General features: G+C 49.7%; 42 protein-coding genes and 1 pseudogene. 28 read left to right on the top strand and 15 right to left on the bottom strand.

Annotated elements, in window-relative coordinates; all coding sequences use genetic code 11:
- From Q0W37_RS11045 to Q0W37_RS11020, 6 genes are all read right to left on the bottom strand, one after another.
- Nucleotides 1–1,177 (bottom strand): ABC transporter ATP-binding protein (locus Q0W37_RS11045; protein WP_297701569.1); only part of this gene is annotated, 1,177 nt, incomplete at its 3' end.
- Nucleotides 1,178–1,212: 35 nt separating this feature from the next.
- Nucleotides 1,213–1,923, bottom strand: coding sequence for an energy-coupling factor transporter transmembrane component T (locus Q0W37_RS11040; RefSeq protein WP_073192217.1), 711 nt, complete (start codon nt 1,921–1,923; stop codon nt 1,213–1,215).
- A complete protein-coding gene (locus tag Q0W37_RS11035; protein WP_297701566.1) occupies nt 1,920–2,534 on the bottom strand; it encodes an MptD family putative ECF transporter S component in 615 nt (204 codons plus the stop codon). The genes Q0W37_RS11040 and Q0W37_RS11035 overlap by 4 nt, the downstream gene beginning before the upstream one ends.
- Nucleotides 2,535–2,547: 13 nt before the next feature.
- Entirely contained in the window at nt 2,548–4,596 is a 2,049-nt protein-coding gene (gene feoB / locus Q0W37_RS11030; RefSeq protein WP_297701564.1) for a ferrous iron transport protein B, read from the bottom strand.
- Nucleotides 4,597–4,598: 2 nt separating this feature from the next.
- On the bottom strand, nt 4,599–4,850 hold the full coding sequence (locus Q0W37_RS11025; protein WP_233143049.1) for a FeoA family protein: 252 nt from the start codon (nt 4,848–4,850) through the stop codon (nt 4,599–4,601).
- Nucleotides 4,851–4,926: 76 nt separating this feature from the next.
- On the bottom strand, nt 4,927–5,517 hold the full coding sequence (locus Q0W37_RS11020) for a hypothetical protein (RefSeq protein ID WP_297701562.1): 591 nt from the start codon (nt 5,515–5,517) through the stop codon (nt 4,927–4,929).
- An 854-nt stretch (nt 5,518–6,371) separates the two neighbouring features.
- On the opposite strand from Q0W37_RS11020, the gene Q0W37_RS11015 reads away from it, so the two are divergent.
- Entirely contained in the window at nt 6,372–8,999 is a 2,628-nt protein-coding gene (locus Q0W37_RS11015; protein ID WP_297701560.1) for an FISUMP domain-containing protein, read from the top strand.
- 166 nt (nt 9,000–9,165) lie between these two features.
- Here Q0W37_RS11015 and Q0W37_RS11010 read toward each other — a convergent pair whose 3' ends face one another.
- On the bottom strand, nt 9,166–9,393 hold the full coding sequence (locus Q0W37_RS11010) for a hypothetical protein (RefSeq protein WP_297701558.1): 228 nt from the start codon (nt 9,391–9,393) through the stop codon (nt 9,166–9,168).
- Between the two features lie 345 nt (nt 9,394–9,738).
- Here Q0W37_RS11010 and Q0W37_RS11005 point away from each other — a divergent pair, with 345 nt between their 5' ends.
- The 7 genes from Q0W37_RS11005 to Q0W37_RS10975 all read left to right on the top strand — a co-directional run bounded on the left by Q0W37_RS11005 (nt 9,739) and on the right by Q0W37_RS10975 (nt 18,026).
- Entirely contained in the window at nt 9,739–12,114 is a 2,376-nt protein-coding gene (locus tag Q0W37_RS11005) for an MMPL family transporter (protein ID WP_297701556.1), read from the top strand.
- 15 nt (nt 12,115–12,129) lie between these two features.
- On the top strand, nt 12,130–12,906 hold the full coding sequence (locus Q0W37_RS11000; RefSeq protein WP_367186272.1) for an outer membrane lipoprotein-sorting protein: 777 nt from the start codon (nt 12,130–12,132) through the stop codon (nt 12,904–12,906).
- Between the two features lie 2 nt (nt 12,907–12,908).
- Nucleotides 12,909–14,117: a DUF1302 family protein gene (locus Q0W37_RS10995; RefSeq protein ID WP_297701552.1), complete on the top strand. Its 1,209-nt coding sequence runs from the start codon at nt 12,909–12,911 to the stop codon at nt 14,115–14,117.
- A 132-nt stretch (nt 14,118–14,249) separates the two neighbouring features.
- Entirely contained in the window at nt 14,250–16,088 is a 1,839-nt protein-coding gene (locus tag Q0W37_RS10990; RefSeq protein WP_297701550.1) for an FISUMP domain-containing protein, read from the top strand.
- Between the two features lie 229 nt (nt 16,089–16,317).
- Nucleotides 16,318–16,983 carry an energy transducer TonB gene (locus Q0W37_RS10985; protein ID WP_297701548.1) on the top strand — a complete coding sequence of 222 codons (666 nt, stop codon included), beginning with the start codon at nt 16,318–16,320 and terminating at the stop codon, nt 16,981–16,983.
- 80 nt (nt 16,984–17,063) lie between these two features.
- Nucleotides 17,064–17,630, top strand: a complete 567-nt coding sequence (locus Q0W37_RS10980) for a MotA/TolQ/ExbB proton channel family protein (protein ID WP_072809021.1) — start codon at nt 17,064–17,066, stop codon at nt 17,628–17,630.
- On the top strand, nt 17,631–18,026 hold the full coding sequence (locus tag Q0W37_RS10975) for a biopolymer transporter ExbD (RefSeq protein ID WP_072809024.1): 396 nt from the start codon (nt 17,631–17,633) through the stop codon (nt 18,024–18,026).
- A gap of 21 nt (nt 18,027–18,047) precedes the next feature.
- Here Q0W37_RS10975 and Q0W37_RS10970 read toward each other — a convergent pair whose 3' ends face one another.
- Nucleotides 18,048–19,088, bottom strand: coding sequence for a hypothetical protein (locus Q0W37_RS10970; protein ID WP_297701545.1), 1,041 nt, complete (start codon nt 19,086–19,088; stop codon nt 18,048–18,050).
- Nucleotides 19,089–19,238: 150 nt separating this feature from the next.
- Here Q0W37_RS10970 and Q0W37_RS10965 point away from each other — a divergent pair, with 150 nt between their 5' ends.
- From Q0W37_RS10965 to Q0W37_RS10940, 6 genes and pseudogenes are all read left to right on the top strand, one after another.
- On the top strand, nt 19,239–20,543 hold the full coding sequence (locus Q0W37_RS10965) for an FISUMP domain-containing protein (protein ID WP_297701543.1): 1,305 nt from the start codon (nt 19,239–19,241) through the stop codon (nt 20,541–20,543).
- Between the two features lie 189 nt (nt 20,544–20,732).
- Nucleotides 20,733–22,853 carry a glutamine synthetase III gene (locus Q0W37_RS10960; RefSeq protein ID WP_297701541.1) on the top strand — a complete coding sequence of 707 codons (2,121 nt, stop codon included), beginning with the start codon at nt 20,733–20,735 and terminating at the stop codon, nt 22,851–22,853.
- 459 nt (nt 22,854–23,312) lie between these two features.
- Nucleotides 23,313–24,437, top strand: coding sequence for a glutamine-hydrolyzing carbamoyl-phosphate synthase small subunit (carA, locus tag Q0W37_RS10955; protein ID WP_297701539.1), 1,125 nt, complete (start codon nt 23,313–23,315; stop codon nt 24,435–24,437).
- Nucleotides 24,437–26,056, top strand: a pseudogene (locus tag Q0W37_RS10950) (CTP synthase); the annotation flags it as partial. The gene carA and the pseudogene Q0W37_RS10950, both read left to right, overlap by 1 nt.
- 124 nt (nt 26,057–26,180) lie before the next feature.
- Nucleotides 26,181–29,444 (top strand): carbamoyl-phosphate synthase large subunit, encoded by a 3,264-nt coding sequence (gene carB / locus Q0W37_RS10945; protein ID WP_297701537.1) that lies wholly within the window; start codon nt 26,181–26,183, stop codon nt 29,442–29,444.
- A gap of 255 nt (nt 29,445–29,699) precedes the next feature.
- Nucleotides 29,700–30,614: an HNH endonuclease gene (locus tag Q0W37_RS10940; RefSeq protein ID WP_297701536.1), complete on the top strand. Its 915-nt coding sequence runs from the start codon at nt 29,700–29,702 to the stop codon at nt 30,612–30,614.
- Nucleotides 30,615–30,624: 10 nt separating this feature from the next.
- Here Q0W37_RS10940 and Q0W37_RS10935 read toward each other — a convergent pair whose 3' ends face one another.
- Entirely contained in the window at nt 30,625–32,355 is a 1,731-nt protein-coding gene (locus Q0W37_RS10935) for a DUF4209 domain-containing protein (protein WP_297701534.1), read from the bottom strand.
- A gap of 216 nt (nt 32,356–32,571) precedes the next feature.
- Between Q0W37_RS10935 and Q0W37_RS10930 the strand changes: the two genes are divergently transcribed.
- A complete protein-coding gene (locus tag Q0W37_RS10930; protein ID WP_297701532.1) occupies nt 32,572–32,751 on the top strand; it encodes a hypothetical protein in 180 nt (59 codons plus the stop codon).
- Between the two features lie 23 nt (nt 32,752–32,774).
- On the opposite strand, the gene Q0W37_RS10925 is transcribed toward Q0W37_RS10930, so the two are convergent.
- Nucleotides 32,775–33,215, bottom strand: coding sequence for a hypothetical protein (locus Q0W37_RS10925; protein WP_297701530.1), 441 nt, complete (start codon nt 33,213–33,215; stop codon nt 32,775–32,777).
- 223 nt (nt 33,216–33,438) lie between these two features.
- Here Q0W37_RS10925 and Q0W37_RS10920 point away from each other — a divergent pair, with 223 nt between their 5' ends.
- From Q0W37_RS10920 to Q0W37_RS10895, 6 genes are all read left to right on the top strand, one after another.
- On the top strand, nt 33,439–33,993 hold the full coding sequence (locus Q0W37_RS10920) for a hypothetical protein (RefSeq protein ID WP_297701528.1): 555 nt from the start codon (nt 33,439–33,441) through the stop codon (nt 33,991–33,993).
- Nucleotides 33,980–34,165 (top strand): hypothetical protein, encoded by a 186-nt coding sequence (locus tag Q0W37_RS10915; protein ID WP_297701526.1) that lies wholly within the window; start codon nt 33,980–33,982, stop codon nt 34,163–34,165. The genes Q0W37_RS10920 and Q0W37_RS10915 overlap by 14 nt, the downstream gene beginning before the upstream one ends.
- 14 nt (nt 34,166–34,179) lie before the next feature.
- Nucleotides 34,180–34,761 carry a flavodoxin family protein gene (locus Q0W37_RS10910; RefSeq protein WP_297701524.1) on the top strand — a complete coding sequence of 194 codons (582 nt, stop codon included), beginning with the start codon at nt 34,180–34,182 and terminating at the stop codon, nt 34,759–34,761.
- Between the two features lie 10 nt (nt 34,762–34,771).
- Nucleotides 34,772–35,350 (top strand): sugar O-acetyltransferase, encoded by a 579-nt coding sequence (locus tag Q0W37_RS10905; protein ID WP_297701522.1) that lies wholly within the window; start codon nt 34,772–34,774, stop codon nt 35,348–35,350.
- A gap of 13 nt (nt 35,351–35,363) precedes the next feature.
- The gene (locus Q0W37_RS10900; protein WP_297701520.1) at nt 35,364–36,476 is read left to right on the top strand and encodes a cation diffusion facilitator family transporter; all 1,113 of its coding nucleotides are present in this window, start codon (nt 35,364–35,366) and stop codon (nt 36,474–36,476) included.
- A 151-nt stretch (nt 36,477–36,627) separates the two neighbouring features.
- Nucleotides 36,628–37,524, top strand: coding sequence for an AraC family transcriptional regulator (locus Q0W37_RS10895; protein ID WP_297701518.1), 897 nt, complete (start codon nt 36,628–36,630; stop codon nt 37,522–37,524).
- A 213-nt stretch (nt 37,525–37,737) separates the two neighbouring features.
- Here Q0W37_RS10895 and Q0W37_RS10890 read toward each other — a convergent pair whose 3' ends face one another.
- Together Q0W37_RS10890 and Q0W37_RS10885 are read right to left on the bottom strand one after the other, a co-directional pair.
- A complete protein-coding gene (locus tag Q0W37_RS10890) occupies nt 37,738–38,808 on the bottom strand; it encodes an MBL fold metallo-hydrolase (RefSeq protein WP_297701516.1) in 1,071 nt (356 codons plus the stop codon).
- Nucleotides 38,809–38,822: 14 nt separating this feature from the next.
- On the bottom strand, nt 38,823–39,278 hold the full coding sequence (locus Q0W37_RS10885; protein WP_297701514.1) for a MerR family transcriptional regulator: 456 nt from the start codon (nt 39,276–39,278) through the stop codon (nt 38,823–38,825).
- Nucleotides 39,279–39,425: 147 nt separating this feature from the next.
- Between Q0W37_RS10885 and Q0W37_RS10880 the strand changes: the two genes are divergently transcribed.
- The 7 genes from Q0W37_RS10880 (at nt 39,426) to larE (ending at nt 45,082) form a co-directional block, all read left to right on the top strand.
- Nucleotides 39,426–39,830 (top strand): hypothetical protein, encoded by a 405-nt coding sequence (locus Q0W37_RS10880; RefSeq protein WP_297701512.1) that lies wholly within the window; start codon nt 39,426–39,428, stop codon nt 39,828–39,830.
- 56 nt (nt 39,831–39,886) lie between these two features.
- Nucleotides 39,887–40,891 carry a DUF362 domain-containing protein gene (locus Q0W37_RS10875; RefSeq protein WP_290728792.1) on the top strand — a complete coding sequence of 335 codons (1,005 nt, stop codon included), beginning with the start codon at nt 39,887–39,889 and terminating at the stop codon, nt 40,889–40,891.
- Nucleotides 40,892–40,972: 81 nt separating this feature from the next.
- A complete protein-coding gene (gene tatA / locus Q0W37_RS10870; RefSeq protein WP_297701510.1) occupies nt 40,973–41,170 on the top strand; it encodes a twin-arginine translocase TatA/TatE family subunit in 198 nt (65 codons plus the stop codon).
- Nucleotides 41,171–41,243: 73 nt separating this feature from the next.
- A complete protein-coding gene (tatC, locus tag Q0W37_RS10865; RefSeq protein ID WP_297701508.1) occupies nt 41,244–42,161 on the top strand; it encodes a twin-arginine translocase subunit TatC in 918 nt (305 codons plus the stop codon).
- A 54-nt stretch (nt 42,162–42,215) separates the two neighbouring features.
- Nucleotides 42,216–42,944, top strand: a complete 729-nt coding sequence (larB, locus tag Q0W37_RS10860) for a nickel pincer cofactor biosynthesis protein LarB (protein ID WP_297701505.1) — start codon at nt 42,216–42,218, stop codon at nt 42,942–42,944.
- Complete coding sequence (larC, locus tag Q0W37_RS10855) at nt 42,941–44,233, top strand: nickel pincer cofactor biosynthesis protein LarC (protein WP_297701503.1); 1,293 nt, start codon at nt 42,941–42,943, stop codon at nt 44,231–44,233. The genes larB and larC overlap by 4 nt, the downstream gene beginning before the upstream one ends.
- 39 nt (nt 44,234–44,272) lie before the next feature.
- Nucleotides 44,273–45,082 (top strand): ATP-dependent sacrificial sulfur transferase LarE, encoded by an 810-nt coding sequence (gene larE, locus Q0W37_RS10850; protein WP_367186271.1) that lies wholly within the window; start codon nt 44,273–44,275, stop codon nt 45,080–45,082.
- 62 nt (nt 45,083–45,144) lie between these two features.
- On the opposite strand, the gene Q0W37_RS10845 is transcribed toward larE, so the two are convergent.
- The 3 genes from Q0W37_RS10845 to Q0W37_RS10835 all read right to left on the bottom strand — a co-directional run bounded on the left by Q0W37_RS10845 (nt 45,145) and on the right by Q0W37_RS10835 (nt 46,748).
- Nucleotides 45,145–45,546: a hypothetical protein gene (locus tag Q0W37_RS10845; RefSeq protein WP_297701499.1), complete on the bottom strand. Its 402-nt coding sequence runs from the start codon at nt 45,544–45,546 to the stop codon at nt 45,145–45,147.
- A gap of 90 nt (nt 45,547–45,636) precedes the next feature.
- Nucleotides 45,637–46,062, bottom strand: a complete 426-nt coding sequence (locus tag Q0W37_RS10840; protein ID WP_297701497.1) for a hypothetical protein — start codon at nt 46,060–46,062, stop codon at nt 45,637–45,639.
- A 20-nt stretch (nt 46,063–46,082) separates the two neighbouring features.
- Nucleotides 46,083–46,748, bottom strand: a complete 666-nt coding sequence (locus Q0W37_RS10835) for a DUF4405 domain-containing protein (RefSeq protein ID WP_297701495.1) — start codon at nt 46,746–46,748, stop codon at nt 46,083–46,085.
- Nucleotides 46,749–46,817: the final 69 nt, after the last annotated feature.

The following is a 46,817-nucleotide window of genomic DNA, read 5'->3' as shown; positions in this document are numbered from 1 at the left end:
GCGCCATCGGGTGGCAGCTAGCGTAATCTTTCAGGTTAAGCCTTTCAAGGATTTCTAGGGCGGCGTTTTCATCTTGCGAATTCATGCCCAACAAAATTTCGTCAAGGACGCTTTCTGTAAACAGCTGGTGGTTCACATCCTGCATAATCAGGTATGCGCCGTATTTACGCGCCTTGCGTTTTTGTCGCCAGGTTCCGCGAAGCCCACACAGCACCTGGGCCAGCGTCGATTTCCCGGCTCCATTATGCCCGATAATGGCAGTGATTTGATTGCGCGGGAGTGAAAGTTCCGGAATGTCAAGAACCGGGAATTTGCGATTGTAGGCGAAATGGAGGTCTTTGAAGACCAATGATTCTTTAAGAGTTCGCTTCGCAGGCTCCTTCGAACTTTCCGGCCCTTCGGCAAGCTCAGGGACCTTATTTTTAAGTTGTTCCAAATTCATGCAGCGCAGTCCGAGGCTTGCCGCATATTCCGGGCCTTTCGCTTCGAGTTCCGCAGGAGTCCATTCGTGCGCAATACAGCCATCTTTTACGTAGCAAATCCGGTCTGCAATTTCGCGCAGGTAATGGATGCGGTGCTCCACGATAACAACGGTCTTGCCGCGAGATTTCCATAATTTGATGATTTCGGCGAGGTCCGCGACGGTTTTCAAGTCAAGATTAGCCGAGGGCTCGTCGAGAACGAAAATTTCCGGATCGGTCGCAGAGACCGAAGCGCAGGCGATTTTTTGCTTTTCTCCGCCAGAAAGGTGGAAGATATTTCGGCCCGTCAAATGTTCTATGTGGAATTCCTTCACGACGCGATTCACGCGTTCCCTGATTTCCTCCGGATCCATTCCCAAGTTTTCGCAGCCGAAGGCGATTTCACTGTCGGTATCGATGTTGAAAAACTGCGAACGCGGATTTTGGAAAACGGAACCCACGTGCCTTGAAATTTCAGCAAGCGTCATGTCGGCGGTATTCTTGTCGCCGAGCAATACGTCGCCCGCCATCGTTCCCGATTGATAAAGCGGAATAAGACCGTTAATCAGTTTGGAAATGGTCGTCTTTCCGCAACCCGACTCCCCCACAAGCACAACGCATTCGCCAGACTTGATTTCGAAATTCAAGTTCTTGATGACGGCGTCGTCAAGAGATTCTGCGTAGGAGAAGGAAACGTTTTTTAAGGCAATATTCATAATAATGGATTCTATCGGTCGGCCCTTCGGCAAGCTCAGGGACCTTCCTCCAGAATGACAGAAAACGGAGTAATACCACAAAGCAGTGCTATAACGGCCAAACAATAAACAAACACGACAACATCTTGAACGTGGAATCCGATTTTGACAATGCAACTACGTCTCGTTTCTGGCGAAAGTCCGCGCGTCGTCGCCGCCACCGAAAGTTCATCCCCGATTTTCGTGAGTGACACCAACAACGGAATAAGTCTGTATTCCAAAATGGCAAGCGGGTTCTTTAATGTCCGCAGGCTGAACAGGCGAATGCCCCGCATGCGCATTGCATTCCCGATATCGCGGGCTTCATCGAATACGGTCGGGAAAAAGCGAATCATCACCGCCAAGGGAATCGTCACTTTGTTAGGAATATGCATCTTCGACATTCCTGCCATGAACTCGTTTACCTTGGTAGTCGTCATGACATAGTAAAAAATAACGCTTATCGGCATCACATGCGAAACAAGCATCATCGTCGAGACAAACAGCGTGCCCGCCAGCCCGACATCCATCGTTTTTAAATAATCAAAACTGAATGCAGATATTGCGTACAAGAAAGAAAAGAGCAGGGAAAACCGCCATCTTTTTTCAAGCACCAATAAAACTGCCGGCAAAACAACAATCATAGCGCCGTAAATCACTGGCGCGGAAAGAATGATGCTGTTTCCCGCAATCGTTAAGAACAGTTTTGTTCGCGGATCCAATTTCACCGGGCAAGACCGATCCGTTCAAAATGCTTTTTCATGATGCGGCGGGCCACGAGTTCACCGATAACGGCACCCAAGATGCCGAAGGTGTAAATTCCGACCAGGGGCCAGATACTGTTAGAAAGTTCCGCCAACTTCGCAACGTAACCTTCGTCGCACATGCCACGGGTATATTCTAGATATTCCTCGGTATAAAGCCAAAGCGGAAGCATCATCGAAGAACTCATTAGGCTCAAGACAATGTTTGCCATGTACAAGCCAGCAAAATTTTTCCCTATGACTTTCAGAATTGTTCCCGACAGTAGCCCAACTGCAAGGCTTATCGCAAACATGATAATGCTCTGACCCATCACTAACATTGCGCCCCCGAAAATGCCGCAGAAAAGCATGCAGCACAGAATCGGCCTTTCTATTTTCGAATAAAACAGGAACATGGGTACGCTCGTCACAAGCGCGATACTCGCGGTCGAAAAAACAATAAGGGCAGGAATGTAGCCGATGCTCGACGACATAAAACCAAGCACGATATAAAGTGCCGAAAATATGCCTACGTTCACCAAGTCGCGAACCAACGTATTCGAAGATTTCTTTCCAGTCGTTCTGATATTGCTCATAAAATTTCCTCCGTTAGAAAATAAGCAAACCGATGTGATAGCCGATAAAGGCGAGCCCGAGCGAAAGGGCGAGATAGTAACCCATGATTGTAGCAAGCCACTTGATTGAACCCGCTTCGCGGTAGGTGGTGCCCATCGCCAGCACACAGGGAACATTGAACATCGACGCAAACAGGAACGCGAGCGCTTCGGGCTTGGTGATGGTACTTGCAAGAGCCTCGCCCAGGTTTTCACTTGCAGCCACGCGAGTCACGAGCGAGAACGCCTCGCCGGTATGGTTGAAGAGCGTGCTCATGATGCCAAGCGAAGCTTCCTTGCTGAACATGCCGCCCAGGTAAGAGACGAAAAGCTCCCAGCGCATGCCAAAGAACATCGTCACGGGCTCAATCGCATTACCAATCTTGTACAGGAGAGTATTTTCCACATTTCCGTCGCCTGCGTAAGAGAGCGCCCAGAAAAGGGCCGCCACCATCAGGATCATCTTCAAGGCCTTCTTGAAAATGCCCCAAGTGCTGCGTCCGACCATCGCGGCAATCATCTTCCAGTGCGGCTTGTGATACGGCGGCAGTTCCATAATCATGCCCACGCGTTCATTCTGCGGGACAAGCTTTTTTCCGAACAGGCGCGAAGACAAGTAGAAGCTTGCAAAAATCAGCGCCACGTAGCCGATACCGAACAGCGGTGCGGCCGACCCGAAGAAAGTCGACGCCAGGAACAGCACCACCGCCACCTTGCTCCCGCACGGAATCGCCCACAACAAAACGAGCGCAAGCAGGCGTTGCCCGCGGGTATCAAGCACGCGCGTACCGCAAACTGCACCCGCCGTGCAGCCAATTCCGGAAAACAGCGGCATAATTGCCTTGCCCTGCAAGCCCAGGCGCGAAAGCCAGTTGTCAAACGCATACGAGAAACGCGCCATGTAGCCGATTTCTTCGAGAATGCGGAATACGAAAATGATAGCGAAAATGAAACTTGTCATACAAATCGTGATGCAAGTTCCACCGACGAGCACCAGATTGATGAACGAAATCACCACAGGCCAGACGCCAAGCGCATTGCCAACACGTTCTACGAGCGACTGTAACACAGGTTGCATTCCAAAGCCAATTCCCATGCCCGGGAAAGCGAGAATCATGCACGCAATCAGCGACACAACCATGATACCAAACGCAAAGAACTTTCCCTTGATATGGTGCGTGGCAATGCGGTCCCACTTGCTAAAGACTTTCTCGATGGACTTGGGCGTCGCCGATTCACGCACAATCTTTGAAACCCAGCGATACTTGGCTTCACCAGTAAGAATACCGCCGTCGCGTCCCTCGTCGCTATCGAGGATTGCTTCAATCGCATTTTTGCGGGCAAACGGAAGCGATTCGCGCACGACACCGCAAATGAGTTTGTCTTTTTCGAGGAGTTTTTCCACAATCCAGATTTTTTCGCACACACCGTATTCAAAATCGCCGAGGGCCGCTTCGATGCGGCTAATGAGATTATCCGTTTTTTCAGCAAGCTCTCCCCCGCTAACGAGTTCCTCGCGCAGGCTCCCGCTATCGAGGCAAACAGGCGTCTTGATGGCCGAAACCATCTTCTTGAAAAATTCAGGATAACGTTCCGTTTCGGCCGCGCTGAAACCAAGCACCGGAACGCCGAGGCGTTTTTCAATCGCAGACGCATCAATCTTCTTGCCCGCCGCTTCGGCCACATCCATCATGTTGAGCACCAGCATCACGGGCATGCGAATGCCCACAAAATCCGCCAGCATGTAAAGGCTGCGTTCTAGCTGTGACGCATCTACCAGGATGCACACGAGGTCGGCCTTGCCGCTCTGAATGTAGTCGCGGGTAACGACTTCTTCTTCGGAGTTCGCCGAAAGCCCGTAACTCCCCGGAAGGTCGATTACTTTATATGTCGTACCATCAAAAACAAATTCACCCTCGGCCTGCTCCACCGTTTTGCCGGGCCAGTTGCCCACGTGCTGGTGAAGCCCCGTTAAGTTGTTAAAAAGCGTCGATTTACCGGAATTGGGCTGCCCGAGCAAAGCAATAGTCTTGATTTCGCCCATTTTTACGATTCCACCTTGACAAAAATCTGTGAACTTTCTTTATGATTGACAGCGATAACCGTATCGCGGCAAAAAACGAGCACCGGCGAGCGCCCGTCATTCTTGAGGAGCGTAAAGGCGGAACCCGGCGTAAGTCCGATGGAAACGATTCTTGAAATAAAGCGGGAATCGCCCTCAATCTGGGCGACCGTCCCGCAACGATTTTCGCCCATTTCGGCGAGACTCAAACGGTCAACAAAATCAGCGTTTTTCATGCGCCAAAATTAGCCGAAAACCGCACAAAAAACCACTCCAAATGGACCGTCAACAACCCAAGGGGTTAACGCGATTCTAGCATCTGGGCAAGAAAAATCCCTTAATACATTTCTTATTGCGTATGCATACCTGAATATGATTCTTATCGCCAAACTGTGTTCCAGGATAAGCTGGAGTGCCTTCGGAAAACGCACCACGAACAGAGTCAAAGTACGGAATATCTTCGGCGATATCATTTACCGAATGAACATGTTCAATCAAGAAGCAATCAAGGTATCTCAAAATTCCACTAGGATCAGGGTTTCCTTTCAAATCTGTATTTTGCGGTATGGATGTTCCAAAATGCTTGATATCCTTAATAAATTCGGGATAGTCATTCGAAAGAAGTTCTATAAAATGCTTATCTGTCAAGTCAAGGCATTTCTCCAGCGTATAGACAACGCCAACCGTGAAGGGTTCTTTAAATTTAGGATGATGATTACAAGCCCAGTCCAAGGCTCTGTCCTGATTATTTTCCCACACATAGAAACCATGGCCAAGCCACTCATAATCATGAGCACTCATATGAATGTGGGTAGGATATAGAATCAAATCCATTCCCACACTCTTTTCGCAACCATGAAAACCTATGTATAGATTAGGACGATCTAAATAGATATCGTCCATAAAATCTATCCTTTAGGCGTTTGGGCCTTGATACACCTACGGTAGAGAGCAGTCATTTTGCCGGACTTTGTAAGAATCCCCGCTCTCTGAAGCCGACGTAGTGCAGCCTCCCTAGAATGGTCCATCGTCTTGATTGCATGCATCGCATTCTTGATAAGGTTCTCGGTCATAATGAAGCCTCCGCTCTAAATATATAATATTCCTCGGCAACATGGCAATAGCCATAGCTTTCCAACCAAATACCACCTTTCGGCCGACACAATACGATTTCCTTGATTTTTCCCATAGCCTTACCTATGGAACGCATGCCCCATAAACCGAGCATTTTGCTCGGTGCAGTATTATACTGCGGGCCCCTGTCGGGGGATATACCAAAGCACCGGCATTTCCGATGACGTCCCCAAATATACAATTTTAATCCAAATTGGAATATCATTTCGGCTTTATTTAGGGCTTTTCGGGCTCATCCGTACAAAAATTCAGCTTTTTTTGAAAAAAAAGCTGCACCATTTTGATTTTTTGAAGTTATCTTTAAAGCAAAATAGAGTTTAGCTCTTGTTCTCGCTCTGAAATCTGCAAATTTCACGTACAAGAGGGCAAGGCGAACGCTCACGCAGGCATGCCGTTTTAGCGGTGTGTTTCAGTTTGTCGCACCGACTTAATAGTCGGTCTTTGGTCATTTGACCATTGGGCAACAGCCCTTTTGGGGCGTGGGTCGTTTGCGTTTATCTTGTACGGGCATTGCAGAGCCTCAGAGTGATAAATGCAACGACTCGCGCCTTTTTTGTATTTACACAAAAATTGGCAAGGCTCTTTGCAAAAAAGTAAACTCAACCAACCTAAAAGGAGTTTCAATGGCTAATAATTTGAGACAATGCATATGGGCACTCTTTACCGCAATAGTTGCCATTCCTTATGCATCAGCAGGCGTTCATGCTGGATTAAAAGAGGCTATTGATAAGGGCGACTACACAACTGCTGCCAATATGGCTCAAAAAATGAACGTACCAGGAATGTATCTTCCTCCAAATCTATCGATTAAGGACGCTAAATTCATTTATGGTTCAGAAAAATTTAACGATTACAAGTGGATTCTAAGTATAGCACCACATTATGACCCCACTTGCAAAAAAGATCAACATTCCGAATGTTCACCCCAATTTTTAGATAAATATGTAGAAATGCTATGTACAGAGAAGACGAGCTTCCATGCTCAAGCCTGCTATGATTGGATGAAGACAACCACTCTAGAAGATTGGAAAAAAGTCGAAAAAAGCCTTTGTCAAAATAAAGAAACAATAAAGCCCTGTAGTTTGTACGTACAAGAGCAGCCAACAAGCATTCGATATCAAATTCTAAAAGAGTTGGATAAGAAGGGTTTGCTTAGGTTTATGAAAGAAGTTGAAATTGATACCACAATAGAACAAACAATACCGCCAAAAGAATGTTTAAAAAATTTGGAACATTTTTATAAAATAACGAAGATGGACATTATCGGTTCAAAGGAAAGAGATACCAAACATAATGCAGTCATATATGGCAATGCCATCATGTGTTCCTTTGACTACACCCAACAGGCAGTTGATAAATGTCTTGCAAAATTAGATGATTTCACAAAAAAAGCAAAACAAATTTGTAAGTCAGGACAAGCAACGAAAGAAGTTAACAAGAAAAAGAAAACGAAACGATTATCCGAGCCTTTTGATTTGCCTATTTCAAGCATTTGGAAAAATCTATTAAATATACCATGGTTCGCAATGGACGAAATATGGAAAGAAAAGGTCAAATTTGTACAAAAGTATTACAAGAATCAAAACCTCACATACACTTTAGGAACAGAAGAGGGGTGGGTTCAAGGATTGACTAATTCTTATGCCAAGTCTTCAAATTTAGAAATTTCCTATGTAAAAAGGGCATGTATCGTTTATCCATCCATTGACAAGACTATGTCGAAGAAAAATGGAATAACTCTTTTTTCTTGTAACAAAATACTAAGCGATTATCCCAATTACCTGAACGAACATTGTGAAGCAAAGGATTTCAGTTGGACTAAAAAATTACCCCTATGGTTACAAGACCAAGCTGATTCAGTCAATCTTATATGTGACGCGAAAACAGGGAAATACCGTTTTGAAGATGAGTTTGAATCCATCACACAGGAGCCTTGTGAAAAAGTTGATTCTAGCTGGCTAAAAACATACATTGTTGACGGAAAAACAGTTTCAATTGTTTGCGACAAAAAAATTGGCGGATATAGAATAGCGACTGATGTAGAAAGCTACGCCCAAGGGCTATGCGAATCTCCACAAAAAAGTTGGATAGATAGAACAAATAAAATCGTATGCGACAAAAATATCGGTTGGAGAAAAGCAGATAAATTTGAGCAAATTGGAGGATTGTGCGAAACTCCAGAGCAAAGCTGGATTGACGAGTCTAAGAGTGTTGTATGTGATGCAAAAACAGGAAAGTTTAGGGAGTCAAATAAATTTGAACGTATAGCAGGAACATTGTGCGAACATCCTGAAAAAAGCTGGATAGACAAAACGAATAGAGTCGTTTGCGACAAAAATGTCGGTTGGAGAGACGCCGATGAATTCGAAAGAGTAGGCGGACTGTGCGAAAATCCCGAAAAGAGCTGGATAATTACAAATGAAGATGGCCGTGGAAAAATTGTTTGCGATGCAAAAATTGGAAAATATAGGGAAGCAGATGAATTTGAGCAATTAGCAGGAGAGTTGTGCGAAAGCCCTGAAAAAGATTGGATAAAAACATACGAAAATTCTCGAAGATCAAAAGAAACCATTGTGTGCGATAAAAAACTCGATCATTTCCGTCGAGCAAAGGAAATAGAGGTTTTTGAAGGTCTGTGCGATGATTCTAGATTTGGTGAGGAAAAGTACTATATTTGGACATGTACGCGAGACGGATGGGCCGATTCTAAAGAGGCGAATACAGCAGGAATCGTATTCACAAAGGGAAGATTTGCAAAAGGAAAAATTAATGATAAATATGTCTATTTTAAAAATTCTCAGGACAACAATATATACAGGGCTACAAAAATAAATAGCAGTATTTGGATGAGTGAAAACTTGCAAGTGCAAAATAGAGACTTTTTAAATATAAGAGAAGCTTTACAAAAATGTCCTGATGGATGGCATCTTCCTGATACAACTGAGTGGAGCGCCTTATACAAGGAAACAGGAAAGAATGTTTCCGCCTTAATGGCAAAAGACTTGCCAGATTGGCCGCAGGCAACAGACAAACTGAGGTTTTCCGCAATTCCAAAAGGATTTCTTGATAGAGAGGCCGGCAAATCTGCTTTAGCGAGTGGAGATGTTTTCTTTTGGACTTATGCAAAAAATGAAAAGGGCGAACCTGGCGAAGCATATGTATTCCATATTAACGGAAATATTGCAACATTAGAAAATGAACGTTTGTATTCAAGACGCTCATACAATGTCCGTTGTATCAAAAATCATTGACAGCACCAGCCTAAAGCACCCTTCATAAACAGCCGTACACATTAAACTTGAGCACCCGACCCGGCGCCCTTCGACAAGCTCAGGGACCTTAGCCGGGGAACGCCCATAAAAAACACCTACGGATTTTCTTTTCCGTAGGCGTTCTTTTTTTGAAAACTTCTCTAAGCTACTTTTTTAGAGCCTCGAGTTTGGCTTTGAACTCGGCGATTTTTTCCGGAGTCATGCCCATATCCTGCAACACGCTGATTGCATCGGCACGTTCCTCGTCACGGGCCTTTTCAGCCTTTTCTTCAGCCTTTTGGCGTTCTTCGGCGCGAGCATCGGCAATACGTTGGCGGTAAACATCGCCGGCGCTAACGAACCCGTATTTCTGTCCTACGCTAACGAAAGCCATATCCAACTCCTTTTGAATATCTTCGGTGAGATACTCTGCTAAAAACCTACAAACAGAGAGCAGCGGAAAAGCTTGCTTTTCCATTGCCGAAGCGTAGGGTTTTCTCGAAATATACACTAATTTTCTGCAAAAGGCAAGTCGCCCCATTGTGGGGAATCTTTTTCAAGGCATCCTTAAACTTCAGCAGAATTTCAACCAATTTTTCGGCATTATAGGCATATTTCATAGCGACAATCCCGTAAGAACCATTCCGCTATTTCACCCATTCGGTTTTAAGCAAAACCATTTGGAGTAGAATTTTTAGGGCCATCTCCCTATTTTTGCACCGCAAAAAAAGAGGATACAATGAGCCTTCCAAAGATTAACATTGAAAGAATCAACGAGCGATTCGGCCGTTTTGGCGAATTCTTGCTCAACCACCGAGCCATTTTGCTGGTGGCGTTTATCGTTTTGCTTGCGGTTTCGATCGTGGGCATGAAAAAAATCTACGTCGAGGCGTCGTGGGACAGCTACTTTATCGAGGGCGACCCGATGCTTGTCGAAACGGACAAGTTCAAGGAAACTTTCGGTAACGACTATTTCGTGGGCGTGCTGGTCGAAAGCGACCATTCCATCTTGACGCCGGACAACCTGAAGCTTTTGCGCGAACTTTCCAACGAACTGCGCGATAGCCTCTCGTATTCCGACGGCAAGGCAACTTCGATTGTCGATTTGGAATACATGCTCGGCACCGAAGAGGGCATGGAAATCACGCAGATTGTTCCCGAAGAAATCCCGACAGACGAAGCGGGACTTGCCGAAATCGAGAAGCGACTGGCCGACAAGCCGGAACTGGCGAAGAAGCTGATTTCGAGCGACCGCAAGCAAGCCTTCATCAACATCAAACTGCGCCCCTTCCCCGAAGATTCCGTGTGGAAGGCCGAAGGCGAAGCGAAGGGCGTGAAGGCAGAAGCGCCCGACATGCAGACGGGCCGCGAAACAACTGAAATCATCACGAAGGAAAAGTATGCGCCGCTGCACCCGCGTGCCACAGGCATGCCCTACCTGAGTTTCCAGAAATTGAAATACATCGGCGAAGAAATGGGCCGCATTTTCATCATGACGATTCTCTGCGCCATCATCGTGATGTTCTTGGTGACGCGTTCGCTCCGCGGAATTGTCTCTCCGCTGATTACGACTTTTGCGGGCGTCATCATGACATTTGGCCTGGTGGGTTATCTCGGGCTTTACATGGATGCGACCAACATCATGGTGCCCGTGATTTTGGCCTTCGCCGTCTCGATTGCATACAACATTCACATCAATTCTTTCTTCCGCAAGAACATGATGCTTACGGGCAAGCGCAAGGAATCGGTGCTTTACGCCATGCGTGAAACAGGCTGGTCGGTGCTGTTCTCGGGCCTTACCACGATTGTCGCGTTGCTCAGTTTCCTTTCGGTGATGCTCAAGCCGATTCGCTCCGTGGGCATTCTCTCGTCGATTGCGATTGCATTCATTCTTCTCGTGGCGCTGACGGTTTCGCCGATTCTCCTGAGTTTCGGTAAAGACAAGAAGCCGAACGCGAAGGTGCTTGAACGCGGCGACACGCGCATGGGAGTCATTCTCGATTCTATCGGCAAGTTCGTTCTCGGGCACGGAAAGCCCATCGCCATCGTATTCGCCGTCGTGACTGCAATTTCTGTTTTCGGGCTCACCAAGATAGAACCCGCCTTTGACGTGGAACGCACTATGGGCCGCAAGGTCGAATACGTGAACAAGATGCTCTACGTGGCAGAATCCGAAATCGGAAGTTTCTACTCTTACGACTTGGTGATTGACTTTGGTACAAATGACAAGGCCAAGGAAGTCGAGAATCTGAAAAAGTTGGACCAGTTGCAGGAACACGCCGGCAACTACCCGCTTACCAAGCGTTCCACCTCGATTCTTGACATCGTCAAGGATTTGGACCGCACGCTGAACGAAAACCGTCAGGAAAAATACGCCATTCCCGAAACGGAAGAAGAAGTCGCTCAGTTGCTTTTGCTCTACGAAAACGCGGGCGGCAGCGAAGCAAGCTACTGGATGGATTACGATTACAGGAAACTCCGCTTGATGATTGAAATTTCAAGTTACAACTCCAACGAACTCCAGAAGGAAATCGAGGACTTGCAGAATTTCGCACGCAAGCTTTACCCGGACGCAAAGGTGACCGCCGTGGGCAACTTGCCGCAGTTCACCGCCATGCAGCAGTACCTGGAAGTGGGCCAGATGACGTCGTTCCTGATTTCTGTAGTCATCGTGGCTGTCCTTTTGATGATCGTTTTCGGCAGCATTCGCACGGGCCTTATCGGCATGATTCCGAACATTGCGCCGGGCATTTTCGTGGGCGGCTACCTTGGACTCACGGACATTCCGCTTGACATGATGACGGCGACGCTCATCCCGATGATTATCGGCCTTTCCGTTGACGACACAATTCACTTCATTAACCACGGGCATGTGGAATTTGACCGCACCCACGATTACCGCGAATCGATTCTCAATGTGTTCCGCACGGCGGGCCCGGCCCTCGTGATGACGACGATTATCATGGTGGCGACCTTCGCTGGCTTTACCACCTCGGCCGCAACGCAGATGTTCAACTTCGGTTTCGTGGTGTTCGTTGGCCTTGTCTCGGCATTGCTCGCCGACCTGTTCGTGACACCGCTTTTAATCAAGAAATTCAAGATTTTTGGAAAATAGGAGAAAAATATGAATATGAAATTCGCAAAAACAGCCGCGACAATTATTGTCGCATTGAGCGCCATGGTGAGCGCAGAAACATTGACCGGTCGCGACATCGTGCAAAAAGTGCACGATCGTCCCGATGGCGACACCCGCAGTTCCGAGCTTTCGATGACACTCATCAACAAAAGCGGAGCCAAGCGCGAACGCAAGATTACCTCGTTCGCAATGGATGTGGACAAAGATACCAAGCAGATTATGTTCTTCCGCTACCCCAACGACGTGAAGGGCACGGGATTCCTGACGGTCGATTACGACGACATCAACAAGGATGACGACAAGTGGCTTTACCTGCCCGCCATGAAAAAGACGCGCCGCATTAGCGGAAAGAGTTCCAAGACGGATTACTTCATGGGTTCCGACTTCACCTACGACGACGTTGGCCAGCGCAACATCGACGAAGACACCCACAAGCTCCTCCGCGAAGAAAAGGTGGATGGAATCGATTGCTGGGTCGTGGAATCCGTGCCGAAAAAGGGCGACGAAATTTTCTCGAAGAAAATTTCCTGGATTCGCAAGGACTGCCAGATTGCTGCGAAGGTGGAATACTACGACAAGCTCGGAAAACTGCACCGCTCGCTGAAAGTCGAAAACGTCGTTCAGGTAGATGGATTCTGGTCTATCGCCAAGATGAGCATGGAAAACGTGCAGACCAACCACAAGACGCTCCTTGAATTCGGCGACATCAAGTTCAACATCCCGCTTGACGCAAAGACATTCACCGTCCCGAGATTAGAAAGAGGACTGTAATAGTGGCTAGTGGTTGGTGGTTAGTGGTTGGGGCGGCCGCTGTCGCAGCCTTCGCCCAAGAAAGCCCATTTCAATTCAACGGGTTCGTGGACACGTATCATGCGGTGCAGACGGAACATCCGCACGATTTTACCACGTCGCGGACGCGCCTGCGTGCGGAACTCCGCGTGGATTACGAGAACGCTTACTTGTTTGCAAGCCTGAACGGTGTGCACAATAGCATTCTCGAAGACCGCACCGGAGTGCAGTTGCAAGAAGCGTACTTTAACTACCAGAATGACTTCGTAGAATTCAAGGCAGGCCGCCAGATTGTGGTGTGGGGCGTTGCCGACGGACTTCGCGTTACCGACCTGATTTCGCCTGTAGATTACACCGAATTCATGTCGAGTGACTACGACGACATGCGCATGGCTGTTGAGGGTTTCCGCATCAAGTATCCCGGCGAACGCGTGAATGCTGAAATCGTTTACGTGCCTGTGCCGCGGTATTTTCAGATGCCGCTCGGCGAAGACAACCCGTGGCGACCGGATTTGCCCGAGAAGGCGGGTCTCGATTTTCCTGAAGGTCCCGATGCCAAATTCAAGAACGGAGACTTCGGAACACGGGTTTCGTTCTTCCTCTCGAATCTGGATTTCTCTGTCTCGGCGCTCCATACGCATAACCAGTCGCCTGTTTCCGTCGTAGAACCCGTCAGCATGGATTCTGTCGTCATTCACGGCATTCATGAATCGATGACGATGATTGGCGGCGACATGTCGATGCCTGTCGGAGAATTCGTATTGCGAGCAGAAGTTGCCGAATACTTTGGCGAAGCACTCGGTTACGAGAGCAGCCTTGATTACGCCCGCAAGAACACGTTCAACGCGCTCGGCGGAATCGACTGGTACGCCGGCGACAACTGGACTTTCATGGTGCAGTATTTGCACAAGTACATCGCCGACTATTCGCACAATTTGGCAGCTGAAAAGAATTCCTCCGAAATGACTTTCCGCATTTCAAAGGAACTGCTGAACAACACGCTCAAGCTTTCGCTCTACGGCATGTTCGACATCGATAACCTCGGCTACTATGGCCGTGCCTCGGGCGACTATGCCGTTACCGACCAAGTCATGATTTCGCTGGGCTACGACCACTTTGGCGGCAAGCGCGGACAACTCGCCGGCTACAAGAAAAACCGCGAAGTCTGGGCGAAAGCGAAGTACTACTTCTAAAAAAGGAGCCTAAAATTAAAAGAATGGAGCGCAAAAGCTCCATTTTTTTTGAGCCCCTGAAAAAAATATGTTTTTTCTAAGATTTTTAGTGTATATTTAAGTCTTAGAAACGTTTAAAAATCAGGAGGGCTCATGAGCAACCTGTTATCAAAAACCAAGTTTGCACCAGTCACCATTTTGACTGCGCTCCTTTCGCTTGTGGGATGTGGCGATTCTGGGAGTTCTTCGAGTTCCGAGCGTCATTCGATCAACAACAAGACCATTTCCGGTATCTCGCAAAAGGGACCGTTTATTGCAGGCGCATCCGTTACCGTACAAGAACTGGACGGAGTATCGCTTTTGCAGACGGGCAACAGTTTCAAGGGAACCACCCGGAATGACAAGGGCGAATATTCCATTGCAAGCGTAGACCTTGCGTCGCAATACGCACTTGTCGAAGTAAACGGCTACTACCGCAACGAAGTGACCGGGGAAAATTCAAAAAGTCCTATCGTCATGACGGCACTCGTGGATCTTTCTGACCGAGACAATGCGAACGTCAATATTTTCACCCATCTGGAAGTCGCACGCGTTACAAAATTGGCTCTCGAAGCCGTTGCCAAGGAAAAGGCTCTCCGCGATTCCGTATTGGCGGTTCTTGATTCAGCATCCCTGGCAGATTCGCTCAAAATCTATAAAGACGTGCCTTCGGAAAATCCACACTTTATTGCGGCAAAACGTCAAGCACACCGCGAATTGCTTGCTTCGTTCGGATTCATCGGAGACATCGAGGCTTCCGAAGATCTTGATATTTTCGGTAAAGGTGACGGTGCAGCGGCGTTGCTTGCACTTAGCGTCATTGTGCTGGGAGACCTGAGCGAAAGTCAATTTACGGAACGCATGGCCCGCTTGACTAGCTATCTCGAGAACGGGGTTTTCTATGACAAGGGACTGATGGGCGAAATGGCGGAATGGGCCGCAAGGGCCGACCTGGATTCGATTCGCAAGAACATGGAAGCCTGGGGCGAGACCGTTCCGGATTTCGAACGTTTTGTGAGAATGTTCTGGAACAAGGCTCTCGAACTTGGCGATTGCACCAAGGATGGCGAACTTGTTGATAATGGCAACTGGGTTTGCGACGACGGGGCTTTCCGTGCAGCGACCAATTTCGAAAGGATTTTCCTGAATAAGGGCTGCACCAGCTACAACCGTGATGAGTCCGTGAAGCCTAAAGGAATCCAGTCTTACTACAAGTGTGAAGATTCCGGCTGGGTCGTTGACGTGGAAAAGAATACCGGAACGCTGAAAGATTCCCGCGACAAGGAAAAATACAAGACCATCACTATCGGAAACCAGGTGTGGATGAAAGAAAACCTGCGCTATGAGGCGGAAAAAGGCGAGCGAATTTGTTTAGACGGCGATGAGGATTGTTCGAAATACGGAAGTTTTTACGACTGGAAGACCGCCCAAGAGGCATGTCCCGAGGGCTGGCACCTGCCTTCTATAGATGATTGGGATACGCTGTCCATATTCGTCACGACGCATGATCCTTCCGGAGTCATAGACAGCCTTTCGGAATTGTACAAAATGGATGGTAGGGATCTGGCACAAATTTTACTCAGGTCCAAAACCGAAAGGGACGAGGATGAGCGTTTCGAATATTACGATACTTATGGATTCTCCGAGATTTCCACTCCCATAGGAATCGACCACGGTCCTACATTCTGGGTATCGAATTGGGGCTTCAGCTGGGACGATGGTGAAGAATCTGGCACAGGATTGGCCGAGTTCTACAAAAAGTGCAAAAACAAAAAAATCGTCCAAGTCGTCATAGATTATAACGGTTTCAATGAGGAATGTGACTGGTATGCCTATGAAGATGCTCCACATGATGTAGACTTCCGCTATGTTCGTGTGGGAATGCCTACGATGCCGAACGGATACGGCGAAGACCCCGGTGCCGACCACAGCGTCCGTTGCTTGAAGGACTAACCCGCATATTCTATCCCGCAATTTAAAGCGACTATAAAGCGACCGTTCAACCGGCCGCTTTTTTATAGCTTATCCTAAGCCCATTCGGATTTTCACAAATCTATTTGGAGTAGAATTTTAGCGGTGAATTTTCTCAATTTGCCGCGCGATGAAAGCTGTTCCTAAAAAAGATGCAGATTTAGAGTCAAACCAAGAAGCGGTCTGCAAAAATCCCTATTCCGCGTTCACGATGCGGCGTGTATTTTGTATCGGCATTGTTATCGCCGTTTTGTTGCACGTGGGCTTTTACGCCTGGGGATTCTTGAAGCGAACGCAGGTGGTTACCACCCGCGAAGACGCCGAGGTGATTCACGTGGAGCGCCTATTGCTCCAGCCGCCTCCGCCCCCGCCCGAAGTCAAGAAAATCGTAAAGAAGGTGGTTCGCGCAAAGATTATCCCGAACATCGTGCAAGATACCGTGCCGGAACCCGAACCGGAGCCAGAGCCGGAACCGATTGTGGTTACGGACGCGGAACCCGTCGTAGAGGCGCCTGCAGAACCTGTGGCACCGCCCCCGCCGCCACCACCTCCACCACCACCGAAACCTTCGAAGGATTCGCTGATGAAGGTGACGAAGGCCTACCTTATCGGGCTTTCCAAGGCGTTCGAAAAGCAGAAGGACTACCCCGCAACGGCCCGCCGCCTAAAACAAGAAGGCACCGTGCGTGTGCAGTTCACCGTCGCAAAGGACGGAAGCATCAGCGGAGCAACCGTATCAAAGCCATGCCCCTATTCTTCGCTGAACGAAAGTGCGCTTGCCGCCGTGCAGGCAGTGCCAAAGTTCGATCCGATTCCAGCGGTGCTTGGAAAAGAAACATGGAAAATGGAGATTCCAATCAAGTATAACCTTCACTAATAAAAACATGGATCCTATCGCGCGGCCCTTCGACAAGCTCAGGGACCTTGCTCCAGGATGACAATGAGGAAGAAATAAACATGAACTACATCTTAGACTTTATCCAACAGGGTGGCGTTATCGCCTACGTACTCGTGGCGATGAATTTCGTCGGCTATTCCATCATCGTATGGAAAATCATCTCGCTGATTCTCTTTAACAGGAGCATCCGCAAGCGCCTTCCATCCAAGATTTTGCACCGCGTGGTGAGCCACAATACCGACCACCACATCATCATGGAAAGCATCCGCACCGAAATCGCGCTCGCCTTCTCGCCGCTGCAAAAAGGCATGACTACGATTGAAAACATCGCGAGCATTTCTCCGCTGCTCGGCCTTTTGGGTACGGTGTTCGGCATTTTCAACGCCTTCAGCGTTATCGCCGTTTCGGGTCTTTCAGACGCAGGCGCATTCGCCACAGGCATCAAGCTCGCCCTCATTACGACGGTGATTGGCCTCGTGGTTGCCATTCCGCATGTGATCGCATTCAACTACCTGAACGCCAGCATGGAATCGGAACAGGACAACGTTGAAAACGATGTACTCTTGCAGCTCGGCCGCATTCTCAAGGAAAAGGACCACCTCCGTTCCCAAAACGAGGATGCATAAATGGCCAAGCGAACTCGCCGAATCCGCCCCGACATGACGCCGCTTATCGACTGCGTCTTCTTGCTGCTGGTGTTCTTCCTGGTGACATCGGTATTCAAGCAGGACGAATCGGTGCTCAAGCTGATTCTGCCCGAAACGCAGACCGAAACCAAGCGCGACACGCCCGAAGGGCTGTACATTGAGCTTTCCGAGACGGAACTCGCCTTTAACGGTCAGCGTGGCACTCCCGATGAACTTCGCGAAAAGGCCGCTACGGTGCAGAACAAGAAATCCCCTGTCGCCATCAAGATCGACAAGGGGACGACTTACGAACGCATCGCCGTTATTCTCGATATTTTACAGGTGCAAAAGCTGTACAATATCCAACTGATTAACGAGATGGAAAGCGCGGAATAAAGCCACTTGCGACGTCGCTAACTACACGCGGCCCGCGAACTGGTTCGTAAACAGTAACAGTCCCGAAATAAAGATAATGACACCGCCTGCGAGAGTCGCGACGGTGTATATTTTTGTAGCGATACGCGTGTGGGCACTCCCCTTGTCAATTCCCTTGCGGAACGCGACAGCGGCAATACCGAAGGCCACATTCGTAATCGTCATACCAATGCAAATAACAAGCGCCCCTAGGAGCGAAAGCGCCACCATCGAATTCAGCAGACAGAAAAGCACAATCAGCGCCACAGCCGGGCAAGGCACAATTCCCGTAACGGCGGCGACACCCAAGATTTCACGCCAGCGGGCAATCGGCGGGAGAGCCTTTTCCGAGGTTCCGGCCACTCCGGCAGACTCCGCAACGGTGCCCTCTGCAGACTCCATCCGAGCGGAACATCCGCAGCCCTTGTGCGACTTAAATACATCACGAATCGCAAGCACCACGAGCAAAACACCCGTGAGCATAATCAACGCATAGCTCGCCCGCTCGATTCCGATACGTCCCGTTTCGAATGCCGAAAATACGGTCGCCTTAAAGATTGCATACAGAATCAGCAACAAGAGAACCGCACTCATCGTGTGCGTCACGGTAATACCCGCACCAAGCGCCACACCCTGCCGCCAGCGACCTCGACGCGCAATAAAGTAACCGACCACAATCGACTTTCCATGTCCGGGACCAAGCGCATGCAGCATACCGTACACAAGGCAGATCGCGAGGAATTTCCAGATGGCATCCCAGTCGCCGCTTTTCATCGCCGAAATCGCCGCCGTCAACTTTTCACGAAGAACCTTCTGTTCCTGCGCAATCACCGTGTAGAAAGATCGCGATTTCTCCGCAGAGCTTTCGGGCTCCGCAGCAGCCTCCGGCGTAGCAATTTTAGCAGAAGCATCTTCAGCAGGCGCCGCTTCAACCGTAACAGATGCATTCCCCGCCCCGCCCACATCAAAGCGTTTTTTCTTGACCGCCGCCGAAGCCGACACCGCTAAAATAAAAATCAACAAAAAAACAAGTAACCTATTCATACGTCATTTCCAAAAATACTTTTCTAAACCGAATTTGGTTATATAAAACAAAATTTTACCATTTTTTATTCTCTTTTCGCAAAAATTCCGTATATATATAGAACTAGGTGTTTTTATATTTCTCTGCCAATCTGTAGTTTTGGTTTCCGCATGAAGTTCCTTTTGAGCATAGCCGTCATTTTTGTCGCTGTTTCGTTGTCTCATGCGATCACCTCAATCCCCATTAACGGAATCAAGGCTTCGACAACACTGCCCGACCTGGGACAAAAATCCTACAGACCCGAAAACATGATCATGAAAAAGAACGTTCACCCGTTCTATCAGGTTTGGGCGGCCAAGTACAAGGACAACCCCATCACATTGGAATTTCTTGTAGAAGCGCAGGAACTCGACGTCATTACGCTATACAACGGTTACATGCGCGATTCGTCTTCGTACACGAACTACAGCCAGGCAAAGACCATCAGGATTTACCAAAATACAACAGACAATCTTGTAAAGACGGTCACGCTCCTGAAACCACAGTGGGGCGGCTACAAAATACACCGTCCCGACATTGTCGTCTTTGAAAAGCCCCTCAAGAACGTTTTCAAGATTATTATCGAAATCGATGACATTTATCCGGGTAAAATTTATCAGGACGTCTGCATCGCGCTAGTCAAGTTCTGGGGATTTCCCAGGATTCCGCGTAAGCTCAACGCGGGGCAGGTGACCGATGTGCGCGACGGACAAGTGTACAACACCATCAAGGTTGGCGGCCAGATATGGATGGCCGAAGATTTGCGACACAAGACCCCTGGGAGCAGACCCTTCATAGACGCAAGCAAGCCTAATCTGAAACTTCCCAAGGACGCAGGCCTCGAATATCCGGAATCCGACATCAACAATAGGATATGCCCCGAAGGCTGGCGCCTTCCGCTGGAATCCGAATTTGCAAACCTGAAATCGTCATTGCCCGAATCGGCGACCTTCGACGACTTTTTCTCCACCGCAAACCGCAGACCTTTCTACGCCATCTACGAAAAGGGAAACTCCGGCATTGACCCCGCACTTTTGACCGACGTGGAAGAATTCTTCTACCCGACCGACGCTTACGGCTTCAACTTTTCCAGATTGACGCGCCGTTACTACGACCAGCAATGCATCGAAGAAAGTGGCGGTGAAAAATTCGCTTTTGCCTCTTACTGGACCTACGACGCCAAGGAAATTCCTCTTTGGCCCGACGAAGACGGAAACGTCGAAGTCAAAAAGCTCCGGTTCTATCGTTTCGGCGGCACCGATTACTGCGAAGCGATGCTTTGTACCGAGAATTACCACTTTGTACGTTGCATCATGGCGCCCGACCCTGTCGATCCCAATGCAATTGCCGATTCCAGCGCGACCGACTCGAGCGAAGCCCCCGCTAACCTTAATGCAGAGTCTTCCGAAGCGGCTGCTCCTGCAGATTCCTTCTAATATATAAGGGCGAAAAGCCCTTTCTTTACAAAATCTGTAAGATTACGGACGGATTTTCAATTTTTGAAAAACATCGAATTTTTGTAACAGACTCGTTTTTGGCGATTTCACTCGAAATTCGCCATTTTTTGATTTTGGCACGTGTTTTGCTTTTATGGCACCGAAAAACAAAATTCATAGGAGATTGCCATGAGCAACGAATACAGATTAAAAGCTATCAAGGAAATCGCCAGCGAAAACGCCGGCGCAAACCTCCCCGCAGCACCCGCAAACATCGACTTCTACGGCGAAGACGTCTTCAACGCCGAGGCCATGCGCGCATATCTTCCGAAAGACATTTGCAAGAAGCTTTTCGCTACCATCGACGACGGCGCACCGCTTGACCCGAGCATCGCAGGCGAAGTCGCCCACGCCATGAAGAAATGGGCTATCGACCGCGGCGCCACCCACTTTACTCACTGGTTCCAGCCCCTTACCGGTTCTACCGCCGAAAAGCACGACTCCTTCCTTGAACCCGAAGACGGCAAGGCCATTCTCGCCTTCAGCGGCAAGAACCTGATCGTCGGCGAACCGGACGCCTCTTCTTTCCCGAGCGGCGGCCTCCGTTCTACTTTCGAAGCCCGTGGCTACACCGCCTGGGACCCGACCTCTCCGGCATTCATCAAGCGTCACGGCAACGGTGCAACGCTCTGCATCCCGACCGCTTTCTGTAGCTACACTGGCGAAGCCTTGGACAAGAAGACTCCGCTCCTCCGCTCTATTCAGGCCCTGCAGAAGTCCGCCGACCGCCTTATGGGTCTCTTCGGCGTTGCCCAGCAGAAGGTCACCGTCACTCTCGGTGCCGAACAGGAATACTTCCTGATTGACAAGCGTTTCTACCTGCAGCGTCCGGACCTGTACCAGGCAGGCCGCACCTTGTTCGGTGCAGCACCTGCAAAGCACCAGCAGATGGAAGACCACTACTTCGGTAGCATTCCGGCACGCATCATCAACTTCATGAACGACGTGGAAAAGGAACTCTGGAAACTCGGCATTCCGGCCAAGACCCGCCACAACGAAGTCGCTCCGGCCCAGTTCGAACTTGCTCCGATGTTCGAAGAAGTGAACCTCGCCTGCGACCACAACATGCAGATTATGGAAGTGCTCCGCCAGGTCGCCGACCGTCACGGCCTCGTGTGCCTGCTGCACGAAAAGCCGTTTGCCGGCATCAACGGTTCCGGCAAGCATAACAACTGGTCTGTGAACTACGGCAAGACGAACCTCTTGAACCCGGGCAAGGACCCGCACCAGAACGCCATCTTCCTCACCACGCTCTGCGCAGTGATCTACGCTGTCGACACCCACGCTGACCTGCTCCGTATGGCTGTCGCTAGCGCCGGTAACGACCACCGTCTCGGTGCCAACGAAGCTCCTCCGGCAATCATCTCCATGTACCTCGGCGACCAGCTCGCCGACGTTATCGACCAGCTCGAAAAGGGCGATCCGAAGTCCAGCAAGCAGGCCGGTGCACTGAAGCTCGGTTCTGACACTCTCCCGCCGCTCCCGCGCGACGCTACCGACCGTAACCGTACATCGCCCTTTGCCTTCACCGGCAACAAGTTCGAATTCCGCGCTCCGGGTTCTAGCCAGAGCTGCTCCGAACCGAACGTCATCCTCAACACGATTGTGGCCGAAGCCTTCGACCTCATCGCCGACAAGCTCGCCAATGTTTCTGCCGACAAGTTCCACGAAGAACTGCAGAACCTTTTGCAGAAGATCGTCAAGGAACACAAGCGCGTTATCTTCAACGGCAACGGCTACACCGACGAATGGGTGGAAGAAGCTGCCAAGCGCGGCCTCCCGAACATCCGCACCACCATGGAAGCCCTCCAGGCTCTCAACAAGAAGGAAAATGTGGCCCTGTTCGAAAAGTACGGCGTGTTCAACAAGCGCGAACTCGACTCCCGTTACGAAGTCAACATGGAAGATTACCACAAGAAGATTCACATCGAAGGCAAGATCGCATTCGACATTGCAAAGAACGTGGTGCTTCCGCAGGTGCTCTGCGCCTACAGCAACGCCCTCAAGACCAACGAATTGGCTAAGGGCCAGGGCTTCTACGCGGTAGACGGTTACGCTCGCGAACTTGGCGAAAAACTCAAGGAACTCGAAGCCGCTGTCGCCCAGATGGAAACCGCTCTCGGCGAAAAGCACGAAGTCATCCTCGATGCCATGGCAAACCTCCGCATTATCGTCGACAAGATCGAAAGCATCGTGCCCGACGAGAAGTGGCCGCTGCCGAAGTACAGAGAGATGTTATTCATCTACTAATCCCCACTCTTATTCATATCCTGAACCTCATAAAAGCAATTCGTCGGCTTCGCGCCGGCGGATTGCTTTTACAAAAATTGAAATAGAACGTGCACCTCAAAAATTTTTCAAAAAAACACTTCCACCGCAGGAAAAACATTTTCTATATTTGGGTTCCGATGAAAATATCGGAATCCATCGAAGCACACTTGAGCACCGCCGTTGCAGGGATCTCGCAACGGAACCAGGCGACTCTCCCCGCTCGTTCTATTGGACATCTGATTTTTCTTTTTCCCGTTTTTAATTGTTTTTATCGTTTGGCAAAAGCTTTTGGCTTTTGCCTTTATTTTTATAGATCCTTCGACGCGCTCCGCTTGCACTTCGGCAGGCTCAGTGTACTACTCAGGATGACACGCATTAACGTCATGCCCGACCTGATCGGGCATCATACACAAAGTTTTTATTTAACGAGAGCAATATATGACTGACAAGTTCAACTGGAAAGCGAAACGCGAAAAGAAGGCGTTTCTGGCATTGGCGGATGGCGCCGTGTTCCACGGGTATGCCTTTGGAGAGGCTACCGATACCGTCGGCGAAGCGGTGTTCAACACCGGCATGGCGGGCTACAAGCAGATTTTGACGGACCCCTCCTATGCGGGCCAGTTCGTGGTATTCACCACGGCCGAAGTGGGTGCCTACGCGGCGAACCTCGAAAAGTCCGAATCGCGCGACGTGTTCCTGAACGGCATCGTCGTGAACTCGCTGGATGACGTGAGCAAGGAAATTGGCGAAGAAAGCCTGCACGACTATATGCTCGCCCACAAGAAGCCTGGCATCGCAGGAGTCGACACTCGCGCACTCACCATCCATCTGCGTGACCACGGCGCCCAGAAGGCCTACCTCCACGTAGACGGCACCGAAATGAGCGAAGCCGACGCGATTGCAAAGGCAAAGGCCTGGGAAGGCCTCGACGGCCAGGATTACGCAAGCAAGGTCAGCGACCCGAAGGGTTACGAGTTCAGCACCGAAGGCGACCTGAACGTTGTCGCGCTCGATTTCGGTATCAAGACAAATATTTTGAGGAACCTCGCCGAACAGAACATGAAGGTGACTGTGCTTCCGATCAACGCCTCCTACGAACAAATTATGGCGAAGAATCCGGACGGCGTATTCCTCTCGAACGGCCCTGCCGACCCGAACAGCCTCCCGCAGGTGGCAGCACTTGTAAAGCAGCTTTTGGGCAAGGTACCGCTGATGGGCATCTGCCTCGGTAACCAGCTCCTGGGCCTTGCGCTCGGTGCAAAGGTTTCCAAGCTCAAGTTCGGTCACCACGGTTGCAACCACCCGGTCAAGAACCTCAAGACCGGCGCCGTGGAAATCACGAGCCAGAACCATAACTACGCTATCGAAGAAGCTTCGCTCCCCACGAACGTAGAAGTCACGCACATCAACCTGAACGACAACACCGTTGAGGGCATTCGCCACAAGGAACTCCCCGCGTTCAGCGTGCAGTACCACCCGGAATCCGCTCCAGGTCCGAACGATTCCTACTACCTGTTCGGCGAATTCAGACAAATGATTCTCGACTTCAAGGGAGCAAAATAATGACGAAGGCCGCCCCCAAAAAACAGACCAAGTACATCTTTATTACCGGCGGCGTGGTCAGCTCGCTGGGTAAGGGAATCACCTCGGCCTCGCTGGCATTGCTCCTCAAGAGCCGCGGCTACAAGGTGTTCATGCAGAAGCTCGACCCGTACCTGAACGTGGACCCGGGCACCATGAGCCCCTACCAGCACGGTGAAGTCTTCGTGACCGACGACGGCTACGAAACCGACCTTGACTTGGGCCACTACGAACGCTTCGCTGGCGTGCAGTGCTCCAAGGCATCGAGCTACACTTCGGGTCGCATCTACTCTTCCGTACTCGCCAAGGAACGCGCAGGTCACTACCTGGGTGGCACCGTGCAGGTGATTCCGCACATCACCAACGAAATCAAGGACGCCTTCCGCTCTGCAGCCGAAAGCGGCGCCGACATCGTGCTCTGCGAAATCGGCGGAGTCGCTGGCGACATCGAATCGCTCCCGTTCCTCGAAGCGGCAAGACAGTTCCGTTTTGAAGTAGGCGTCGAAAACACCTGCTTTATCCACTTGGTTCTGGTGCCTTACCTGAAGGCCGCAGGCGAACTCAAGACAAAGCCTTCGCAGCACTCGGTTGCCGAACTCCGCAACATCGGTATCTTCCCGGACATTCTCGTGTGCCGTACCGAAATGACGATTCCGCAGGATCACTTGGACAAACTTGCGCTCTTCTGCAACGTAAAACCCGAATGCGTCATCGAAGAAAAGGACGTGACGGATTCTGTATACGCCGTGCCCCGCGAACTTTCCAAGCAGGAACTCGACCTCCGCGTTCTTGAACAGCTCCACTTGAGCGTACACCCCATCATCCACTCCGAATGGGACAAGCTTGTCAAGAAGGCCACCCAGCCCAAGTACGAATGCACCATTGCGCTGGTGGGCAAGTACATCGCCATCCGCGACGCCTACAAGTCCGTGCACGAAGCCTTGCAGCATGCCGGCATGGAACACAACGCCAAGGTGAAGGTGGAATGCATCGAGGCCGAAGAGCTGGAAAAGAATCCGAACCTCATCAAGAACGCTGACGGCATTCTGATTCCGGGAGGATTCGGTAGCCGCGGCGTGAACGGCAAGTGCGTTGCCATCAAGTACGCCCGCGAACACAAGGTTCCGCTGCTGGGCATCTGCCTCGGTATGCAGTGCTGCGTGATTGAATTTGCACGCAACGTACTCGGCTGGAAAGACGCCAACTCCACGGAATTCGACGAAAAGACGGCCCACCCGGTCATCGACCTGATGGACGAACAGAAGAACGTCACCGAAAAGGGCGGCACCATGCGCCTCGGCGCTTACCCGTGCAAGCTCATGAAGGATTCCAACGCGGCAAAGCTTTACAAGAGCGAAAAGATTAGCGAACGCCATCGTCACCGCTACGAATTCAACTACAACAGCGAATTCCGCGTCGCCTTGGAAAAGGCGGGGCTCAAGATCGCCGGTACATCGCCCGACGGCAAGCTCGTAGAAATGGTGGAAATCAAGAACCACCCCTACTTTGAAGCCTGCCAATTCCACCCGGAATTCAAGAGCAGGCCCACCGCGCCGCATCCGCTGTTTAGCGGACTCGTAAAGGCGGCACTAAACAAGAAAAATGTTTCGTTCAAAAAATTGAACGAAACGGCACACGCTTCGCATGTGCAAGAACAGAAGAATAGCAAAACAAAAACCGCGACCGCAAAAGCCGCGCAGAAGAATGTGAATGGAGGCAAGAAGAATGCCTAAGCGTACCGACATCAAGAAGATTATGCTCATTGGTTCTGGCCCGATTGTGATTGGCCAGGGCTGCGAATTCGACTACTCCGGCGTGCAGGCCTGTAAGGTGCTGCGCCGCGAAGGCTACGAAGTGGTGCTCGTGAACTCCAACCCGGCCACCATCATGACCGACCCCGAAATGGCCGACCGCACCTACATTGAACCGCTGAGCGTCGATATTCTGCACGAAATCATCCGCCGCGAACGCCCGGACGCCTTGCTCCCCACACTCGGTGGCCAGACCGCCTTGAACCTCGCGATGGAACTGAACGAGCGCGGCATTTTGGACCGCTACCAGGTGGAGCTCATCGGTGCGAAGGCTGAATCTATCCAGCGCGCCGAAGACCGTCACCTGTTCAAGGAAGCCATGCTCAAAATTGGGCTGGACCTCCCCCGCTCCGGTTCGGCGCACTCCATGTCTGAGGCGACCGCTATCGCCCACACCATCGGAAGCTGGCCGCTGATTATCCGTCCGGGCTTTACCCTCGGCGGCACCGGCGGCGGTATCGCCCACAATCCCGAAGAATTCGAGACCATCGTGAACCGCGGTCTTGACGCCTCGCTCAACAACGAAGTCCTTATCGAAGAATCGCTCCTCGGCTGGAAAGAATTCGAAATGGAAGTCATGCGCGACAAGAAGGGCAACGCCGTTATCGTGTGTTCCATCGAAAACCTGGACCCCATGGGCGTGCACACCGGCGACTCCATCACGGTCGCCCCGATCCAGAGCCTCGATGACCGCGCGTACCAGGCCATGCGCGACGACTCCCTGAAGGTCATGGAAGCCATCGGCGTGGAAACCGGCGGATCCAACGTTCAGTGGGCAATCGAACCCAAGACCGGTCGCCGCATCATCATCGAAATGAACCCCCGCGTGAGCCGTTCTTCTGCTCTTGCTTCCAAGGCAACGGGCTTCCCCATCGCAAAGATTGCAGCCCTCCTCGCCGTGGGCTACACCCTCGACGAACTCCGCAACGACATTACGCAAACGACCCCGAGCTGCTTTGAGCCGGCGCTTGACTACGTTGTCGTGAAGGTTCCGCGCTTCACCTTCGAAAAGTTCCCGAAGGCAGATTCCACGCTCGGCACCCAGATGAAGTCTGTGGGCGAAGCCATGGCCATCGGTACGAACTTCAAGCAGGCCATGCAGAAGGCTCTCCGCTCCCTCGAAACGGGATTCGGCGGATTCGGCGCCTGCGCCAAGTGCGAAAAGTTCAAGGAATACGACGACGAAACGCTCGCCAAGGAAGTTGCCCGCCCGAGTGCCGAACGCATCTTCGTGCTGCACGAAGCATTGCGCCGCAAGTGGGGTGTCGAGAAGTTGTACGAAATCACGAAAATTGACCGATACTTCTTGCGTCATCTTGAAGAACTCGCCCTTTACGAAGACGAAATTCTTTCTGCAGGCTCTCTCGAAAACCTTGCGAAGGATTTGCCGCTCTTCCGCCAGGCCAAGGAACTGGGCTACAGCGATATCCAGATTGGTTACCTGTTCCACAAGACTCCCGAAGAAGTCATGGCGGTGCGCAAGCAGATTGGCCTCGTTCCGAGCTACTACTCCGTCGATACCTGCGCTGGCGAATTCGAAGCCATCACGCCGTATTATTACAGCTGCTGGGCCGAAAATTCCGAACCCGTCCGCGAAATTCCGGGTCACGGTCACAAGAAACGCATCATGGTGCTCGGCGGCGGCCCGAACCGAATCGGTCAGGGTATCGAATTCGACTACTGCTGCTGCCACGCCGCCTTTACGCTGCGCCGCGAAGGCTACGAAGTCATCATGGTGAACTCCAACCCCGAAACGGTTTCCACCGACTATGATACTTCGGACAAGCTCTACTTTGAACCGCTCACGCTCGAAGACGTGATGGGCATTTACGAACGCGAAAAGTGCGCGGGCGTCATCGTGCAATTCGGTGGCCAGACTCCGCTGAACCTCGCCATGCGCCTCAAGAAGGCCGGTGCAAACGTCGTCGGCACGAGCCCCGAAGACATCGACCTCGCCGAAGACCGCGACTTCTTCAAGCAGCTGGTTGACAAGGTCGGCATCAAGCAGGCCGAAAGCGGCATCGCCCACAACGTGGAAGAAGCCCTCGCCATCGTCGAGAAAATCGGCTACCCCGTTTTTGTGCGCCCGAGCTTCGTTCTCGGCGGCCGCGGCATGGTGATTGTCTATAAGGAAAAATACCTCCGCAAGTTCGTAGAAGAAGCTGCCGCCATTGGCGAAGGCAAGCCCATCCTCATCGACCGCTTCTTGGAAGACGCTACCGAACTTGACGTGGACTGCATCAGCGACGGCAAGCACACCGTGGTGGGCGCCATTATGGAACACGTGGAACCCGCAGGCATCCACTCCGGCGACTCCGCCAGCGTCATCCCGCCCATGACGCTCTCCAAGGAAATCCAGGACAAGGTCCGCGCCTACGCCAAGGAATTCGCGAAGGAACTCCACGTTTGCGGCCTCATGAACATGCAGCTCGCCGTGAAGGACGGCGAACTCTACATGATCGAAGTGAACCCGCGCGCCTCCCGCACCGTGCCGTTCGTGTCCAAGTCCATCGGCGTCCCGCTCGCAAGTTATGCAAGCCGCTGCATGCTCGGCGAAACTCTCGAACAAATCGGTTTCACCGAAGAAGTCCACGTGCCTTACGTGAGCGTCAAGGAAGCCGTTTTCCCGTTCGTCAAGTTCCCGGGTGTGGACATCACGCTCTCTCCGGAAATGAAATCTACCGGCGAAGTCATGAGCATCGATCGCGACCGCGGCCTTGCCTACCTCAAGAGCCAGCTGGCATCGGGCAACAAGGTCCCGAGCCAGGGCAACATCTTCGTCTCGCTCAAGGACGAAGACAAGCAGAAGGCCGTCCCGCTCATTCGCCAGCTCGTGAACCTCGGATACGAACTGTACGCCACCCGCGGCACCTCCACCATGCTCTACAACGAAGGCATCAAGACCCGCGCCGTGTTCCGCATCTCCCGTGGCCGCCCGAACCTGCTGGACCTCATCCACGACAAGGAAGTGCAGTGGATCGTGAACACCACCGAAAACGGTGCCGAAGCCATGGTGGACGAAATCCAGATGCGTTCCAAGGCTGTGGTCTCCGGCATTCCCATCACCACGACCATCGCCGCCCTCACCTCCACCGTAGAAGGCCTCATGGACAAGCACGACTTCGGAAGATTCGAGGTTTGTAGTTTACAGGAGTACCACAGGCATGTGAAGAAGTAAGGTGGTTGGAAGAGGGGAAAGCCTTCCCCTCGCTTCAGCCCCGGCCCCACCCAAAGTGTCAAGCCCGCCTCCGAGCGGGCTTCTCCTTTTTACACCCACCCTAGCCGGGTCTTGCGCTACCCCTTCTTGCGGGCTTCAGACGCCAGCCCGCAACATCTGGCTTATTTAGCCAGGTTCACTTTAGAATGTTTACCAAAACATTCAAATAAAAGTATATTTCCAAATAAACATACTCCATTTTTCAAGCCAACTAAAATGAAATTTGTATTAAATGAAATTAAACGAGAATTATCAGATGAAGAGATAATTCAAGACATAAAGCGGGTTTCCAATCAATTAGGACGAGATTGGATTTCCATTTCAGAATACAGAAAAACAGGAAAACATTCTCTAAACACAATACAAAATCATTTCGGTACTTGGAAAAATGCTTTGAAAAAGGCTGGTTTAAGAGCCGAACGAAACAAAGACGAATACAAGATAATTCCAGATCAAATGTATTTTGATGATTTATTAAATGTTGCCAAGAAAACTAACAAAAAAACGGTCACTTACGAAGATTACAAAAAATATGGGAAATACGCCGTCACTTATATTTTTCGTCGATTTGGAACTTGGAATACAGCACTAACTAAAGCAGGATTAGAAGGAACAGGTTTTTCAAAAGACAAAATTACAGAACAGCAATGTTTTGATGAAATCGAAAGAATTTGGATTCTATTGGGAAGGCAACCAACCACAACTGATTTTACAAAATCGAAAATCTGCAAATACTCAATAGATGTGTTTAAGCGTCGTTTTGGAAGTTGGCGAAAAGCGTTAGAAGCCTTTGTAAAATACGCAAATAATACCGATGAAATCGACCAAGGCGATACCCCAGACGCCCCCGAATTAGAAGAAGAAACAAAATTATCTCAACATGAAAAGAATAAAATTTCTTCTCAAAACAAGCACACCACATCAAGAACTATAAATGCTAGATTAAGATTTTTGGTATTGCAAAGGGATCATTTTAAATGCTGTGCATGTGGAGCGTCACCCGCAAAAGACCCCTCTGTTGAATTGCATGTTGACCATATAATACCTTGGTCAAAAGGCGGAGAAACCGTCCCTGAAAATTTACAGACACTTTGTTCTAAATGCAATTTAGGCAAAAGCGATATTTTATAGGTTGAACTACTTACAAACCAGCTTTATCAAGTAAGAATTTTAATATAAAAGCCCATATATAAGGTTGCTCATAAGAGTCGCTAGTTATGCGTCCATGAGCAATTCTATTTCTATAATCAAAGCCGAGTTCACTATAAAAGAGCATTTTTATTTGAAAAGCTGTTTCTTCGCCTAAAATCTTAATAGCCTCGTTTGTATCTAAAAATTTCTTTGGACTTTTCTCGAAATCTTCATTTGTTTCTTTATTTTTTCCCATAACTGGGACGTCATTTACTTTTAATAAATCAGTCAAAAGTCGATCAAAATGGGGCACCATCAAATGTAAAGCAGTGAAAAGATCTCCTTGACACCCGTACACCCAGCCTCTAGCAAATGCAGATACGTTTGTTTCAGTTAAATAGCTGGAATGTGTCAACAATTGATCAATGGCATCTTTGTAAGAGAGGCTACATTGCTTTGTTAATTCTTTAAAAATGGGCTCAAGGCATTCTGTACTTTGTTTGAACACATATTTTTGAAATTCTTTGGCGATACAATCTTTTTCAAACAAATCTTTATTGGATTGCTCACGATTGGAAGATACAATACCACCATCTTCATTCAGAACATTCATTGGAGATTCTATAGCAAAAGTCAATCCATTCTTTAAGTCTGAGCTAGATTTAATTATGGATTCAAATGTTTTCTTGTCAAATTTCATCACTTTAAGCAAGGTTACAAACAGCAATGCAGGATTACACTTGGATAAAAATTTTTCCATTTTTTCTCTTCGTTCTAGATTAGCATATTCACTATAACGTTTGCCTTCAAATTGCATAGCTTTTTGATAAAGTTCTCTCGATTTTTTGATCATCCATTGTTCTTTGTCCTGAAATTCAGCCCGTTTATTTTTCGACATTTTTCCTAGTAACGGAAATAATTGATTTATTTCGTGAGCTCGGACAAAGAAACCACTCTTAATTTCGTTAGCAAAATAGGGTAAACGGTCGTTAATCAATTCCTCATAAAGAGAATCTGCTATATTTTGATCTACTTCGGCTATTTTGTCTATTGCTTTACTCCAAGAGCCGATTACTGAAAACGCTATTCTAGGTATGTAATAACGAATGATTTTTACACAATTATCTAACGCAGCTGAATGAGTCTTTAAATCATTAGCATCAAAAACATTTACTAGAGCCCACATAAGAGGTTCAATATTTTTATTCGATGTCTTTATGACAAACTCAACGAACAGGCTTTTAAATTCGCCTAATCGCTTTTTACATCGAGTTTTAACGAGAAAAAGAGCCCTCTGCCATGCATCTTGCATATATAGGTTCCAATTTTTTGAACCTATCGGCATTTCCATATACGCATCTATTGCCATGCTTAGATAAGGCTGGAATTGCTTTGTTTTGCAAAACAATACGTCCGCAATCCTTGATTTGATATATGGATCATCAATTTTGTTGAGAAAAACAATAAGGAATTCTACATCACTTTCATTCAGATTCTCTAATCGAAAGAAAAAATATGGTATAAATTCGTTTGTTTCGCAATCCAATCCTAAAGAAAGAATATCAGAAAGCAACCACAAAATTTTACTTTTGAAAGGATCTTTTTCCTTTTCTGCAATTTTTTGGAATAGGCAAAAAGGGAAGGTTGGAGCCTCCACCTCTTTCGAAAGAACTTCGGCATATCGAGAACATTCCAGCGCATCAATTCTATATTCAATATTTTCTAGTTCTTTTCGTTGCATTATACAACAAAAGATAATTTACTTTCGGACAAAAACTATATAAAAGGGGTATAATAGAGCCCAACCGCCCATTTTCTGCAATTTGCGAGACAATGTCGCGCAAATTTGTGGATTTTCGCATGAATACAGACGTATTTTTGACGCCAAACCACCCTAAACTTGCGCTTTTGCACAGAAATATGTATATTATCTGCGATAAGGCACCAAGGAGTCCCTATGACAACGACAAAAAGCATTGATTCTTATAGATTGACGGACTTGGAAGATCCGACCGATGAAATGCTTGCCCAAATTATGAGGGAAGCTGCCGAAGACGCCCGCAAGGCAAATGCCGATGCCACCAAACGTTTTTTCGATGAAATTGAAAAGATGTGCGAGAACGCCCATTTTCCGTAATTTGTGATTCAGCGACTCACGAATTAAGGGACATTTCCCTTGTAAGGCGTTCGCAGATGCTCTTTTAGTATTTCTTCATTCTTTTCATTGTTCCACTTATCAGAAACCCATAGAGCATCCATGCCGTTTTCAACATTCTGAGCGGCATTGCTAAACCCACCTTTCTGAGAAAATTCCATTATCAAATGAGCCGTTGATTCAATCACCTTCTTATAGCGATCGATTTCCTCATCTGAAAAACCGAATATATCTTCCCAAGTATAAGTGGGTAAATAGCATGTTGCCCGATGAAAACCGTTTTTTGCATCGGGTTTTTCAATGTACACCTTGACACGGCCATCCTTGCCCATTTCGGAATGGACAATTTCAGCATTATCGTCTAATGTCATGAAGGGGTACATCATATTGCTTAATGGCAATATAACATTTTTATGCCTAATTTGGCTAGTACTCATCTTTTCCACGAAAACCATCCCCAAACCCAACTTGAAATCACATTTTGTGATTTCAAAATTTCAATTTACCTATCAATAATTGATTTGCAGTTTTTGCGTCAATTTCGACCAGTTTCAAATAAAAATTTCCCGCAAAATCTAAAAGCGTCATATTCTGACATTGAAGAATTTTATATTTGCAGGGCACACTAAAACAGCCGCCTTTTTCGCATGTAGGCGGTCGGAGGTAAATATGAATGATGTAAAAATTGGTGGTGTCGGCATTTGGCTTGACGAAATTGTTCCCTGCCTCAAGGATACCGAAACCGGGGAAATCAAGGAAACAGTGGTCTTCAAGATAGAAAGCCGCTCTTTTCTCAAGAAATTCAACGAAAAGAACGGATGGGGAATCAACTGGATTGATATTCCCAATAATGTCGAGGTTTTCGCCCTCGCCCTGAAAGAAAACAACGAAATCCAGGGACTTGTCGGGGTAAAAAACGACAAAAATTCCATCGCTGCCTATATTCACTGGGCATGTACGGCTCCCCATAACAACAAACTTCTGAACGGATCGCAAAAATACACTGGGGTTGGCGGGCATCTTTTTGCAATCGCGGCGGATAAATCCATCCAATGGGGCTATGAGGGCGCTATTCACGGTTTTGCCCTTAACAAAAAGCTCTTAAAACACTATATTGAAATACTAGGCGCAGTATTCCTGGGCGCTTTGCACGAATACCAATTTTTCGTGAACGAAAAAGCGGCAAAACAACTATTGGAGACATACACCTATGAATGGAACTAAAGGACCCGTAATCCTCGCGGAATCCATGGAAGCCTACAAGGCGGTTCCTGACCCATACAAGGACGCGCCTTCAATGCATGTCAACCTGCTGGAATTGTCGCGTTACGCAGAAAAAGTCGGGAAACCGATGAGTGAGTTGACAAAAGAAGAAATCGACCGTTTCCGAATCTAACACCGGAGTTTATCATGAAAGTTGTCTTGTTTAATGGCAGCCGTCGCGAAAAGGGCTGCACCTACACCGCCCTGAACATTGTCGCGGGCGAGCTCAACGCCGCGGGCATCGAAACCGAAATTTTCTTTGTCGGGGGCCGCGTGCTCAAGGGCGAAACGGATGCCGTTGTCCACGAAGCCAAGGAAATCTTGAAATCCGCCGACGCCGTGGTCTACGGCTCGCCGGTCTACTACGCCTCCCCCAGCGGCGAAATGCTGATGTTCCTCGACAGGCTCTACGGCCTCGCCGAAGCGGAACTCCTTTTCAAGCCCGCCGCCACGGTCGCATCGGCACGCCGCGCAGGCACCAGCGCCACTCTCGACGCGCTGAACAAGTACCCCGCATTCGCGCAGCAACCCCTCGTGGCATCGCGCTACTGGAACATGGTCCACGGTTCCAGCCCCGAAGATGTGCTCAAGGACGAAGAAGGCGTGCAGATCATGCGTGAACTCGGTCGCAACATGGCATGGCTCCTTAAGAGCATCGAAGCAGGCAAGCAGGCGGGCGTTTCGCAGCCTGTCGCCGAGAAGAAGGTGTTCACGAACTTTATCCGCTAAGAGTTAAAGCATGACCGAAAAAGAAAAGATGCTCGCGGGCGAGCTTTACGACCCCTCCGACGCTGAACTCGTAAGACTGCGCCAGACCGCGCATTCCCTGTGCCGCCAGTACAACAACCTCGACGAGACGGACGACGAGCGCGAAAGCATCTTGGACAAACTGTTTGTAAAGCGCGAGCCAGGCGTGTACCTGCAGGGCCCAATTTTCTTCGACTACGGCGTGAATACGCAAATCGGCGAAAACACCTACGCGAACTTCAACTTCACCGTTCTCGACTGCGCACCGGTCACCATCGGCAAGAACGTCTTTTTCGGCCCGAATGTTGCCATCTACACTCCCCTGCATCCGCTCCGCTGGCAGGAACGCAACATGTTCAAGAAACCCGACGGAACACTTACAGACAACGAATACGCGAAGCCCATCACCATCGGGAATAACTGCTGGATTGCAGGCAACGTCACCATCTGCGCGGGCGTTACCATCGGCGAAGGGAGCGTCATCGGGGCGGGCAGCGTCGTGACCCGCGACATCCCCGCAGGCGTCGTTGCCGTCGGAAATCCGTGCAGGGTATTGAAGAAAGTCGAGTAAAACAGGAATCATTATGAACGAAACGGAAAACCGCCAAAAGGTCATTGTCCGAACAAGCATCATCGGCATTGCAGCAAACATCGTGCTGTCGGCGTTCAAGGCATTCGTCGGCTTTGCGACCAACTCTATTGCCGTGACACTCGACGCGGTGAACAACCTTTCCGATGCACTCTCCTCGGTCATTACGATTGTGGGCGCAAAGCTTTCAAACAAGTTGCCCGACAAAAAACATCCGCTCGGCTACGGGCGAATCGAATACCTGAGCGCCATGGTGGTCGCGGCAATCGTGCTCTACGCCGGCGGAACTTCGGCAGTGGAATCCGTCAAGAAAATCATTCACCCCGAAGCAGCGGACTACTCCACGGTTTCGCTGGTGATTATCGCCTCGGCGGTGGTGGTGAAACTCGTGCTCGGCAAATTTGTGAAAAGCCAGGGCGAACGCGTGAACTCGGGCGCTCTCGTGGCATCGGGCGCAGACGCGCTGTTCGACGCCATCCTCTCCCTTTCGGTGCTGGCCTCGGCCATCGTCTTCGTTCTCACGGAAATTTCCCTTGAAGCCTACGTGGGTCTCGTGATTTCCGGATTCATCATCAAGTCGGGCATCGGCATGCTCATCGAAACCCTGGACGACATTCTGGGCAAGCGCGCCGACGGCGACCTGGTCAAGAAAATCAAGAAGTTGCTCACCGAAGAACCGCAAGTCCACGGCGCCTACGATGTCATTCTCAACAATTACGGCCCGGACAAGTTCCTCGGTTCCGTGCACCTGGAACTCCCCGACACCATGACCGTCGAAGAACTCGACGAACTCACCCGCAGGGTGCAGGCACGCGTACACAAGGAAACCGGCGTACTTCTGACGGGCGTGGGCGTTTATTCATACAACACCAAGAACGACAAATCTGCCGAAATCCGCAGCAACATTTTGAAGCTTGTAAAAGCACATGAATGGGCTTTGCAGCTCCACGGCTTTTACGTAAACTTCGAAGAAAAGGCAATCCGTTTCGACGTAGTCATGAATTTTGAAATCAAGCCGCAGGAAGGCCTCGACATCCTTTACAAGGAAATCGGCGAAGCCTACCCCGGCTACGATCTGCATATTAACGCCGACATCGACGCATCGTAAAGTGCGATAACCAGACCTGCAAAAGAGATTTAGATCAAAATTCCCTCAAAAACAGGAATTTTGACGATTATTTGTAGATTTTTACAACTATTTAGGAAATTTTAAGGTAATTTTAACAATGAAAATTTCCAAATAGTCGTTTTATAATTTTATGAAAAGAAAATCCATAAACGAAAATAACATAAGAAAAGTCGATATTTCCCTATTAGACTTCTTAAAGCAGTCCAATACTATTCCAGGGAAAATTGTCTTTTTTGATAACATTGAAGGATTAGAAACCTCCGGTTATTTTTATCTGCAAGGCATTATCTTTTTCTTAATCGAAAGAGGTAACAGTACAATTGAAGTGAATACAACAACATACGAGTTGAAAAAGGGGTGCGTTTTTGTAGTATTTCCAGGCCAAACCATCCATGTCATTCACACAAGCGACGACTTAAAACCGTTATGCATTGCATGTTCCATAGACATGATGAACGACTTAATGTCCCAAATCAAAGACAGTTTACAATTTATTCAGTATGCAAAGCAAGCTCCGTTCCAACAAAGAGATGGTGAAGATTTTGAGCAATTAAAAAAATCCTTCAGGCACCTGCAAGAAAAAATAAAAGTTACAAAAGACAATCGTTACCACTATCAAATCATTAAAAACCTTGTGCTATCCATAGCCTTTGAATGCACTGAAATTTTAACAGAAAGAAGCGTTGAATCACAGGGATCTAGCCGCAAGAATGCATTATTCAACGCTTTCTTACAAAAAGTCGAAGAGCGTCACCGTAAAGAACACAGCGTCAAGTATTACGCCTATGAACTTTGCGTCACCCCTAAATACCTTTCTACCGTTGTTGAAGAACTGAGTGGCAAAGGCGCAAAACAATGGATTGACGAATTTATCGCCCTAGACGCGAAAGTCCTTTTACAATCGTCACAAAAGAACATTCAAGAAATTTCTAACGAGCTAAACTTTATTGATGCAAGCCTGTTCGGGAAATTTTTCAGACGCATGACTGGGATGACGCCTAAGGCTTTCCGCGATAAAAAAGAATAAATTTGGGTTTTTATCGCCCGTAAAACCTGTATTTTCAGCCATAATTAAAAAAGAGGGCTTACCTTTTTATTGAAATGAATATTTTTTTACAGGTATCGGGAGCAATGATTTACCTAGCAGCGTTTCCTTAGTTCCGTTTGAAGAAAAAAAATAAGTTGTAGCATCACATGGCGCATCATTCGCTTTGCTTCTGAATCGCGCCAACGATTTCGCTTACTCCAAGTACACGACTTCGCCTATTTTCGGCATCAATACGGGCTTGCCCGATTCCTGGGCAGCCCGTTTCGCGTTTTCCAGCGGTTCCATGTATGAATGCTTGCTCAAGCAGAACTTGGAATGGTGAACAGTCATGTAGCGGTTCGCACCGAGTTCCACCATTTCCTTGCCCAGGTATTCCGGCATGGTGTGGATGAGCGACCAGTCCTTGTTATACTGCCCGTTTTCAAGAATCGCCAAATCGATGTCGGTAAATTTCTTTCCGATTTTCTCGAAGTGCGGACCGTACCCCGTATCGCCACCAATCCAAACGGTGCGTTTTGGGGACTTGAACGCGAAAGACGCCCACAGAGTCTTGTTCTGGTGCAGATCACGGCCCGAAAAATGCCTTGCCGGAGTCGCCGTCACGTTAAAGCCTTCGCCCAAGTCGGCGGAATCCCACCAGTCGAGTTCCGTAAGTTTTTCAACGGGATATCCCCAGTATTCAAAATGTTCACCCACACCAAGCCCCGTCACCACACGCTTTACGCGCGGTTCGAGTTCCTTCACGGCCTGATAATCCAGATGATCCCAATGATCGTGCGAAATAACCAGGCAATCGATATCCGGCATGTCAACAGGCTTGTAAACGTCGGTTCCCTTGAACATCTTGTTCACAAAGCTTACTGGCGAACCCTGATAAAATACGGGATCCACAAGAATCTTCTTCCCAGATAAGTTCATCAAATACGAAGAGTGTCCGAACCAGACAATCCAATCCTTATCGGCAGGGAGCATTTTCAAATCCGTCTTGACGACTGTTAGCGCTGTATCGGGAACGGTTTGCGATCTTTTGCCGAACAAGAATTCAAGCGTCGTTTCAAACAAGTTCTTATCGCCTGTCATCATGACGGTCTTTTCGTCATTCACGAACTTTTGACCATCGTAATGCGGTGACTGCTTGATGCGTTCAAGACGATCGCCTTGAGGAATACGCCCAAATTTTGCCTGGTTCAGGAATAGCACGCCAACGGTTCCCAGAATAAAAAGGGTCGAAAGTGCGATAATCATATTTTTCTTTTTCTTCATTAATTTTTTCACGTCTAGCCTGTTACCTTGTCAAAATCGTCCGGGGACTCGAACAACCTTTTCTTCAGATGTTGGAACCGCCTTTCGTTGGTGGCGACATCCAGGTTGCCCACCCGAACGGCTTCCCGATACAGGAGTACCTTGTAGCGAATCTTGTTCATGACCACCGTAAGGCGGGCCATTTCCTTTTCAAGAATCTTGCGGCGGTTTTCAAAAAGGGACAGCCTTTGAGAAAGCGTAGAATCGCCCTCGTTGAACCACTCGATGTACTGGCGGATTTCCTTGATTTGTAATCCCGAATCCTTGAGGCATTCAATCATGGTAAGCCAGCGAAGATCTTCGTCGCTGTAGGCCCGCACGCCCGAGGCGTTCTTCTTGACAAAGGGAAGCAGGCCCTCTTTTTCATAGTAGCGCAGGGTATAGGCCGAAAGCCCTGTCTTCTTGACGACATCGCCTATAGAGTAAGTCATGTTTACAAAATATAAATATTTTCGCCCAAACGATAGAGTTAGAGTTAACTCTAAATAATATTTTTCAACTTTTTTCACAAAAACTCATCACCTAGAGTAAACTCTAGGTGTTATATTTCTTATAGAACATTTTCAAAAGGAGATTTTATGTGCTGTTTTGTCGTGCCCATGGCCGAAGCGGTCGTCACCACCATCGCAACCCTCGTGTTGCAGCAGACCGACAAGTCTAAAAGTGAATCCAGGAACCTTGAAGACGAGGTTTCTGGCGCTCCGCAGCCCTTCTATAAAAGCCTGCGCCTGCTCGCCCGTATGCTCTGGCTCGTAACAGGCGTCCTGATTATCGACCATGTCATGAACGGAGAACTCATGTGGAGCTATCCATTCTTTACCGCAGCCACAAGCCCCGAAGGTGTTTCCGAGATGGTGCGGGAAATGTCCACGGTGGGTGTTGCCATGTCGGCATTTATCACGTCCGTATGGGCAGTGATGATTATCGCACGCAAGTACAAGGCCCAATCCCTCGCCAAGGCCGAGGCTCACTCAAATCACTGACCTTCGGTCCGAACCACGGCCTAATCACTAACCACCAACCACTAACCACTAAACTTATGGATAGAAGAGACTTTCTAAAAACCGCAGGCGCAGCAGCTCTGGCTTCTGCCGTATTCACACCCGCTTTCGCGAAAGGGAAATCCATGGAACAGAAGGAACCCGGAAAGGACGTTTCCAACGTCTATTTTACCAAGGACCTGAGTGCCGCAGGCCTCATCAAGTTGTACAAGAAAATCAACGAGGGCATCACCGGACGCGTGGCCATCAAGCTCCACACCGGCGAAAAGAACGGCCCCAATATTCTGCCCCGCGAATGGGTCAAGGAATTCCAGGCACAGGTTCCCAACTCCAAGATTGTGGAGACCAACACCTGGTACGAAGGCGACCGATATACTACCGAACAGCACCGCGAAACCCTCAAGGTGAACGGCTGGACCTTCTGCGATGTGGACATCATGGACGAAGACGGCGAAGTGATGCTCCCCGTAAAAGACGGCCTCATTTTCAAGGAAATGTCCATGGGCGCACACATCAAGAATTACGATTCCATGATTGTGCTGACGCATTTCAAGGGCCACGCCATGGGCGGTTTCGGCGGCTCCATGAAGAACATCGCCATCGGTTGCGCGGGCGGACGCCTGGGCAAGAAGATGATTCACGAATACGTGAAGGGCGGCCCCACCAAGATGGAACCGGGCGGCACGGCAGGCTGGAAAACCAGCGGAGCCCTGTTCATGGAAACCATGGCCGATTCCGCAAAGGCCACCTGCGACTTTTTCAAGGGTCACATCTGCTTTATCAATGTGCTACGCCGCATGTCCGTGGACTGCGACTGCGCGGGGCTTTCTGCAGCGGAACCCAAGTGCCGCGATATCGGTATTCTCGCCTCCACAGACATCGTGGCGGTGGACCAGGCCAGCGTTGACATGGTCTACAAGCTCCCTCCCAAGGAACTTCACGACCTCAAGGAACGCATCGAGACCCGCGAAGGCCTGCACCAGCTCCCCGCCATGGAAAAACTGAAGATGGGTAACCGCAAATACAGGATTATCGAACTGTAGCCTAGTTCGCGACGGCACCGTAGATAAATTCTCGTCACCGTCGCGGATTGTGTTATATTTCTAGGAAAAGGCAGGTAAAATATGTCCCTTGGAATTCCAGAAATAATCCTGATTGTGGTCGTGGTGCTCCTTTTGTTCGGGGCAAAGCGCATTCCTGAACTCGCACGTTCCCTGGGACGCGCCCAGAACGAGTACAAGAAGGCGAAAGACGCCCTGAAGGAAGAAGCCGAAGACCTGCAGAAGACGGTAGAAAAAGCCGCCGAGAAAAGTAAGCAGTAAACAGTGGTTAGTATGCAGGGCGGCTTCGCCGCGATTATAAATCCTAATCACTAACCACCAACCACTAATCACTATGACTACCAAGCAGGATCAAGAGGCTACGCTGATTTCGCATTTGGAAGCGCTCCGACGGGCGCTTTTGCGTTCTATTGTCGCCCTTGCCATCGGCATCGTGCCCCTGTTCCTTGTTTCGCCCTACGTTCTGGACTGGTTCTGTAAGCAAATCGCCCTGCAGGGCGGCGTCACGCTCCATTACTTTTCCCCGATGGAAGTGTTCCTGCTGCAGCTCAAGATTTCTGCACTGCTGGACTGCGTGCTGTTTTCGCCCTACATCGCCTGGAACATGTGGCAGTTCGTGCTCCCCGCCCTATACGACAATGAAAAACGCTTTATCCGCTCCATCGTTTGCCTGACATCGCTCCTGTTCATCGCGGGCGTTGCGTTCTGCCTTGTCGTCTGCTTCCCGCTGATTGTGCAGTTCGGCATGAGCTTTGCAAGCACGACCCTGCAGCCCGTATTTGGCGTTTCTAACCTGGTAACACTCGCGCTCTGGCTTTCCCTTGCGTTCGGATGCATGTTCCAGTTCCCGCTGGTGACCTACGCGTTAATCCGTGCGGGCATCGTGAATTACGAGACCGTCTGCAGCAAGCGCCCCTACGTGGTGGTGGCAATCCTTGTACTGGCGGCCCTCCTCACTCCCCCCGATGTTGTTAGCCAACTGTTACTCGGAGTCCCGACGTACCTGCTCTTCGAAGCGGGTCTCCTGGCAGCCAGGCGTTACAAGGGGCGAGCCTTGAAAGAAGTCCACCCTGAAAACGCCCCGAACATCGCACCGCGAGACTCGACTGCACCCGCGACAGAATCGGAGACTGCGCAGACCACAGCGACGAAAGCCGAAACTCCCGCGGCCGACGACATCGATTTTGCGGCACCTTCTTCCAAGTTCCAAGTCGGCGCAGAAAAAGACGCAGACAACTGGAAACCTTATTGATTTTTAGAAAAATTCATTTGCCTTAGAGTCAACTCTAAGCGATATATTAGAAGTATGAAAAAGTTTGTTTCAAAAGATTCCTTTGAAGACATCGGTTTTGCCAAGCTGGACGTGAGTCGCGAATCGCGCACAGGCACTAGCGAGGCCGTTTATTGCGCAGGCAAGACTTCGAAACAGCTCCTGAAAATTCTTAGAAAGTTCCGGGACAAGGGCTGCCGCGTATTAGGGACCAAATGCAGCAAGGAACAGGCGGAATTCATCGCAAATGCAGGCGAGAAAATCTGCTACGACGAACTTTCCCGGACGATTTCGCTAGCAGATGAAACGCCTGCCAAGCAGAAGCGCGGGCGTTCCGGCGGCAAGGCGGCACAAACGGTTGCAAAACTCGGGCCTGTGGCCGTATGTTGCGCAGGAACGGCGGACCTGCCTATTGCCGAAGAAGCCGCCAAGACGCTGGAATTTAACGGCGTGAAGGTCGTGCGCCAGTACGACGTGGGGATTGCGGGGCTGCACCGCCTGCTTTCGAAGGTGGAGGACATCCGCAAGGCTTCGGTGGTTATCGCGGTTGCCGGAATGGAAGGCGCGCTCCCCGGCGTGATTGCCGGACTCGTGAAAGCGCCCGTGATTGCCGTGCCCACATCAGTCGGGTACGGGGCATCCTTCGGTGGAATCAGCGCACTGCTCACCATGCTCAACACCTGCGCCGAGGGCGTGACGGTGGTAAATATCGATAACGGTTTCGGGGCGGCCATCGCCGCATTTAGAATGTTGAAGGTAAAATGATGAAATATCTCTATCTTGATGGATCTTGCGGTATCAGCGGCGATATGACGGTTGCCGCACTTCTTGGACTTGGCGCATCACGCGAAAAAATGGATGCGGCGATTGCTGGGCTCAATCTAGAAGGCGTCCACGTCCATGTGGATAATTCAAAGAGTTACAGCATTGCGGGGCTTTCTTTTGCGGTGCATGTTCACGGTCACGATGCTGACCACGTGCATTCTCACGAAGAAGGGTATGTAGAGCATCATCATCACCATGAGCACGGGCACCATCATCACGAACATCGGCACTTGTCCGAGGTTTACGAGATTCTGGACCGCGCAGCAAATGCAGGGGCAGTCACGCCCCGCGCCCTTGAAACCGCAAAAAAGATTTTCCGCATCATCGCCGAAGCCGAGGCGAAGGCTCACGGCGTGCCCGTAGAAGAAGTCCATTTCCACGAAGTGGGTGCCGTCGATTCCATCGTCGATATCTTGGCGGTCGCCGTCCTTGCAGATGACCTTGGTATAGAGAACTGCATCGTTACAGGGCTCAACGAAGGTTCTGGCTTTGTAGAAACGCAACATGGCCAGTTGCCGATTCCCGTTCCGGCGGTAGCGCACATTGCAGAAGCAGCGGGCATCGCGCTTCACATCACCGAAACGAAAGGTGAAATGGTCACCCCAACGGGAGCGGGCATCGTGGCGGCCCTCCGGACAAGCGAACGCCTCCCCGCAAGTTACAAGATTTTAAAATCGGGCATAGGTCTCGGCAAGCGCGATTTCGGGCGAGCAAATTTCTTGCGGGCACAAATCATTGAGGACTGCGCAAACGACAAAGGCGGCGACGCAACATCCAGTGCCACAGGCTCCGCGGCTCTTGATTGCAACGTTTTCCAGATTGAAGCGAACATCGACGATTCCACTCCCGAAGAACTGGGCTACGCCATGGACAAACTCTTCGAAGCGGGAGCCCGCGACGTCCATTTTATCCCCTGCTACATGAAGAAAAACCGCATGGGCACTCTCCTGTGCGCCCTCGCCGACAGCGAGCACCTGGCTGCCGTAGAGAAAGCGATTTTCTTACATACATCGACCGTCGGCGTGCGCCGTTTCCCCGTAGAACGCACCTGCATGGCCCGCAGCATCTTCGAAGTCGAAACAGAATTCGGCAAGGTTCGCGTCAAGAAGTCCGTCCTAGGCGACATCGAAAAAATCAAGCCCGAATTTGACGACCTGAAAGCATGTGCCGACAAGGCTGGCGTTCCCATTCGCGAAATCCAGAAAGCTGTCGAGAAGAAACTGCACTAAAAGTGAATTGTCAAACCGCAATTTTGTATTTTCCTTTATATGGAAAGCTTGAGTCAAAAGTTTGAAAAACTGAAAAACCTCTTGCGCGAAATGAACCGCGTCGCCATCGCATTTTCTGCCGGCGTAGATTCCACATTCCTAGCAAAAGTCGCCCACGACACGCTGGGCGACAACATGGTCGCCTACACCGTCCAGGCGGGAATGGTCCCCGAGCGCGAAATCGCATTTTCCCGAGAGTTCTGCAAGTTGCACGGAATCCCGCAGCAGCTGATAGAAGTTGACGAAATGCAGGTAGAAGGCTTTGCCGAAAACTCCAGGGAACGTTGCTACTTCTGCAAGCGCAACCTGTTTTCTAAAATTGCAGAACGCGCAAAGGCCGCAGGATTTTCAACCGTCTGCGAAGGCAGCAATGCCGATGACATTCACGACTACCGCCCGGGAATGCGCGCCCTCCAGGAACTAGGCATCAGGAGCCCCCTCCTGGAATGCGGACTCACAAAAGCGGACATCCGCGAACTTTCGCACCAACTGGATTTACCTACGTGGGACAAGCCTTCCTTCGCCTGCCTCGCAAGCCGCATCCCTTACGGAGAACCCATTTCCCGGGAAAAGCTTTCCATGGTATCAAATGCGGAGCAACTGCTTTTTGAACTGGGCTTCAAGCAGTTCCGCGTGCGCCTGCATGGCAACCTCGCACGCATCGAGGTGTTGCCGGAAGATTTCGACAAGGTTCTAGAAAAGCGCGACCAGATTCTCGCAGCCTTCAAGAAAATCGGATTTACCTACATCTCGCTAGACCTGCAGGGCTTCCGCAGCGGCAGCCTGAACGAGACTTTAGCCACGAAGTAATGAAAAATTGAATTAAAAGCCCCCTCGTTTTTCCGAGGGAGCCTTTTTGACGATGCATCAGTCTATTTCACGAAAACGGCGAGAAGTTTACGCGCACCGTCACCTTCGGCAAATCGGATTTCACCTAGTGTATGGTATTCAAATCCCGAAAACTGCTGCAAGTGCAGTGCCACAAATTCGTGATCCTGCGAGTAGCAAAGGTTCAGGCGGAAGTTTCCGTTGTCGCTTGTTTTGGGGCGCCCTTCTCTTTGAATTATTGCATCCAGAGATTCCAAAGACGCTTCGACAATCGCCTGAACTTTTTGCCCTTCCGTGGGGCTAAACTCTAGGCATATTCCCACAACGGGTGAATTCGTCTTAGTGTAGGTGACATTGGTTTTGAAACCGAAAAACTTCTTTTCGGTCTTGATATAGGGCTTATTGAAGAGGGCGTTAGCCATCTCCATCTTGGAAATGTTTTCCATGTTCTTTCTCTTTTTTAAAATGAATGATGTCGCGCACCCGGTAAGGGCCGCGGCCATTTACTAGTGTTTAAGGCTTGGAGAAAGAACTTGCTAACAGAGCATTCGCTCTAGCGTGTAAACGTAATATTCTTTAGGTTTTTGATAAACTAGCGGTAAAGGGAAGCCGCAATGGATGCAAATAGTTGACCGCGCGATTTTAGTCGCAAACGGTGTAGCCTGTTTGGACGTTGCCGAACTGCGTCCGCCATAGCCTTGAAGGCCGTTGCCGCGCGATGCACGCAAGGACACCTGCTGGCCCGACCTGCGCGTAAGCAGTATAGCATCAGCTGTTGATTCTCGAGACAGGTATAACGGATTATCAGCAAAATCGTGAGCAGTGAAAACTTTCTCACTTTCTGCAACCTGACCAAGTTCAGCGCCGTAATCGTAAACAAAAGAACCCTCGACAATAGCAGAAAGAATCGCGAACAACGCGACTGCAATCATCGACAGAATATTTTGTTTAATACGCTTCATTGTACTAATAATGTACAAATCTACGCCTTCATGAGTTTCGCCACATAATGCACCGCGACGGCAAACAGCACAATGATGGCGATATAGTCCGCGAAAAAGAGGGCGTAGCCGCGTTCCGCGTCAAAGAAGAAAAACGGCTGCTGCAGGAACATGTATTTCCAAAGCCCGCGAATAACGAAGGCGTAAATTCCGTAGCCCGCCACGAGAGCAGCAACCACGCGGGTTGCGATAAGCGCCGCCTTTGACTTGAATGCGCCCGCAAGTCCCAAGCGGTTTGCAATCAGGCTCACATGCAGCCCGATGTGGAGCGACATGAACACGTAATACCAGTGGCTTGCAAGCAGGTGCGCCGTGCGGGCGAAGTTTGCGCCCGATTCAATCCCGAGACAAGCGAACACATGGTTCGAAAGCATGATTCCGCTCACCATCAAGAAAATCGCGCACAAAAGGATTCCGCAATTCACGACCGCCTGCAAAATGCGGAATACGTTGTAGCGGCCCTTGAACAGCGAAAGGAAAAATCGCCGGTTCAGCGTGATGTGCACCGCCCACAGAACAAGCAGCACCACGCCCAGAATCTCGTGAACGGCAGTCGATTCAAAGAAGTAATTGCCGCCCATCAGCACGAGCGTCGCGACCGTCATCGCGATATCAAGCGGCATACGGATTTTGGCGGAAATAGGCATATCAAGGAATATACATTATTTCGTCTTCACGCCGTTTTTCTCGAGCCACTTGGCCACATCTTTCGAGAG

Origin of the sequence: uncultured Fibrobacter sp., assembly GCF_947166265.1 — a bacterium.
GTDB lineage: Bacteria > Fibrobacterota > Fibrobacteria > Fibrobacterales > Fibrobacteraceae > Fibrobacter.
The sequence above is the reverse complement of the archived record's forward strand: the minus strand, read 5'-3'. Positions and strand labels throughout refer to the sequence as shown.

Coding starts and splice junctions, on each gene's coding strand:
- Q0W37_RS10965 (WP_297701543.1), top strand. CDS start 19,239: ATGAAGTTCCTTTTGAGCATAGCCGTCATTTTTGTCGCTGTTTCGTTG.
- Q0W37_RS10905 (WP_297701522.1), top strand. CDS start 34,772: ATGACCGAAAAAGAAAAGATGCTCGCGGGCGAGCTTTACGACCCCTCC.
- Q0W37_RS10935 (WP_297701534.1), bottom strand. CDS start 32,355: ATGCAACGAAAAGAACTAGAAAATATTGAATATAGAATTGATGCGCTG.
- Q0W37_RS10970 (WP_297701545.1), bottom strand. CDS start 19,088: ATGAATAGGTTACTTGTTTTTTTGTTGATTTTTATTTTAGCGGTGTCG.
- larC (WP_297701503.1), top strand. CDS start 42,941: ATGATGAAATATCTCTATCTTGATGGATCTTGCGGTATCAGCGGCGAT.
- Q0W37_RS10890 (WP_297701516.1), bottom strand. CDS start 38,808: ATGAAGAAAAAGAAAAATATGATTATCGCACTTTCGACCCTTTTTATT.
- Q0W37_RS10840 (WP_297701497.1), bottom strand. CDS start 46,062: ATGAAGCGTATTAAACAAAATATTCTGTCGATGATTGCAGTCGCGTTG.
- Q0W37_RS10845 (WP_297701499.1), bottom strand. CDS start 45,546: ATGGAAAACATTTCCAAGATGGAGATGGCTAACGCCCTCTTCAATAAG.
- Q0W37_RS10980 (WP_072809021.1), top strand. CDS start 17,064: ATGAACTACATCTTAGACTTTATCCAACAGGGTGGCGTTATCGCCTAC.
- Q0W37_RS11025 (WP_233143049.1), bottom strand. CDS start 4,850: ATGAAAAACGCTGATTTTGTTGACCGTTTGAGTCTCGCCGAAATGGGC.
- Q0W37_RS10990 (WP_297701550.1), top strand. CDS start 14,250: ATGAGCAACCTGTTATCAAAAACCAAGTTTGCACCAGTCACCATTTTG.
- Q0W37_RS10985 (WP_297701548.1), top strand. CDS start 16,318: ATGCGGCGTGTATTTTGTATCGGCATTGTTATCGCCGTTTTGTTGCAC.
- carA (WP_297701539.1), top strand. CDS start 23,313: ATGACTGACAAGTTCAACTGGAAAGCGAAACGCGAAAAGAAGGCGTTT.
- Q0W37_RS10960 (WP_297701541.1), top strand. CDS start 20,733: ATGAGCAACGAATACAGATTAAAAGCTATCAAGGAAATCGCCAGCGAA.
- feoB (WP_297701564.1), bottom strand. CDS start 4,596: ATGGGCGAAATCAAGACTATTGCTTTGCTCGGGCAGCCCAATTCCGGT.
- tatA (WP_297701510.1), top strand. CDS start 40,973: ATGTCCCTTGGAATTCCAGAAATAATCCTGATTGTGGTCGTGGTGCTC.
- Q0W37_RS11035 (WP_297701566.1), bottom strand. CDS start 2,534: ATGAGCAATATCAGAACGACTGGAAAGAAATCTTCGAATACGTTGGTT.
- Q0W37_RS11020 (WP_297701562.1), bottom strand. CDS start 5,517: ATGGACGATATCTATTTAGATCGTCCTAATCTATACATAGGTTTTCAT.
- Q0W37_RS10835 (WP_297701495.1), bottom strand. CDS start 46,748: ATGCCTATTTCCGCCAAAATCCGTATGCCGCTTGATATCGCGATGACG.
- Q0W37_RS11000 (WP_367186272.1), top strand. CDS start 12,130: ATGAAATTCGCAAAAACAGCCGCGACAATTATTGTCGCATTGAGCGCC.
- tatC (WP_297701508.1), top strand. CDS start 41,244: ATGACTACCAAGCAGGATCAAGAGGCTACGCTGATTTCGCATTTGGAA.
- Q0W37_RS10910 (WP_297701524.1), top strand. CDS start 34,180: ATGAAAGTTGTCTTGTTTAATGGCAGCCGTCGCGAAAAGGGCTGCACC.
- larB (WP_297701505.1), top strand. CDS start 42,216: ATGAAAAAGTTTGTTTCAAAAGATTCCTTTGAAGACATCGGTTTTGCC.
- Q0W37_RS11005 (WP_297701556.1), top strand. CDS start 9,739: ATGAGCCTTCCAAAGATTAACATTGAAAGAATCAACGAGCGATTCGGC.
- Q0W37_RS10930 (WP_297701532.1), top strand. CDS start 32,572: ATGACAACGACAAAAAGCATTGATTCTTATAGATTGACGGACTTGGAA.
- Q0W37_RS10920 (WP_297701528.1), top strand. CDS start 33,439: ATGAATGATGTAAAAATTGGTGGTGTCGGCATTTGGCTTGACGAAATT.
- larE (WP_367186271.1), top strand. CDS start 44,273: ATGGAAAGCTTGAGTCAAAAGTTTGAAAAACTGAAAAACCTCTTGCGC.
- carB (WP_297701537.1), top strand. CDS start 26,181: ATGCCTAAGCGTACCGACATCAAGAAGATTATGCTCATTGGTTCTGGC.
- Q0W37_RS10915 (WP_297701526.1), top strand. CDS start 33,980: ATGAATGGAACTAAAGGACCCGTAATCCTCGCGGAATCCATGGAAGCC.
- Q0W37_RS10895 (WP_297701518.1), top strand. CDS start 36,628: ATGAAAAGAAAATCCATAAACGAAAATAACATAAGAAAAGTCGATATT.
- Q0W37_RS10880 (WP_297701512.1), top strand. CDS start 39,426: ATGTGCTGTTTTGTCGTGCCCATGGCCGAAGCGGTCGTCACCACCATC.
- Q0W37_RS10875 (WP_290728792.1), top strand. CDS start 39,887: ATGGATAGAAGAGACTTTCTAAAAACCGCAGGCGCAGCAGCTCTGGCT.
- Q0W37_RS10940 (WP_297701536.1), top strand. CDS start 29,700: ATGAAATTTGTATTAAATGAAATTAAACGAGAATTATCAGATGAAGAG.
- Q0W37_RS10885 (WP_297701514.1), bottom strand. CDS start 39,278: ATGACTTACTCTATAGGCGATGTCGTCAAGAAGACAGGGCTTTCGGCC.
- Q0W37_RS11010 (WP_297701558.1), bottom strand. CDS start 9,393: ATGGCTTTCGTTAGCGTAGGACAGAAATACGGGTTCGTTAGCGCCGGC.
- Q0W37_RS10900 (WP_297701520.1), top strand. CDS start 35,364: ATGAACGAAACGGAAAACCGCCAAAAGGTCATTGTCCGAACAAGCATC.
- Q0W37_RS10975 (WP_072809024.1), top strand. CDS start 17,631: ATGGCCAAGCGAACTCGCCGAATCCGCCCCGACATGACGCCGCTTATC.
- Q0W37_RS11015 (WP_297701560.1), top strand. CDS start 6,372: ATGGCTAATAATTTGAGACAATGCATATGGGCACTCTTTACCGCAATA.